Origin of the sequence: Taishania pollutisoli (genome assembly GCF_014518315.1) — a bacterium.
Lineage (GTDB): Bacteria > Bacteroidota > Bacteroidia > Flavobacteriales_D > Crocinitomicaceae > Taishania > Taishania pollutisoli.
Genome location: NZ_JACVEL010000001.1, coordinates 115,344 through 173,014, shown reverse-complemented (window position 1 = coordinate 173,014; position 57,671 = coordinate 115,344). Strand labels below are relative to the sequence as shown.

Sequence of the window (57,671 nt, the reverse complement as noted above, 5' to 3'; positions counted from 1 at the left end):
TTTTTCAATAAAAATGTTTTTTTATTGAAAAATCTATTATTTTACACTGCCCTAAGCAACTATTTTCGTTGAAAATTAGTTTAACTATCAACTAAAAATTTATCATGAAAAATAAATTTACTACTATCAAACAACTTGTGTTTTGTTTGTCTTTACTTATAGTTCCTTTTTCTTATGGACAAGATAATGCTTTAAATTTTGATGGTGTCAATGACTATGTTAATCTGGACCCGGTTTCAGCTAGCTTGGCTGGTTTGACTGCATTTACCGTTGAATTATGGATTAAACCCGATGTAATTCAACAAGAGCAATACTCTTCTATTTTTGCTATTAATCGAGCTACGGGAGATTTGAATCGTCTTGTGATTAGATTTGGGGGCCCGATAGAAGGACCGAATACAAGTGACAAAATCGTTGTCAATGTTCCTGTCGGGCAGACGAATAATGTACTCGTCGGAAATATAGGTGTTTTAGACGGAGTATGTCATCACGTAGCGTACGTTTATAATAACGGAGTTTCTAAACTATATATAGATGGAACACTCGAAGGTACGATGAATTATCCTTATACTATTCAAAGCAATGATCGATTTAGCTTAGGGCAAGAATATGATGAGCCTATATATACCATATCACAGCTATACACAGGAGAAATGGATAAGCTGAGAATATGGAACAGTGAAAAGTCTATTGCTGAAATTCAGCAACTCATGAACCAGACTATTGTAGGAAATGAACCCGGATTGATTCACCTATACAACTTTGATCAAGGAGTGCCGGCAGGCAATAATACTTCAATATCAAATGTAATTAATAGTGTAAATCCGAATTTCAATGGAACCCTTGTTAATTTTGCACGTAACGGGCTTACATCTAATTTTGTCAATAGCGAATGTATTCAACAAACTCCGCAATCCATGCAAGCTTCATTCGATACAACTGTCAATATACTTTGCAATGGTTCCGGATGCAATTACCAGGGTCCCAGCATTCTGATTAATGAGTTGATGATTTCACCATCTGCTTATGACGGATCCATTTCGGGCTTTGGTGGAGTAGGAGATGGAAGAGGAGAATGGATTGAGCTTTACAATCCGAACCTGTGTGAGCCGATTGATATTTCCTGTTATTACCTGGGAAACAACACCAGTGAAGGAAACGGAGGATTTCGGATTCCTTCGGGAACAATTGTTCCTCCGGGAGGATTTTGTATGGTGAGGGGACAAAACATGTCACCGGTACCTGCAAATCTATTATATGCTAATGGTGGAAATGTTGTAGAAGTAGTTGTCCCGTACAATATTAACGATCCCGGAGTATGTTCCAACGGTACACGGGTATGGTTCCCGAATGCAGGTGGATGGTTTGCGTTTTACGATGCAAATGGTGTTCCCCAGGATGCTGTATCCTGGATTAATTCCGCAGGTGTTTCAGGTCAGCCATGTGTTCCGTCTTTGACCGGATGTAATTCTGCACCTTCATTGAACTCATACGATAATATTCCGGCGAATAGAAAAAATTACATCGGAAGTGGTGCTGTTGTACTGGACTATTCATACCGAAGAATTCCGGATGGTGGTGCGTGGTCTGGAAATGGAACACCTACTTACGCAGATTGTAATAGTACATGTATTCCCCCGATGACATCTACCTGTGCAGGAACAGCAACAATCAACGTGACAGGGGGAACAGCTCCGTACACATACGCATGGGATGATTCAGAAGCACAAGTTACACAGACAGCTACTGGATTGTGTGCCGGAACATATACATGTACAGTTACAGACGCAGGGGGAATTACCCAGACATTTCAAGTGGAAATAGATGATCTTGTACCGGATGTAAGTGTATCCATTCAGGATGAGGTATGTGTTGACGGAGCAGCGGTAACTGCTGTCGGGTCACCACAACCTACAGGATCTGCGACAGGCGTTTATTCGGGAACAGGATTTACCGGAGCAACAATCAACCCGGCTACTGCAGGGCAGGGACAATATACAGTAACATATACGTATACGGATGAAAATGGATGTCACAATAGTGCTACCGATCAAATTACCGTTAACCCGCTTCCGGTAGTTGCCATAACAAATGTTGCGTCACCTTATTGTGTGGAAGTGCAGAATGCAAACCTTCAGTTATCTCCTGCCGGAGGTCAATTGAGTGGAACAGGTGTTGCCGGAAACCAGTTCTCTCCGGCTACTGCCGGAGTCGGAAGCTACAACCTGACGTATGAATATACGGACGGAAATGGTTGCGAGAATTCAACGGGAGTTGCCGTACAGGTAGTGGAAGCGGCTGAACCGACAATCACGGCGCCGGATGATCTCTGTATCGACGCCGCAGCAGTGACCATTCAGGTAGCACCGACAGGTGGACAATTACAAGTAAACGGGACGAACGCATCCTTTTCTTTTCTTCCTGAAACGTACGGAGACGGATCACACACGCTTGACTATTCATATGTAGATGCAAATGGTTGTATTGGTTCAACAACAGAAACAATCAATGTACACGATTTGCCGATCATTGTCATGAGTTTAGATCCTGTTTACTGTTATGAAAGTGGTTTTTCACCAGTTGCACCACAGCCATCAGGAGGAACATTTTCGGGTGATAATGTAGTGAACGGAGGAATTAACATAACAAATGTTGCACCAGGAACTTATGCTGTGCATTATGAAGTAACAGACGCTTTTGGATGTTACAACGAACGGGATGACAGTTATACAGTGTCAACCCCGATTACTCCAGGTTTTGATTACGCAGTAGACTGTTTTCAAAAGTTTGACGGTAACGCAACACCTTTGAATAATGCTTATCAATACAACTGGAACATTGACGGAACCTCTATTAATGCAGGTCCGATATACACACAACTTTTCCAGGAAGCAGGAACATATCCGCTGATGTTAACAATTACAGATCAGCACGGCTGTCAGTACGATACGCTAGGTGCTATTGTCATCCCTCCGGGAGTTTCGCCGTCTGATTTTGTGGTTCCGAACGTAATTACACCCAATGGAGACGGTGTGAACGATTACCTGGCAATGCCTGTTCTGTTGGATGAATGTTTCACCTACAAAATTTTGATTATGAACCGTTGGGGGAATATTGTCTATGAAATGCACAATGTAACATCCGTTTTCGACGGGCGGAACAAAAATGGACATGAACTGACAGAAGGGGTTTATTTCTACCAGGTTGTTTCTGATGATTTTGATTGCGAAGATCCTGCAATGAAAGGATTCTGTTCCGGGTTTATTACAATTGTAAGGTAGTTCTCTGCCCGGAGCAAATCAGTAAGGATTGGAAAGCAGATAGCTGTTTTTCAGTCCTTTTTTTATGCTCGAAACAGGCCTTGGGAAACACAGGTGAAATTTTAATTCAGGGAGTATGAACGATTGTTAATCCCCGGATGAATTTAATCTTTTCTCGGAATCAATTGTTACCTTTGAGCGGTATTCAGGTTATAGTTAAAACAAAGAATAATGAAACAAATTTATGTACTGCTTATCATAGGAATTGCTTTTATTCAAACTGTTTTTGGTCAACAACAACCGTTGTCACCGGTAGAACGGGCATATTTGTTTCATATTGTTAAGAAAAGTCCCATTCTCAATGATCACATCGGACGTTACTTTGAGTACCGTGGAGATGAAGTGAAATTTGCCAACGGCAACCTGAATTATGATTCCATTGAATCGGTAATTATCAATAACCCGGATATGTTAATTATCCGTGAACAGGAAATAGCTAAGTCCGCAAAAGGGATCTTAGCGGAAGCGGCAAACAAAACGGCCATCTGGGAACTCAATAAAATGTTGTTGGCAAAACGCACCAAAGACCCTGTTTTTAATACGTATGAAAACAGGTACGCCCGTTTTGAAGCGATTTTGATGAAGCACATGCCCCCCTCTGTGTTAAATGAAGATAGAACTGCTCCGCATCCGCGTCTGGACAATGTGTTGAACCCTGGTTTGTCGTTGGATGATAAAGTAGCTCAACTCGGTTCGTTCAGAGGTATGACAGATCAGGATGAGTTACTGGTAATCCAGGGAATTTCCACCACAATCAATGAATACATTGAACAGCGAACAAAAGAAATTTTTACCTACCTCGGAGGAGAATACACAACCTTTGTAAATGTACTCACAGCAGCCGGAGACGGGAGTCTTACATCCGGGTTGTTGGATGAACGTGAAAAAGACGAAAAGGGTAGATGGAACAGAGGGCTTCCCAAGGCAATCGGCTTATTTCCCTACCAGGTGTATCTGACGCAGCCAACAACAAAAAAAGAGGAGCCGAAAGTGGAGCCGATGCGCTATACGATTACGGATTTAACAACTGTTGGGGAGAACCGGGCAACTAACCTCCATTTTGACGTGTGGGGATACAATGCATCCAAACAAACAACAGTAGTGATTGAAAAAAACGGAAAATCGTACCATTTATTTGGATCCGGAGAAACACGTTTCCTGTCTCCCGATAGTACGTTTTCTTCAGGAACGACGTTCCAGAGCCTGATCAATGAACTGGAATTTGTAAAAATTGCCGGTCTGACCGAAAAAATATCCGGGAAGCGCGGATACGAATACTGGATTGAATACTATACACAAAAGAAAAAAGAAACGGAACTGAAAATTGTAAAAGCAGAGAAAAGCTATTCAGATTTGGGGTACAAGCCGATTACGACCTCGGATAAACCATCCGGAAAAGTTAAGAAAGCGAAGAAACGTGCAATAAAGGCCGGTGTGGGAGCTGATAACTGGGATGCGGAGCCGACAACCTATTCGGGGAAAAAACAAAAAGGAAGCGGACAGCATACGATTGTTTCACTGTACCAGCAATTTGATTGGTATAAGGCAAAAATCAAGGAGTTGGAGAAAGAAAAACTGGAGGCAATTGACTTACGTGCCAGGTATCAGCTGAAATTGGACGGATACAAGCAATTGATGGGATACAATTGGGTATCACATACCGAAAAAGACGGATTATACCTGTTTGCCGATTCAGCTACATTTGATATGTACACGCAGGAATTCCAGTTCCCGGCGTCAGACAAATCGGAAGATTTTGAAGTGCGTTTGATTGCCATTCCTGAATCAGTACTTTCAAATCAGGCGGATGAGGTGATGCTGCATCTTTCCCTTATTGATTCAAAACCGAACTACAATGCACGGTTACAGTTGCAATTAGTCGACCAGTTTGAATCGGATAAGTACGAACTGAAAGGGAATCTATTGGATGAGAAAGACAGTATTTCTCTGCGTCAGTTCTTTGAAGCAATGCTGGATAAAGAAAAAGAGTTTTCTATTATTGCCAGAGGACAGGGGATCGGAAAGTGGAATGGTGTTCAGGTTACCAAAGATATTGCAGTTGCGGAACAAATAACCTACGGAAGTGCAGGAAAAGAAGATGAAGCATTTAAGCGGCTGCGCTTCAGCGAGGTGATGATCAATATTGAACGGGGGATAATGATGGAAGTAAATTCATATACGGATCCTGTAAAATCGAACTTCAGTTCCCCTAATCCTGCGATTTCAGCTTTGAAAAATCAGTATAAACTGAGTAATAACGATTTATTGAGTGCTTACCGCTCAGCTGCGATTTTAAAGAAATTTAAGGAGGAAATGAGCGTATTAGCGGGAACCTATATGACACGTGAAGAAGCAAAGATTATCATTGATCGTTTTAATCGTCAATTTGAAAAAACAAAAATTACTGTTGGGCATGGTTCCATTAAAATTGCTGAATTTTAATAATTTTCTTCTTTTTAGCTGATTTTGGATGGATTAACTGTTATTTTTTTACCTGTTTGAGCACCTTCCGATTAATTTTTGCGTCTACTAATTAAATTTAGTATTTTAGCAAAAACTTCACTACTCTATGAAGCATTGGATTTTTCTTTCATTCGCTTTTATGCTGTTCAATGGGCGCGCGCAGGAAATTGCGCATAAGCACTCCATTCACCATGCTTTTGTTGAAAATAAAGGTCAGTGGGATGAACAGGTTCTTTTCAAATCCAGATTTCAGGGAGGAAATATGTGGGTTCAACAACACAAGTTCGTATTTCATCTACAAGATTTCAGGGAAACAAACGAAGCGCATGTAGGAAAATCAGCTTCCCCTAAAAATGAAAACAAACAGCATGTCGTTCATTTTAATTTTCAGCATTCCAATGAAATAACCGGCATTGAAAAATCCGGTAAAACGGACATGTACTACAATTATTTTATAGGGAATGACCAGCGGAAATGGGCAAGTGACGTGCGAGGGTACTCAGAAGCGGTATTGCAAAATCTGTACGATGGAATTGATTTAAAACTAATTGAAGATGAACTGAACCTGAAGTACGAATTTCACGTACATCCTTCCACAGATCCCGCGCAGATTAAAATTGAAATAGCCGGTCACGATAAGGTATCGATTGATGCCAAAGGAAATTTGAATATCGTCACACCTGCAGGGCAGATTATGGAAGAAAAACCCTATGCCTATCAGATTAAAAATGGTAAAATTATTGATGTACCATGTAAATTTATCCTGAATGGTGCTATTCTGACATTTGAATTGGGAACATACGATCCGACGGTACAGCTGGTTATTGATCCGACATTAATCTTTGCAACGTATAGTGGGGCGGTAACGGATAACTTCGGAATGACCGCGACATATGCTTATGACGGATCTGCTTATTCCGGAGGAACGATCTATGGAAACAATTATCCCACACCGGATGCAAATGCATACGATATTACTTCCAATTTTACAGTTACCCAAAACCCGACCTACGGGATCACAGATGTCTTCATCTCAAAGTATTCTCCCGATGGTACAACCATGATCTGGACCACGTTCCTGGGAGGGGGGAATGGTGTGAACGGGACAGAAACCGTCCATAGTTTGATCGCAGACCAGAATGATAATCTGTATTTGTACGGGGCGACATCCAGCCTGGATTTCCCGATTGTGAATGGCTACCAGGCTGCACATGCAGGAGGAACATCCGGATCGAATTATTACTACAATGGCGTTTATTACAATGCGGCAGGAACAGATATTTATGTGGCGAAATTATCCGCTAACGGACACAATCTGCTCGCCTCTACTTATTTCGGAGGTTCCGGGAACGACGGGGTGAATTATAAACTGACGTCCGGAAATTACAGTACGTACGCGTCTTATGATTCATTAACCAATAATTACGGTGATCAGTTCCGGGGAGAGGTGATGTTGGATCAATTGGGAAATTGTATTATTGCATCCTGTACCCGGTCAATGGATTTCCCTGTTCAGAATGCTTTTCAACCGACACTTGCCGGAGGACAAGACGGAGTCGTGTTTAAACTGAGTTCAGATTTATCAACTCTGATTTGGTCTTCTTACTATGGAGGTTCCAATAACGATGCCTGTTATTCCGTTAAAGTAGATTCATCGTACAATGTTGTCGTTGGGGGAGGGACGAGTTCGAATAACCTGCCCGGAACAGCAGGTGGATGGCAAAGTACTTATAACGGCGGGAAAACAGACGGATTCGTCTTCAAGTTGACTCCCGACGGGCAGACAATTACACAGGCAACGTATGTCGGCACACCAAATTTGGATCAGGTGTTTTTTATTGAAATTGACAGGAATGATAAAGTTTTCTTACTCGGACAGAGTGCAGGAGGTACATTCCCTGTACTGAATGCTCCCTATTCAAATGCGGGAAGTTCTCAATTCATTGCCAAATTGAATGAGCAACTTACAGCACTTGAAAACGCAACTGTTTTTGGAAACGGTTCGTCGACGATAAACATTTCACCTTCAGCATTCATGGTGGATATTTGCGGAAACATATATGTGTGTGGCTGGGGAGCGAATATTTTGCAGCAATCATTGTTATCGGGCATGCCTGTTACTCCGGATGCCTTTCAAACAAATTCTCCGAATGGATTTGATTTCTACCTGTTTGTATTAAAACGAGATTTTTCCGATATTTTATACGGAAGCTACCTTGGAGGGAATCAGGCTCAGGAGCACGTGGACGGAGGAACATCCCGTTTTGATAAACATGGAATTGTTTACCAATCTGCTTGCGGAGGTTGCGGTGGATTCAGCGACTTTCCGACAACTACCGGAGCACATTCGATGAATAACATGAGCACCCGTTGCAACAACCTGGTGTTTAAATTCGATTTTAATCTCATACCGAATGCTGAATTCACCGTGGATGAAACTATTGGGTGTGCCCCGTTTACTGTAACGTTTGATAATTTTTCTTCTGGTTCTGACTCTTACCTGTGGGACTTTGGAAACAATGATACGACCTCTGTTATTTTTAACCCGACGATCACCTATACCATTCCCGGAACGTACCTGGTGAAGCTGTATGTTACAGACAGTATTTGTTTGCTGACAGATAGTGCGGAGATTACAATTACGGTTACAGACCCGATCCAATTGACGACGACTCCCGATCAGGTATTGTGTGTTCCGAGTCAATTAGACCTGACGGCATTCACAAACGGGACAGCAGATACATTTTTGTGGAGTGACAATCCTTCTCTATCACCGGTATTAAACAGTAATACGGCCGATTCAACCCTGGTGATTACACCATCCGGTCCGACAACCTATTATGTACAGGTATCCAACCCGGGTTGTTCCAGGGTAGATAGTGTAATCGTTGATTTTATCGGTTCATCCATCCATCTGACCGGAGATGATACTCTATGCCTCGGAGAAATCAGCACATTGACGGCAGTTAATTCCAATCCTGCGGTGAATTTTACCTATCAGTGGAGTCCGGCAGGTGCTATTGTCAGTGGAAACGGAACTAACCAAGTGCAGGTAAACCCGGAGCAATCGCAATACATATACGTAACAGCAACGGCATTGAATGGATGTGTTGCGGAAGATTCGATCTGGATTGCTGTGGGAAGTATTCCTGACTCGTTGATTGACGCCACAGCAAATCCTGCAGTTGTCCCGGAAGGAGGAGAAACTCAGTTAACAGCGATGCCGGACGGATACCAATACATCTGGTTTCCGACGAATGTGGTAAACAGTCCATATACGCAATCAACAAGTGCGACAATTGATGAAACAACTAAGTTTACTGTGTTTATTTCAGACGGTGTCTGCCAGAAAATGGATACGGTTTGGGTACAGGTATTTCCGTTTGTTTGTGATGATCCGTTTGTGTTTGTCCCCAATGCATTTACCCCAAACGCAGACGGAGAAAATGATGTGTTGTACGTTTATGGTGCAATGATCCAAGGGATTTTATTCAGAATTTATGACCGTTGGGGGGAACTGGTCTTTGAAACGACAGACAGAAATAAAGGGTGGGATGGAACGTTTAGAGGAAAGCTTCTCGACCCGGATGTATATGATTATTACCTGCAGGTAGATTGTGTGGGTGGACTTCAGAATATCATTAAGGGAAACATCACCCTGATGAGATAAAAAAAAGAAGTACCGGGTTTTCCAATACTTCTTTCTCTCATTGTTTGATCTTAATTTTTTTCAAAGGTCAGGTAATCGTGATTACCGTCATCATCCCGATCGATTAATTCAATTGTTGTTTTTGAATTAGAGAGGATGTCCCAATCATCATTCAGCTCGTCAAAATTGTTGCTGATATTGTTGAAAAAGATATTGAAGTCTAAATCATCGTTACTGTCATCTGTTTGAATGCTCCATGTACCACTGTTTGAAAAAGATCCGTTGGTCGCGGTAATTGTTCCTGAACCGTCAAATGTAAATGTATACCCATTGAAGTGATAGGTTTCATCTTCACCGGAATCGACGTATTTTGTTACTTTCCAATTTCCTTCCTGAATGCTTTTTTCAATCTCTTTTTGTTGTTTTTTACTCTTTTTACACGCTGTAAGTACCATAAATCCGGTCAAAGCTGTTAAGAGAAATAATTTATTTACTAAACTCATATCTTTCTTTTTGTTGATTATTTAACAAAAGTATGAAATAAAACAGGTGTAAAGCAAGTGTTTGAAAACAAAATGATTGAAATAAATGAAGAATGTCGATGGATCTTATGTTGAGTCTAAATCAGGTGTCCTTTATCTATTGAAATTACCCCTTTAGGTATGTTAATACGGCAGATAACATCATTCTTTTGCTTAAATTTACACCCGAAATTTAAACTAACATCATCGAAATGATCGAAACAGATATATTAATAATTGGAGCAGGTCCGGTAGGACTGTTCACAGTTTTTGAAGCGGGATTACTGAAGTTAAGATGTCATCTGATTGATTCGCTTCCTCAACCCGGAGGCCAATGTTCGGAGATTTACCCGAAAAAACCGATTTATGATATTCCGGGTTTCCCTTCTGTACTGGCAGGTGACCTGATTGATAACCTGATGGAGCAGGCAGCACCTTTCAAACCTGGTTTTACTTTAGGTGAGGCGGCAGTATCAATTGATAAAACAGAGGGCGATAAGTTTATTGTTACAACTGTTAAAGGAACAAAACATATTGCTCCTGTTGTTATGATTGCAGGGGGGCTGGGAGTATTTGAGCCTAGAAAGCCGCCAATTGGAAATATTGAGGATTTTGAAGATAAAGGCGTTGAATACATTATCAAAGATCCTGAATTTTATAGAGGAAAACGTTGTGTAATTGCCGGGGGAGGAGATTCTGCATTGGATTGGTCGATCTTCCTGACAGAAAAGAATATCGCAAGTGAGGTAACATTGGTTCACCGCTCTGCTTCTTTCAGAGGACACCTGGATTCTGTTCAAAAAGTGATTGACCTGGCTGAAGCGGGGAAGATTAAATTAGTTACGGAAGCAGAGGTTGTTGGTTTGAATGGATCCGAAAAGTTGGATAGTGTTACCATTAAGCATAACTCGGAAGGAGAATATACGAAGGAAACGGATCATTTTATCCCGCTGTTTGGACTAAAACCTGCCTTGGGTCCGATTGCTGATTGGGGACTGGAAATTGAAAAGGGAGCGATTAAAGTAAATACGTTGGACTATTCAACCAATATCCCCGGCATCTATGCAATCGGGGACATCAATACATATGAAAATAAATTAAAACTGATCTTGTGTGGATTTCATGAAGGTACTTTGGCTGTTCAGTCTGCTTTTGCCCGTATTCATCCGGATAAGAAAAATATTCTGAAGTATACAACTGTAAATGGGGTTCAGGGATTTTAAGAGACTTGTTTTGTTGTAGTTATTAAAAAAGAGCCGGATGTGTTATGTATCCGGCTCTTTTTTGTTGGGGAATGCCTTGGGGAATTAAAGGAGTGGTAAAAAATATCGCGGTAAGCGGGTGTTTACCGCGATATAATTGAATTTTTAATCGTTGACAATATTGTGGTATGTACATATCGCAATATTGCGATATCACAATTTTCCTTTAATTAGTTCTATCGCAGAATTTAATCCTGCTGTATTTTTTCCCCCGGCTGTAGCAAAGAACGGTTGTCCTCCTCCTCCTCCCTGGATCAATGAGGCTGTTTCTTTGATTAAATTTCCGGCGTTTAATCCCTTGTTTTGAATCAAGTCATCTGTCAAAATGATGCTCAGTGAGCATTTGTCTCCCTGATCTCCTCCGACAACCCCCAGAAAACTCGCATATTCTCCTTTTAACTGGAACAAGATGTCTTTGACAGAACCAGCATCCATTGTCACCGTTTCACCAAGGAAGTGTGTTCCATTCAATTCTACCACTTTTGATTTCAATTCCTGTTTAACGATGATTGCGCGTTCTTTTTGGAAGCGTTCAATCTCTTTTTGCAATTCATAATTTCTTGTTTGCAGATCAGAAACAGCTTTAACAAGATCTTTCGGATTTTTCAGAACAAGTGCAACTTGTCCTAATGTTTCTGACCGTTCTTTGTAAAAGTTTTCCGCCACAACAGAGGTAATTGCTTCAATTCTCCTTATACCAGCAGCCACTGCTGTTTCGGTAGTTATCTTAAACAATCCGATCTGTCCGGTAGATGTAACATGCGTTCCTCCGCACAATTCGACAGAATCTCCAAATTTAATTACGCGAACAGTATCACCATATTTCTCTCCGAATAATGCCATTGCCCCCATATCTTTTGCGACTTCCATAGGGGTGTTTCTGAATTCTTCCAATTCGACATTTTTTCGGATTTCCAATACAACTAATTCTTCGATCTCTTTTAATTGCTCATCGGTTACTTTTGAGAAATGAGAAAAGTCAAAACGGAGATAATCAGGACTTACTAATGAACCTTTCTGTTCAACGTGCGTTCCTAAAACAGTTCTGAGAGCATGGTGTAATAAGTGTGTTGCAGAATGATGACACATAGACAAAAAACGTCGTTTTACATCAACAACAGCCTGAAAAGCAACTCCGACATTCTCCGGTAACCTTTCTGCCAGGTGAACAATCAGGTTGTTTTCTTTCTTGGTATCAAAAATAAACGTTTTTTCTCCGTTAACCTCTATATATCCTTTGTCTCCAACCTGTCCTCCTCCTTCCGGATAGAAAGGTGTCAGGTTGAATACCAATTGGTAAAATTCTTTTTGTTTTTGTATGACTTTCCGGTATTTTACAAGATGTACCGTTGTCACCAGGTGATCGTAACCAATAAATTCTTCAACAGTATCTTCTCGTAGAATTACCCAGTCATCTGTTTCCAATGCTGTAGCTGCTCTTGAGCGATCTTTTTGTTTGTTGAGTTCTGTTTCAAAGGCTTTTTCATCTATTGAAAGCCCGTTTTCCCGTGCAATCAGGGAGGTTAAATCCAGGGGAAAGCCATATGTGTCATACAGTTCGAATGCATCTGATCCGGAAATAATAAGTTCTCCTTTGGACTTGACATTCTGCATTAACATTTCTATTCTTTTTATCCCCTGTTCCAAGGTTCGGAAAAAGCTTAATTCTTCTTCTTTGATAACCTTGTAGACCAATTCTTGCTGGGCTCTGAGCTCCGGGAATGCATCACCCATTACATCTGCCAATTTGGTTGACAGCTCGCACAGGAACGGTTCTTTTAAGTTCAATGTTTGGTAACCGTATCGAACAGCTCGTCTCAAAATTCTACGAATAACATACCCTGCACCTGTATTAGACGGTAGTTGTCCGTCAGTAATTGAAAACGCAATAGCACGGACGTGATCGGCTATAACTCTCAGTGCAATATCGGTTGGTTCATTCACCCCGTATTTTACGTCAGAAATTGTTTCCATCTTTTGAATCAAAGATTGGAACAAATCTATATCGTAATTTGATGTTTTACCTTGTAATGCGACAGCCAAACGTTCTAATCCCATTCCTGTATCCACGTGTTTTTCAGGAAGCAAAACCAAGGAGCCATTTGCCATTCGGTTAAATTCCATGAATACATTATTCCATATTTCGATCACTTGAGGATGATCTGCATTGACCAATGTTTTTCCGTCAATTTTGTTGCGATCGGAATCGGATCGTAAATCCACATGAATTTCTGTACAAGGTCCGCATGGTCCCGTATCACCCATTTCCCAAAAATTATCTTTTTTAGAGGCCGGAATAATGCGGTCAGCGGCAATATACTTTTTCCAGATTTCTATGCTTTCTGCATCTACAGGGACGCCATCAGCTTCGTCACCTTGGAATACAGTGACATACAAACGATCAACAGGGATTTTATATACTCCTGTCAGTAGTTCCCATGCCCAACTAATTGCCTCTTCTTTGAAATAATCTCCAAAGGACCAATTTCCTAGCATTTCAAACATTGTATGGTGATAGGTATCTACTCCTACTTCCTCCAGGTCGTTATGTTTTCCCGAAACACGTAAACATTTTTGAGAATTGGCCACCCGTCTGTTATCCGGGACTGCATTTCCGAGAATGAAATCCTTGAACTGATTCATACCAGCATTGGTAAACATCAATGTCGGATCATTTTTCACAACCATTGGTGCTGAAGGAACAATTTTATGGCCTTTTGACTCAAAAAAACTTAAAAACTGCGAACGTATTTCCGAAACTGTCATAAAGTAATCTTTAACATAGAATTTGAGTCCGCAAATTTAGTCGATTATTTGAAGATTTTTGTAAATAGAGGTGCGAATATTTAATATAATACAGCGGAAAATAGATTGATGTCAGGTTTTAAAATACGACTGCCAATTTGTACATGCTTGAAATCTGGAATGAAACTTTTGAAGAACAGCATAGTTATTATCCGATTTGATGTCTGTATTTTTCAGTATTTTTCCTATAATCTGTGTGATCATGACCAATGCTTCCTGTTCGATTCTGTAACTGAGATGGCATTTATTGTTTTTTTGGACAACTTTTGTCTTGAATACTCCTGAATGAGTTAACACTTTCAAATGCTGTGACAATGTTGCTTGTGAAAGTTTAATCGCAGCCTTTAGTTCTTTGGTTGTGATGTCTTCATCCGTACTTTCTGCAACAATTAAAACGGCTTGCATTCTGGCTGGATGTGCGATGGCTTTTAGTATTTCAGTGAACTCAACGACCTCAGACGGGTATATTTCATATTTTGTAGCTCCCATAGTAAAAGGAATTTAAAAGATAGGTTTTGATTTTCTATATGAATGTAGTGAATAATTTTGAATTGAACAAATTAAATATTTGATAAATTGCGTTTTATCTTCATGTCGTAATATTGCGATATCTCCATATTGATAAAAATTGATATTCCTTTCATATTTATTATTTTTACCCTCGTCAATACATCTTTAACCAGTTTAAGATAACATTTATTCATCATATGAAACAATTAAGAATTCTTTTTATAGCTGCCTTTCTTCTTTTGATAGCAACACATGCATTCGGACAAAAAAAGGTCATTGACTATCATGCATTCGATGAATGGAAGACATTGAAAAACGAACAAGTATCACCAAGTGGAAAATACATTACATATGAAATCCAACCTCATAAAGGAGATACGTACTTGTATTGGTATAACACGGAGACAGAAAAGTCAGATTCTGTTCTCAGGGCAAAAAATGCAAGTTTTTCGATGGATGAAACATTTCTGGTATATACCATTGAAGCAGGATACGACACCTTGCGAAAAGTTGAACTGGAAAAAATTGATAAAAAGAAATGGCCCAAGGATTCCCTTGCTGTATATTCATTTCAAACCGGGAAAACAGTAAAAATTTCGAATGTAAAATCCCACCAATTAGGAGAAAAACACAACTGGTTGCTATACCTTGAAAATGAAAATACACTAAAAACATCTGAAACGGGAAAGTCGATTGATCCTAAAAAGAAATCAAGAGACGATGTATTTTTCGGGTTTTCAGATAAAAAGAAAAAAGAAGAACCTCAAAAAAAGCAAGAACCTAAATCAGACGGAAAGGTGCTGCGTCTTTGGAGTTTAAGCGATGGGAACAAGATCGCATTTAAAGACGTAACTGAGTATGCTCTTTCTGAGACGGGGAAAACACTTGTTTATGTTCAACATATCAATGATACCTGCAGAGTTAATCTGCTTGATTTGAATTCATTTCAACACCGGGAATTGGGGAAGACGTTTTCAGCAGCTGAAGGATTTGTTTTTGATAAAAAATCAGAACGATTGGCATTCCTCGGGGCTCAGGATACTACAAAAACTAAAGTCTTTGAACTATTCTACTACGACTTGAAAAAAGGAGAACTCTCGTGTTTAGTTGATACGACTTCAGCAAATATTCCGAAGGAATGGACAGTTGTTAAAAATATAAAACCTCGTTTTTCTGATGTAAATGACCAGCTGTACTTTGGTGTTTTTGAAATTCCTGTTCAGGAGCCAAAGGATACACTGATTGAGAGTGAAAAGCCAAAATTAGATGTGTGGACGTATAATGAACCTGTTTTGCAGACGCAACAGTTATCGGGTGTAAAGAGAGATGCGAACAAGGCATACTGGTATGCGTACGATTTCGAACAAGCTAAAATTATAGGTTTAGAAGACGATACACTATCTATCCAACCTAATTTCTATGAGTTAAAGGAGTTTGCTTTAGCGAGTAATTCCAGACCTTATGAATTGGAATACATGTGGGACATTTCAGGCAAGAAAGACTATTATCTGGTACATTTGAAAACCGGTGATAGAAAATTGGTCAAAAAAGGAACAACGACTGCAGTTGAATTATCTGGAAAAGGAGATCAGTTTGTCTATTTTAATCATGAAAATGGCCAGTATTATGCAGTGAATTTACTAACAAATTCCGACGAATGTCTGACGTGTACGGAGAAAGGAAAGACGTGGTCCGGGGATAAAAACGGGATGCCGATGGAAGAATTCGTCATTGGTGTTTACGGTTGGAATAAAAATGGGACAGAAGTTTATTTTAGCGAGAAAAATGATTTTTATAAATATGATTTTACAGTTGGAAAACTGGTTTCACTGACGCAGGATATCGGTAAAAAGAACAATATTGAATTCACTGTTCAGCAATGGAACCGGGATTCTTCTTTTGTTGAATTAAATAATTTTTACCTCATTGGGTTGGACAAACAAACGAAAGGTTCTCACTTATATACTTTTGAAGAAAATACCTTGGTAAGGCAAGACTACTGGGATGCAAAAATTACATCGTTGAAAAAAGCAAAAAACGCACCGGTTTATTCAATTCGTAAGCAAACAGTAACAGAATATCCTGAATTGAGTTACTGGAAAAATGATAGTAAACAATTGAAGCAAATTTCGGTAACAAATCCCCAACAGCAAGAATATAACTGGGCAACGGTAGAATTGATTTCATGGAAAACATATAAAGGATTGAACCTGGAAGGGCTACTATATAAACCTGAGGACTTTGATGCGAGTAAATCGTATCCGCTGCTAGTTTATTATTATGAATTGTATTCAGATGATTTGCATAACCACTACGCACCTCGCCCGACGGCTTCCATTATCTTTCCTACGGAGTACGCTTCTGCCGGTTATGTCGTATTTATTCCGGATATTCGTTATGAACCTGGATACCCTGCAAAAAGTGCTTATGATTGTGTTATGAGCGGTACAGATGCCGTTCTGAAAAAATATACCAATATTGATTCAACAAGAATGGGGTTACAAGGACAAAGTTGGGGAGGCTACCAGACTGCTCAGCTGGTCACAATGACGAATCGCTACAAAGCTGCAATGGCAGGTGCTCCTGTTGGAAATATGTTCTCCGCATTTGGAGGGATCCGATGGTCTACAGGGATGAGTCGCCAGTTTCAATATGAAAAGACACAAAGTCGCATCGGGAAAACTATTTGGGAAGCACCTGAGTTATACGTGGAAAATTCACCTGTTTTTCACTTGCCGAATGTTCAGACACCTTTATTAATTATGCACAACGATGATGACGGAGCAGTGCCATGGTACCAGGGAATTGAAATTTTTACAGGTATGCGTCGCCTGGGGAAACCTTGTTGGTTACTCAACTACAATGGTGACGGACATAACTTGATGAAGATGGCGAATCGCAGGGACTTGAGTATTCGGATGCGTCAGTTCTTCGATCATTATTTACAAGGACAACCAGCACCACGTTGGTTAACAGAAGGTATTCCGGCGGTTAAAAAAGGAAAAGAACTTCGCTATGAAGTGGATTAAGATAAGTTTGATTCTTGTTGTTTCCGGTATCGTTTATTTAAGTCTAAAACCCCCTTCCGGCGGTGTCGAGATTAAAATCAATGACAAAGTAGGACATTTGATTGCGTATAGTGTACTGACAATAAATGCAGGGTTACTCTTTCCGAGAAATAAATGGGTTTTTGCAGCATTGTGTTCTTTTTTCCTGAGTTGTATGTTGGAGTATTTGCAGGGATTTGTTCCGGGGCGAACGGTTGACTGGAAGGATTTGATAGCTAATTTCACGGGAGTAGTGATTGGGTTAGTCATTTTATATACATTCGGAAGCCAGACTTTGAAAACCCTTAAAAAGATAAAATTGGTTGAATAGCAAAATGGTCATGTCGCAATATTGCGATATGACCATTTTGCATAATGACAAGATAGCTTTTTCCCGGTTATTCCATTTTCTTGACAATCGTTCCGTCCGTATACATATATATCTTAAGCCCTCTGTATGTCTCATCAACAAGTTGCCCCATTGTATTTACAATTTTATCCAGAACTTTTGTTTTTAATGAGTTATCAAGACTAATAATATCAGAACTCTTTTCCCGCCCGTCAAAATCAATTTGTTTTAAACGGTAATAATTTACTGTATGTTCAAAATCAGTGTCAGAATAGCGATATTCCTGTGGATAGTGTATTGTTCCGGCTCCTGGGAGCGTCACAAGGTGAATCCAATTGCTTCCATCGATACTGCGCTCCAGATTAAAATGAGAATTATTTTTCTCTGTAGCAGTTTGCCATTTTAATATGTTCATGCGATCGGTTGTATCCCCTGTAAATGAGACTAATTCGATGGGAAGAGGTGCGCAATTTGCTATAAGGTTAGAGACAACAATGTATTGTTTGGGAGTATTATAGCTGGAAGGACTTACGGCTGATTGATACCTGATTGTAATTGTTTTTACCTGGTCGCAACCACTCGCGTCATTTCCTACCCGGACCCGGTTATTCCCGTTGCACAAACATCCCTGACTATCGGCAGAGGTATATGTTAAGGTCGTTGTTCCGTTTCCCGCTGTCGTACCATTCCCTCCGGTGACACAGGAAGCTTCATTGTATATCTGCAGTGGATTTCCGGAGTTGTCGGTTGCCGTGACAATCACTCTGTCATTCCAGCTTCCGTAACCATCGTCATTTACATCGTACAATCGGAAGCGAACAGCTCCTACAGCATGACTAAATGTAATTGTTGTTGTGATTGTCTTTGTTGTATTAGTTGACCAATCGGTGCTTAACAGTAGTCCCTGGTTATCTGTTCCGATCCCTGAACACCCCATGCCTGAGACAGATGAACCGGTTGCAAGAAACAGAGGAGCTCCGTCCTGCCATACGTTTTCAGAATTTACAATCGTAGCACTCATTGTTATCCCACCGATTGCAACTCCTGTAAAAGTACGATTTACGCCTGTTCCACCATATGTTCCGCTCCATGGAAAAGTGGTTTGAGCATGTAAGTATGTGAAATGAAAGAAACAGAAAAGGGTATATGCCAAATACCTTACAAGAGAGATTGTATTCGTTTTCATAGATGAGTTATTAAAATTAGTGTTTAACAGTTCTTACGATGTCAAATGTAAATGATTATTTAAAAGGATTAAATAGTTGTTATTGTTTTGTTGTCAGTTTGTTAACTTTTGGTCTGAATCCCCTTTTTATAAATTATAATTTCACATAAAAAAGTTAATTTCCGTTTAAATTTCCCGGGGCTCCAAAATTTCCTTAATTTTGTAAAAAAAGTAAGTTGTGTATTTATTTTTAAATGATGTAGCCGGATCGGAGATACTTTTGATCCTTCTTTTTATCCTGATCTTTTTTGGTTCCAAGAGTATCCCGGGTATTGCAAAAACAATGGGACGTACCATTCGCCAGATTCAGGATGCAACATCGGATATCCAAAATGAAATTAAAAAATCGACCAACGAGTATAAGAAAGATTTGAATTTAGATGGAATTTTTAAGGAAACGACAGAAGAAATTCGAAGGCCAATTGACCAAATGGTAGATGAACTGGATCATTCAGTTAAATATACTCCCCCTCCAAGGGCAAATTTTCCTCCGAACCAGACAGCAACGGAAAGCCCTGTACAACCACCGTCGATTCCTGAACAAACCGAACAGAAAACAGGAGAGACGGATGAACTACCAAAACAAGTCCTTGATACTGCTACAACAGAAACTCCCAAAGAAGAAAAAGCTTAATGAACATATACAAAAAGCCCGGAAATAATTATCTTCCGGGCTTTTTAATTTAAATGGATCAATCCTTTATCAGTTCAGGAAACTGTATTTTTTTCCATAGTCCAGCATTTGCTCTACAAAGTTCTTATCATAAGAAACTTTTACATCGATGATCTCTCCGTTTTTGTTCAGGACAGGAACCAGTGTCGGGTTTACAAATCCATAGTAAGGAGCAATGTTCAGTGGTTTTACCCGTTCCAACACTTCTTTATGCAATGCATAATCCACTTTTACGCCGTAGTTATCAACCAGTGCCTGGCCGGCTTTAAAATCGCCTTCTGATTTAATGCGTTGAATTTCTTTTAACAGCTGGCCAAATAAATCCCGCAATTTAGCATAGTCACGTACAACAAAATAGGTCTTTCCGTCTTTCATGACTTTTTCCACTACCTTGTCCCTTTGCCCTTTTTCAAGAACCCATTTTGCCACCAACTGACGATTTTGCATGTGCTCTTCCTGCAAACTTTGTCCGAGTTCCAGGCGCTGTAACTGCGTCATTAACCCATTTCGAATGTACCCGTCGTATTCAGCTTTGGCGACATCCAAAGACTCAATCAGACCCAGATCAATCATTTTCTTATCCATGATGTAATACAAACCAACCAGGTCCGCTCTTGCTTCTTCCAGCGTACTCGCATACTGCTTCAATGTTTCAGAAGGTTGCCCGATTCCCGGATTCAATTGCCCGGACGCATGACCAATTACTTCATGCAATGCCGTGTGTAATTTACCTGCCAGGTAACTGTGTTGTTGAGCCAGTCGTTTTTCTTCATCTGAGTATGCAAACTCGTCCACTAATCCTTTACCTCCCGCTTTGTCATAGGCGGAAATGATATTCCCCAAACTTACCGACTTGGAACCGTGTTCTTCGCGAATCCAATTATTGTTAGGTAAATTCACTCCGATCGGCGTAGACGGAGATGCATCTCCTGATTCACTTGCAGTTTGTACAACTTTATAACTGATTCCTTTGACTTCCTTTTTCTTGTGTTCAGGAATCAACGGGGAATTATCTTCGAACCATTGTGCATTTTCTGCCAGAACTTTCATCTGCTTTGATGCTTCAAAATCAGTAATCTGAACAATGCTTTCAAAGCTGGCTTTAATGCCGAGTGCGTCTCCGTATACTTCAATGAACCCATTGATCCAGTCAATATCCCCTTTCGTAGATTTTGTCCATAAGACGTTGTAATCATCCCAGGTTTTCAGGTCTCCGGTTTTGTAATAGTCAATCAATTTCTCCAATGCTGCTTTCTGATCTGCATTTTCCGCTACAGTTGTTGCTTTCTCCAGCCAATAAATGACCTGATCGATTGCTTTTCCGTATTTACCTCCTGATTTCCATACATCTTCATATAATTTTCCGTCTTTCAAAATTAAGGTGGAATTCAGCCCATGCTCTACAGGTGGCTTGGGATCAGTGTTTGTTTTTCCTGCATAGAACTTTTCCACCATTTTTTGTGTCACTCCAGGTCCGTAAAAGCCATTAGCGGAAGCAACTATAATATCCAGTTTCGGATCTTTGATCTTGCGTAGTTTGGCACGCTCAGGATTGAAAATCACATCTACTGTGTCATCATCCAATTGGTGGTTTACGGCTTTTAGCAGAGAGAGAAAATAATCTTTAGAAAATTTCGGATTGAACTTCTCCATACCGTAATGGTGATGAATGCCATTTGCAAACCATACCTGTTTGGCATAGGTTTCAAATTTACTCCATTCATCACCCGAACGTTCTCCCTTGTAATGCTCGAAAATGTGTTCAATTGCTTTTCGTATTTTCAGGTTGTAAGGGTTATTTTGATCCCAATTGATATCGCGACCTGCCAATCCTGCCTGGGATAGATAATAAACCAGTTTTTTTTGATCCAGGGAAAGTTTATCAAAATCGTTAATTTCATACCGTAGAACCTGGATGTCTGCAAAACGGTCTACTTTTACATCGCCTATTTCACTCACAATTTCTGTTTTTTCTTCATTGGAAGGTGCCTCCTTGGAAGAGCAGCTCGCCGCCATTATTCCCAAAACAAGCAACCCGACAGTCATATCATTTCGTTTCATGTTCGCTTACAATTAATTCACGGATAAATGTATAAAAATATCCCTATGAACGCAAACAGGATAAAATGGAATTTCGTTTCGGAGCGAAGAATACACAATACAGAAATTGAATGTTTAAAATTTAACAAAATAAGTCAATATCTTTAAAAAGCACATCTTCTATTCCCATTCTGAAGTAAAATCTATTACCTTTGCACAACTTAAAAACTAATAACGAGATGTCACAAGTAATAAATAATTTTGAAGTACGTCAGATCCTGGAAGAATTGGGAATTGAAGACGTGAATAACGGAGCTTCTACAGGTGGAAGATGGTTCAATACACGCGGAGAAAAGATTACCTCATATTCGCCGGTAGACGGTGCGGTAATCGCAACGGTAGATTCTGCAACGGAAGCTGATTATGAAGCGCTTGTGCTGAAGGCACAGGAGGCATTCAATGAGTGGAGAACATGGCCTGCACCCAAAAGAGGAGAGGTTGTGCGCCAATTGGCTGAAAAAATCCGCGAATATAAAACTGCTCTTGGAACATTGGTTTCTTATGAAATGGGAAAATCCCTGCAGGAAGGATTGGGTGAAGTACAGGAAATGATTGATATTTGTGACTTCGCAGTTGGTTTATCCCGTCAGCTTTATGGTTTGACAATGCACTCCGAGCGTCCGGGACACCGTATGTATGAGCAATACCACCCGCTGGGAGTTGTCGGAATTATTTCGGCATTCAACTTTCCTGTTGCTGTGTGGAACTGGAATACGGCACTTGCGTGGGTGTGCGGGGACGTAACGATTTGGAAGCCTTCTGAAAAGACACCAATCACTGCAATTGCATGCCAGCAAATCACCAAGCAGGTGTTCGATGCAAACAATGTTCCCGAAGGAGTTTCCAGCTTAATTATCGGTGATGCTTCAATCGGAAAATTAATCGCTGAAGACGGACGTATCCCGTTGGTTTCCGCGACAGGTTCAACACGTATGGGAAAATCCGTAGGAGCTGCTGTAGGAGCACGTTTAGGGAAATCATTGTTGGAGTTAGGAGGTAACAATGCGATCATTATTACACCAAGCGCTGATTTAAAAATGGTAATTCCGGGTGCAGTATTCGGTGCAGTGGGTACGTGCGGACAACGATGTACATCGACTCGTCGTCTGATCATTCATGAAGAAATCTATGACAAAGTAAAAGATGCGTTGGTAAAAGCATACGGACAGTTAAAAATCGGGAACCCGTTGGATCAAAACAACCATGTTGGGCCACTGATTGATACGGATGCGGTAAATGCATATCTGAAAGCATTGGAGCAGGCAAAAGCAGAAGGCGGAAATATTCTTGTAGAGGGAGGTGTTCTTTCGGGAGAAGGCTATGAAACAGGATTGTATGTAAAACCGGCGATCGTAGAGGCACAAAATCATTTTAAAATTGTTCAGCACGAAACGTTCGCTCCGATCTTATACCTGATTAAATACAAAGGAGGAGTCGAAAATGCAATTGCTCTGCAAAATGGCGTTCCTCAAGGATTGTCCTCTGCAATTATGACTACGAATCTGAAAGAAGCGGAAATGTTCTTGTCAAATGGTGGTTCAGATTGTGGTATTGCAAATGTAAATATCGGTACTTCAGGAGCTGAAATCGGTGGTGCATTTGGTGGTGAAAAAGAGACAGGTGGCGGACGTGAATCAGGTTCTGATGCATGGAAAATTTATATGCGCCGTCAAACAAATACAATCAATTACTCTGATAGCTTACCGTTGGCACAAGGGATTAAGTTTGAATTGTAATACAAGTAAATAATACAAGGGAGGCGGGGTGTGATTGAAATTGCATCCTGTTTTTTTGTTATATCATCATATCGCAATATTGCGATATGACAATTTAGCTATCAGGCAGAGGAATGTCAAAGGGATGGCTGCAAATACCTTCAAATGCAATGTCAATAGCCAGCGTTTTAGCAACAAGACGTTAACTGTGAGATACGTAATACACACACGATGGGAAGGAAAGTAATTTGGCCGGTGAATTTGTAGATGGATTAAAGAAGTGAGAATAGGATCTGAGGAGACTAAAAAGTTCCCTGTAAATAAATGAATGGGAATTGAGTGAAATCGTACAGTATTATAATTTGGGACACTTCTTGCAGTGAACTCCTTTCTTCTTGTACTTTTTACAACAATTTTTTTTCTTTGCACACCCGCAATTATCCCCGCAACTAAACATAAAAAGTGGATGCTCCTGTTGCATTTTTTCTTTGAGTACCATTCTTATTTAGACTAATTTTAAACAAAAGTAATATCTATTTTTTAATTGGAAGGCGGATTTTTATAACAAAATTCGTTTTGGATATTAACAATCGGAATTTAAAGCTGGCGTTTTGCCATCAACTCAAGGATTCCGATCAGAGCATCCTTTTCATTTTTAAATGTAACGGCTCCTGTAAACTGGTAAGTTGTTGCATTCATCGGGGTCATTGTGATCAGGCACATCTGTGTTTCACGAATAAAGTCCATTCCCAGCGAAAATGAAGGATTCATGCGAAGCGCAAATAAAATCAGCCGGCTTCCGTGAATTGTCACAAGCGGCTGTAATGAACCGGAGAGAATTAAACCGATTGATTGCCGGTTTTCATTGATTTCGGCATGTTTATTAGTGCCTAAGAAAATTGTCTTTTCATTCAGCTGATTCACAAAATAAACCTGTTTGCCAACTTGAATCGATGTAGCTGTTTCCTTCCACACAGCATTGGGAATGTGTTCAACCAGTTGTTGTATTGTTGTTGCTTGTTCAAAACCAAGAACGAGATCTGCGTCGGGAAGCGGGGTAATCGTTCCGTTCGCTTCCGAAAGTGTAGTTCCCCGGTAATTCATACTAATTCCTGAAAAATGCAGGTTTGATCCGATCAACTTGTTTAGCGTATCATTTAATTCTGCTGTAATCAAATCACTGGTAAAATGCAGGTCGGCCGGAGTTAATACAAAATTCAATGTTCCGGGCTTCAATGTACCGTCGTGGTGAATAATTCCATCTGTCTGCAAGACATTGTTCTCTGCAGAAAAACGAATGTCAGAAGTTTTTCCCGCCGATGTGTGGTGAACAGTAATCAATGGATTGGTATCAGCAGGCTTTACGAATTTACCGGACCCTTGTTTGCAGGTTTCAATAAACTGGTACAATTCTTCTTTCGATAAGGTTTTTGATTGAACAACCATTCCATAGTTTTTATCACTTTTGGCAACGCTTGTACTCCCCAGGAACATATTAATGTTTTTATTCCAGGCTGAAGCATTTGAAATGTGAACCACAAATCCCCTGACCGGTTGGTCGCGATAAGTTGATTCAAAATATGAAACAGGTCGAGCCCAATTGATCCCGTATTCTTTTTCAAAGCGGTTTCCACGAGCGAGTTCCTTTATTTTCCGGATAAATTTATCTCCTTTACCTTCGAGCAACAGGTGTTGTAACAGCTCATCAAATGCTTCCTGTCCATTAATGTTGACAACCAGTTTTGCATGTTCTGGAACTAAATACGGAACGTGGTTATTATCCGGTTGTACGACAAAAATCGTAACAAGTGAATAACTTACCCACAAAAAAAACAAGAGAAAAATTCCTGTAATAAATGAAAAAAGAAGTGTCAGTAATTTTTGCACGGAATCAGAAGAAAAGGATTAGATTATTTCAACAGTAAAACAATCAATGCTGCAATGGCAGGACATGCTTGTGTGAGGAAAATTTTCTTTGAAGCAGATAGTGCTCCGTATACACCCGCAATAATGACACAGGATAAAAAGAAAGCCGCAATATTGTCCGCCCAGCGTTCGTCACGGATAAAAAAAGACCAGATCAGTCCTGCTGCCAGGAAGCCGTTGTATAGTCCCTGGTTGGCCGCCAGCCCTTTGGTCGGAGCAAACAAATGTTCAGGAAGTGTTTTGAATGTTCTCTTCCCAATCGTTTCCCAGGCAAACATTTCAAAATATAGAATATATAAATGCTCAAATGCTACGAGACCGATTAATACTTTTGATACAATTTCCATATGTTACTGTATTATGTTTAACAAAGGTAGATAACTGCTAACAAATATAAATTAAAGATGACTCAATCCCGCTTCTTTGTTTAAATTTGTTATTCAAACAAGACGCTATGATTTCGCCATATAACGATGAGTACTATATGAAACAAGCGCTGTTGGAGGCGCATAAAGCACTTGAAAAAGACGAAATACCTGTCGGAGCGGTGATTGTTGCTAATCAACAGATCATTGCGCGTACCCATAATCTTACAGAATGCCTGAACGATACAACAGCTCACGCAGAAATGCAGGCCATTACATCGGCATCGGGACACATCGGAGGAAAATACCTGGGCGGCTGCACCTTGTACGTAACCCTTGAACCGTGTGTCATGTGCGGAGGCGCCTTGTATTGGTCGCAAATCGACCGCATTGTGTTTGGGGCAAAAGACGAAAAGAGAGGTGCGGGAAGGTATGCGGGAATCTATCACCCCAAAACAAAAATCGAAGGAGGATTACTGGAGGAGGAATGTGGAGAATTAATCCGAACGTTCTTCAAATCAAAACGCTGATCCGCTTTTTTCAACCAAGGCTTTCAGCTGCCGGTTCATTGCCTCGAATCCTTTTCGTGTGTTCTCCAGGTTCATCATTCCCACTAAGATTCCGGAAAACAGTTCCCGTTGTATAAATAACGTCGTACCAGCTGTATTTTCTGATAATTCAAAGATGTGTTCACCGTCAAATAATCCACCCACCAGTAGTTTTCCTTTCCATCTCAATTCTTTATGTGCCAGGCATGAAAGAACGACAGGCTTAAAAGTCATTGGTTTTGATTGAGGTGGATGGATGCGCACCGTGATACGGGCTCCTTCTTCAGCCTTTCCGTTGATAGAAGTAATGAACGGGTTCCAGTTCGGAAAACTTGCAAAATCAGTCAGCGCCGACCATACGTGTTCAATACCGGCATGAATAATAATGGATGTGGTAATTTCTTTTTTCATTGTTGTTTAATTTTAATACGGCAAAGTTCACAACAACAAGCCGATTACCACTTGATAAAAATCAAGAATTCAATGTTGTCATTTTATTTCTGATCCGGCTGAACGTCTCAGGTGTCATTCCCAACAGAGAAGCAATGTATTGCAATGGAACCTGGTTAAATAACTCTTTATTTGCTTCAAAGAAAGATGCGTAACGTTCCTCTGCAGTCATGGACAAATGCGAAAAAATCCGATCTTCCATAATGGTGAAACACCGGGCAATGAATAATTTTTCAAGCACCTGCCATTTCGGAACCAATGTTTCCAATGCCTGGTAATTCTTTTTCTGCAAAGTAAAAAGAGTGGTGTCGGTTAATGCCTGGATCGTCCAGCGTGCCGGGGTGTCAAAGAGAAAGTCGGAGAGGTCTGTGACAAACGAATTGCTTGTGGAAATCCATTGTGTTACTTCTTTCTTTTCCGTTTCTACATAAATCCGCAGTAATCCCTGCTGTACAAAGCTCAATTTTTCACATCGTTTACCTGTCTTTAAAAAGTAATCACCTTTGGAAATCGTTTCTTTTTCAAACAAAGAAGTAATTGTAGTGAGTTCAGCCTGTTCAAGTTCACCGAAGTACAACTCAATTGTTTTTTCAAGCTCCGTCATATTTATTCTTTTCGCTGTTTTCTGAATGTAAAATTACTAACTTCGCAACAATCAATTAAAATATATGATTCCTTTTTCACCCCCACGTATCGATCAGAAAGTAATCGATGAAGTAACAGCAGCATTGCAAAGCGGATGGATCACCACCGGCCCGCGAACAAAGAACTTTGAAAAGCGAATTTCAGAATACTGTGGTTGCCAGACAACCGTAGCGGTAAATTCCTGGACAATGGGAATGCAGGTACTGTTGCATTGGTGGGGAATCAAAGCAGGAGATGAAGTCATTTTGCCGGCATACACGTACTGTGCCAGTGCCAATGTAATCATCCATGCAGGAGCAAATCCGGTAATGGTTGACTTAAATGCGGAAGATTTTAATATCAATGCCGAAAAGGTAAAAGCTGCAATAACTGCCAAAACAAAGGCAATTATCGCAGTTGATATTGCAGGTTACCCCTGTGATTATGATAAATTGTACAGGGTTATCGATGAAAAACGAAACCTGTTTGTGGCTTCTTCAGAACAGCAGGAACAATTGGGGAGAATCTTATTGATCTCCGATGCTGCACACAGTTTCGGTGCAACGATGAACGAAAAAAGAAGCGGGGCCCTGGCAGATATCAGCACGTTTTCATTTCATGCGGTCAAAAACCTCACTACTGCGGAAGGAGGAGCAATCTGTTTTAATCTCCCGCAACCATTTGATCACGATGCAATCTACAAACATTTTTGTACACTGATTCTTCACGGTCAGTCGAAAGATGCATTGGCCAAAACGCAAAAAGGAAATTGGCGTTACGACGTAGAAGATCCCGGTTTTAAGTGTAACATGACAGATTTGCAGGCGGCGATTGGTCTGGTAGAACTGGACCGGTACCAGGAGAACCTGGACAGAAGAAAGCATATTTTTGACTTATACGATACTGCTTTTAGTGTGGAAGAATGGGCGATTACTCCTAAGTATAAAGACAAACACAAGGAGACGTGTTACCATTTATACCTGTTGCGAATCAAAGGAGCGACGGAAGCGCAGCGGGATGCGATTATGCAGGAAATTTTCGATAGAGATGTGTCTGTTAATGTCCATTTTCAACCGCTTCCAATCTTAACGGCATACAAAAAACGTGGTTATAAAATAGGAGATTACCCTGAGACATGGAATAAATATGCCAATGAGATTTCACTGCCGGTTTATTTTGATCTGACAGACGAACAGGTTGCAACCGTAATCCAGGCAGTAAAAGAAGGATACCGGGCAGTGATGGGATAACATTTGGCTGGTTCTGTAAATAATTCTACCTTTACCAGTACCTTGATGCAATGAATAATGAGAAATAAAGTTCACCCAGGAATACTTGCAGGAATGTTGATGGCAACATTAATTGCGTGTAAAAAAGATCCTTCCGCTTCGTTGGAAATTGCAATTACAGCAGATAAAACCCAGCACCTGAATACGTCTGTGAATGTTCAGGAGATCTGGTTGAACTATGCAACGAAAAAATCAAAATCCGAGTGGATTAAACTGGATATTGCCGCAGGTGTGTACGACCTTTCCGACTTGTATAATGATCAGAGGGATACGGTAATTATGGTGCAGACAGGCATCGAAGATATTCAAACCTTGTTGCAGGTGCGCTTTACATTTGGAGCAACTGGCAATTCAGTGATTACACAGGCAAATGATACCCTCAGTATGAACATGTCCACAGCTGCGCTGGCAGGAATCAAAGTCAGCCTGAACAAAAGCGTGGAATCGGGTAAGTTGTATGACCTGAGACTGGCAATCAAAGCGGATTCTGCGGCGATCCATTTACCTGAGCTGGTTTTTGACCCGTCGATCCGGGTCGATTCGTTGACACAACAACCTTAAATTGTTTTCAATTTGAAAACGACGGATTCATTTTGAATGAAAAGAATCCATACGCGCTAATTCCTTTTATTTTTAATTAACTTGTTATCAGTGTGTTGTATTTTTTTTGGTGGTTTTTATTGTTTGGCAAAAAAGTTGTGTTTATATGAACCAACAAGACACCTTGATAACAATCAAAAGTCAAAGACATTAAATCCGTCTACATTTTACAACTAAAAACCACATCATGATAGAAAGACTGCGTTGAAGGACGCAGTCTTTCTATTTTATACCTGTTCATTTCGTATGTAAACCTGTTCATTTGGTGCCGAATCCCGGGACTAAAACCGTTCAACAATAATTACAACCATTAATCCCAATCATGTCCCTATTTCGGAAAGTTTGATTTAATTTGTAAAAAAAACAGTCAGAATGAAAAAACTAATAGTAGGAGCTTTTGTTGGCTTCTTTTCTTTCAGTTCAATGGCTCAGCAAAAGATTGAGTTTGTTGAATATGATTTACCAAATGGCATTCATGTGATTTTACACCAGGAAAAATCAACACCGATTGTTGCTGTTTCGGTATTGTATCATGTTGGTTCAAAAAATGAAAAGCCGGACAGAACGGGATTTGCACACTTTTTTGAGCATTTGTTGTTTGAAGGTTCCGAGAATATCAAACGTGGAGATTACGACAATTATGTAGAGAAAAACGGAGGAGCGCTGAATGCGAATACATCCATGGACCGGACGTTTTACTTTGAATTGTTACCGTCTAACCAATTAGAACTCGCTTTGTGGTTGGAATCAGAGCGAATGTTGCATGCAAAAGTAGACAGCATCGGGATCGAAACACAAAGAAGTGTTGTAAAAGAAGAAAAACGTCAGCGAATTGACAACCAGCCGTATGCTACCTTCTTTACGGAATTGTTCAAGCGCCTGTTCCCGAATCACCCGTACAACTGGCAGCCAATCGGAAGCATGGAGCACCTGGATGCGGCACAGGAAGAAGACTATGTTGATTTCTACCATACATTCTATGTTCCGTCCAATGCAACGTTGTCTATTGCAGGAGATATTGATATTGAACAAACAAAAAAATGGATCGATAAATACTTCAACAGCATTCCGAAAGGACAGGCGATCAACTTATACCGCGATTACCTGATTCTGTCGGATAAAGATTTTTCAGCGAAGTACAATGTAGAAAAAGCGATTTTCGACAAAGATTTCTTTAACTCAAAAAATGGAAAGGCGAAAGCTGTCATTGCAGAATATACGAAAAAGCCGACCACAATTAACCGTCCCGGTAAACCGACAGAAAAACCGACAACTGTCATCAAAGAAGTTGTTTACGATAACATTCAGTTGCCGGCATTGTTCGTAGGATATGTGTTCCCTGAGCAGACAAACGAAGATATTTACGCGTTGGAATTGATGAACGCGGTACTTTCCGGAGGATCCAGTTCACGTATCAACAAAGAAGTGGTAGAACGTAAACAATTAGCTACAATGGCCTTCTCATTCGGATACGGATTGGAAGATGCCGGAGTTGGAATTTTTGCCGCAATTGCTTCTAAAGATGTAAAACTGGACGACATTCAGACAGAATTTGATGCGCAAATCGAAAAAATACAAAATGAACTGATTTCCCAGGAAGAATTTGAAAAAGTGCGTAATCAGTTCGAAAATCAATCCGTTTCTTCTTACTCCACGATTGCAGGGATCAGCGAAGGATTGGCAGATGCGCACGTCTACCACGGAAGTGCAAACTACATCAACCAGGAGCTGGATAAATACATGAAAGTAACACGTGAGGATATTCAGCGTGTAGCTAAAAAGTACCTGACAAAAGATGCACGTGTTATTTTGCACTATTTACCAAAAGAAGAATCTAAATAATTGACGAAAAATGAAAAAATTAATAATAGCATTAGGATTAATCACACCGGCTGTTCTTTTTGGTCAGTTGGATCGATCTAAAGTTCCGGCAGCAGCTCCGGCAAAAGCAATCAGTATCGCTGACCCGGTCGTTTTCAAAGCGGCAAACGGGATGACGGTGATTTTATCTGAAAACCACAAATTACCACGTGTTAGTTTTAACCTGACTGTCGGAAACGGACAGCGCATGGAAGGACAAAAAGCAGGGTTGGCAGATTTGGCAGGTGATTTGATTTTAAGTGGTACAACGAACCGCTCGAAAGACGAAATTGATGCGAAATCAGACTATATCGGGGCTTCGCTCAATGCGGGAAGCAGAAACCTGAACTTAACGTGTTTGACAAAGCACATGGATGAAGGATTGAAAATCTTCTCTGATGTTGTGATGAATGCAAATTTTCCTCAAAGTGAATTCGACCGGATTGTCAAGCAATGGGAGAGCAATTTAATGTCATTGAAATCCAGCCCGGAAGGAATGGGAGAGAATGCATTGATGAGTGCTTTGTTTGCTAACCACCCGTATGGCGAGGTAACAACAGAGGCGACATTGGCTAAAATCACCCGCGATGATGTACAACAATACTTCAAAGAAACATTTGTTCCGGAAGGAAGTTACCTGGTAATTGTCGGAGATATTACAAAAGCAAAGGCAGAAGAAGTTGTAAACAAATACTTTTCTTCCTGGTCGGGAAAATCCCTTCCGAAAGTGGAGTACCCTTCAGCAAAAAACCTGAACGGAAACAGAGTGATTTTTGTAAAGAAAACAGGTGCTGTTCAATCCTATATCCAGGTGGCGTTTCCGCTTGATGTAAAGATCGGTGATGCAAATAACATTCCGTTGAATGTTACGAATTCTATTTTCGGAGGTTCAGGTTTCGGAACGCGCTTGATGCAAAACCTGCGTGAGAGCAAAGCGTATACATACGGAAGCTACTCTTCCGTAAATATCGAACCACAAGGTGCTTACCTGGCTGCAAGCGGAAATTTCCGAACAGACGTTACTGACAGTGCCATTACACAGTTATTGTTCGAATTGGACCGAATGACTGACAGCTATGTAACAGACCACGAATTGGAGTTGACAAAATCTTCAATGGGAGGAGGCTTTGCACGTTCATTGGAGCACGCTGCAACAATCGCACGTTTTGCATTGAACATTGAACGTTATGGGTTGCCGAAGGATTATTATAAAAACTACCTGACAAATCTGGAAGCGGTTGATAAAGAAAAAGTACTGGAAATTGCTCAAAAATTCTTCACGGCTAAAAATTGCTACATCGTTGTTGTCGGAAATGAATCAGTGATTGAAAAATTGAAACCGTTTGATGCAGATGGTAAAATCGAAATCGTTGACGCGTTCGGAGCACCTGTTCAGGATATGAAAAAAGCAGATATTACGGCAGAAGAATTGTTCAAAAAGCATTCGTTCTATGTAACATCTACATCTTCTGAAAAACAACGTGATAAATTGTTGAAGAAAATCAAATCGGTGACACAAGACATCGAAATGAATATGTCTCAGGTTCCTTTCCCGTTAAAGTCAGTTCAATTCTGGGCGGCTCCTAACAGCGAAGTAATGACAATCGAAGCACAGGGAATGGTGGTTCAGAAAACATATTTCGATGGGAAAACAGGATATGAATCAAACATGCAGACAGGAAAAGTAGATTTGACAGCTGAAGCAATTGCAGCAAAAAACAAATCAATCGGTCTGATTCCTGAAATCAATTATGCAACAAGTGGAATGAAGTACGAATTGGTGGGAATTGAAAACCAAAACGGAACAGATATGTATGTTGTAAAATTACATGATGGTGAAAATGAAATGTATGATTATTACAATACAAACAACTTCAGCAAAATTAAACGTTTGACTATTTCTACTGATCCTGAAGCAGGAGGGGATGCAGTTGTAACGTATTCTGACTACAAAGCTGTAAGTGGTGTATTATTTCCGCATAAAATTGTGCTTTCTTTTGGAGAATTAGCATTCAACGGAACAGTGAAAGCAATTGCAGTAAATAAAGGCGCAATCGGAGATTATAAATAATCAGATCATCCAGTAAATAATACCAAAGCGATCCGGAAACGGGTCGCTTTTTTGTTTCATCTGTTATGCAGAAAAACCGGTAAACACTGACCGGTACGACTTTGTAGAGGTTTTAATTGAATACTGTGGGAACGAATACTAAATTGGTGAATAAACCGAACTGACACAATCAAAATAAATAATCCCGGTAAATAGATTTTACCGGGATTGCTGATTGGTTATAGAAGATTAATGTTTATTCGTCTGAAGTTTTATTGTTTAAAGATTTTTACATGGAAGTTGGTCACTGGCGTATGGACAAATATCATGTAAATCCCTTCTGGTTGATTTGAAATATCTACGATGAGTTGCTGCCCCTGGGATGAAATAGAGAAAGCATTTACCAGCTGCCCGGAAGCAGTGTAAATCGTTACCTGCGAAGGCTCAAAACTATATTGTGTAGAAAGGGTGTATATTCCTGTTCCCGGATTCGGATAAACATGGAATGTATTTACTTCCGCCGCTTCGATCCCTACGGAACTGACAACAATGCACGATGACACATCACTGCATCCGTTGTGTGTGATCTGAACCGCATATGTTCCATTGGAAGCTGGAGTGAACGATTGGTTTGTTGCGCCGGAAACAGGAGTGTTTCCAGCTGTGCAATTAATCCATTGATACGTTGCACCTGCCTGATTTGCTGTTAATGTAGCGCCACTTAAGGATACGGTATTATCGATAGTTGTAGTAGTGATCGTCAGTACTTGTTGAACTGAAGCACCACATGCATTGTTCGCTGTTACAGTGATTGTTCCACCGTTCGCTCCGCTTGTTGCGTTGATGCTGTTGGTGCTGCTGTTTCCGCTCCATCCGGATGGAAGTGTCCATGTATAACTTGTTGCAGTCGGGTCATTGGTCACGGAGTACGTTCCGTTTGCAGTGGCACAAATTATTCCGTTCCCTGTGATAGCCGAGGGTTGCGTCGGTACTGTAGTTGTTGTTACATTGAATGTTTGTTGAGCGGATGTTCCGCACGCATTGTTCGCTGTTACAGTGATTGTTCCACCGTTCGCTCCGCTTGTCGCGTTGATGCTGTTGATGGTGCTGCTTCCGCTCCATCCGGATGGAAGTGTCCATGTATACCCTGTTGCAGTTGGATCATTGGTCACGGAGTACGTTCCGTTTGCAGTGGCACAAATTGTTCCGTTCCCTGTGATAGCGGAGGGTTGCGTCGGTACTGTAGTTGTTGTTATATTGAATGTTTGTTGAGCGGATGTTCCGCACGCATTGTTCACTGTTACAGTGATTGTTCCACCGTTCGCTCCGCTTGTTGCGTTGATGCTGTTGGTGGTACTGCTTCCGCTCCACCCGGATGGAAGTGTCCATGTATAACTTGTTGCAGTCGGGTCATTGGTCACGGAGTACGTTCCGTTTGCAGTGGCACAAATTGTTCCGCTTCCTGTGATTGCCGACGGTTGAGCGGGTGTCGAACAGCCAAGAGATGTGGTGCCGGAAATAGCGACATTTTTATTTCGGAAATACGTTGTATTTGAAACTAAATCCATTCCGAAAATTCGGAGTGTAAGAGTACTTCCTGAAGGAACTGTAATGTTTAATCCGGTTAGTGATGTTGAGTTTCGGACTCCTAATTGCGTATATGTTGCAAATCCGTCCAGGGAGTAATAGACAAACCAGGAAGGAGTAGAAGTGGAGGCTGATGCTTCTAATGTAACAGATGTAATGTTAAAATCATTCCCGGGCGTTGGAGTTACGGTATATTCGTAGTAATCCCTGTTGTAATATTGGCTTGTGATACTAAAACTTAAATAACTTGATCGGTTCCAGTTTTGAGAACGAACACCATCGGTGGTATGCGACATGGCCCCGATTCCTCCATAGTCAGGTCTCCCGGGACCTTTACTGACTGCAGTTGCGGTAATATTTCCGGTAACGGCAGGATTTCCGTTTGAAGTTAAAGACCAGGATGCGGTTGCAGCTTGCGACAGTGAGTAATTACTGTTGTGAAACAACGGGAATAACGCGATCACATAGAGACACAGGGTCAGTGACCGTTTGATTTTTTCAGCAAAATTTTTCATAATAAGTAGTTTAATGACGGTGCTAATTTATTAATTAATAAATCGATACGCGGAACATGAGGAGTTCAATCCGTTAGTATTTTAACACAAAAGAAAAAGAAGAAAAAATGACAATTGCGCATGTAACCCTGAATCGAGTATAGTTTTATTTTTCTATTTTCACGCAAAATTTTTAAAAAAACTGCGAAAATTATGAAACTAACCAGCTACTTTATCCTGGCTGTGTGGCTATGTTCGTCTGTTGTTTATTCCCAAAATAAGATAGCTATTATCGGGGGAGGAATTGCAGGAGTTTCTGCTGCGCACTACCTTCGTCAATACGATGCAGGAGCACAGATCACTTTGTTTGAGAAAGAAGCGATTCTCGGTGGGAACGCCCAAACAGTAGCTGTAACTACCATCTCCGGGGAAAAATGCATGATTGATATCGGACCACAATATTTCACAAAAGGTCCGTGGGATGATTACCTGGGATTTCTGAAAGAAACCATCGGGATGAATGCCATCCGGACAGAAACAATGGCGGGAACATTATTGGTACAACGTCAGGAAGAAAATACACCATTAATTGTAACACCGCTTAACGGAAAATTCAGAGGAGAAAAACTGGGCAAATTATTGAAATTAAAAAAATTCAACACAGAAGCATTTAATGTATACAAGAATCCGGAACAGTGGAAAACAATAAATGTTCAACAATGGGTGGAACAGCTTGATTTCACAGACCAATACAAACAGGAAATTATTTACCCGTTCTTAGCGGCGTCACTTGGAACAACTACTGAAGATATCCGGAAAACATCCGTCGTGGAAATTGTCAGCTTATTTGCGTTCCGAAAACCGAAAGCATCCAATAGTTTTTGCATCATGCAGGATGGAATGGGAACCCTGATTCAACAGGTGGGAAATAAATTGAGAACGAACGGTGTGAAAATTGAAACCAATGCTCCTGTCCAATCCGTGAAGAAAAATGAAAAAGGTTACACCGTGTATTATGTCAGGGACGGTAAGATCGTTTCAATGGAGGTAGATTTCGTTATGATGGCTGTTCATGCGGATGTAGCTGCAAAATTAGTGAAGGACGATCCGTATTTTGGAATGGCGACGATGATTCTGGAGCAATTGCCCTATTTTGAAGCGCATATTGTCATACACCAGGATACAAACTATATCAATACAGAAAAACCGGCATTTCTCAATATTTATACAAACAAAGAGAACCAATTGAGGTTTTCTACCATGAATTTATCACTTATTTCACCCCGGTTGAATGGAATTTACAAAAGTTGGATGCCGGAAGAAGATACACAGCGTGTGAAGGAAAAAGGATTGTTGCTACATGAAACAACATTTTATCACCCATTGATAACACCCGAATTCGTTGCACATCTGCACGAATTGAAAGTTCTTTCCGGAAAACTGGAAGGTATCTGCATCATCGGAGGGTGGACAGAAGGATTGGAAACACAAAACAGTGCAGTTGTTTCTGCGAAAAGGGCAGTGGAAGTCTATAAAAACTGGAAATAAAAGAACCTCTATCTTAATACATTGACATGCCCGTTCTGGATCAGGATGTGATCTTCCATGGAACAAGGCCGGTACTTCAGCGTGTAATTATACATTCCGGAAGGGACTAACTCACCGTTGTATGTTCCATCCCATGCAGCTCTGTAATCGAACGATTCAAATACCATTTCACCCCATCGGTTGTAAATACGGAACTCCCAATCAAAAGGAGTCAGCCACATTTTAGCTTCCAGCGCGTTGTTGAATTCATCTCCGTCCGGGGTAAATGTATTAGGAATGAAGAAAGTAAACGGTTCAATATAGATTTTTTGGAAGGCTGTATCCGTGCACCCCTTATCAGATGTTGCAATCATATACATATAGTGGTCCCCGCTCGTATAAAACTTTTGAGAAGGACTTTCTTCCGTCGAATAGTTGTAACCGTCATCGAAATGATAATAATACGCAACCGCTCCCTGACTCTGATTGGTAAAGTTGATTACGGAGTTACAAATGTCAGCTTCTGTGCGGTCGGCAATAAATGCAGCGACAGGTGTCGGATTGATATCTACCAGATCTACTTGCGTAAGAGAAAGTGTATCAATACATCCTTCGGCTGTTGTAACGGTTAGGGTAACCGGGAATTGTCCGGGAACTGTATATAAATGAGTTGGATGTGTTTCCGTCGAAACAGTTCCATCGCCAAAATCCCATTCGAAAAACATCGGGGAATCAGCAGTACTGTAATTAGTAAATTGAGCTAAGAAAGGAGCGCATTGCAATCCGTCCAGCATTCCGAAGTCAATTGTAGGCTCAGAATAGACAAACACCTCGGAAGTAAATGTCTCCACACAATTGTCAAACTGACCTGTCAGAACAACGGTATGTGAACCGGGATTGCTGTATGTAATTCCTGATGCATTTGTTCCCTGTACCGTCGGGACATTCGCTTCTGAATCAAACGTGTAGTGAAATGTTGCATGGGAAGGTCCGGCAACTGTTCCGATAAAATCAAACAGATTGTCCGTAATGCATTGATCGGGGCTCTGTGTGAAGCTGACCTCCAGTTTTTCATTGACCTGTATAGTGGCTTGCATGGAATCAATGCACTGAGGGCTTGATGAAGCATAATAATTCACCGTGTAAGTCCCGCCGGCCGGAAATACAAATGTTGGTGATTGCTCCGTACTTGTTGTGCCCCCCACACCGAAATTCCACAGGTGAGTCGTCGCATTTTGAGTGGTGTTAATGAATGTTACTTCCAACCCGTCGCACTCATAATTGGAGGGCATACTGAAACTGGCATCCGGTTGCGGAATCACATAAACAATTGCCGTGTCTTTTGCCTCACAGACCGAATAGGTGGTGGTGAGGATAACCTGATGACTTCCTTCCGTTGTGAAATGAGTAGATGCAGTACTTCCCGTTGCGTTTTGCGGGGTGGAGTTAGTGCCGAAATTCCAGGAATATTGCGTTCCCGGAAGACCATCGGAAGTGGCAACAAAATTGTACTGATTGTTGAGCAGACATAACGAATCCGTATGCGTAATCTGAGCCGTCAGCTCATTGTATAGGTTAATTTCCATATACGCAGTGTCTGTGCACGGCCAACCCGGGTTGACAACCAGCATGGCGGTATATCTTCCCGTATCAGGATAATTATAGCTGGGTGCAAAAGCGGTGCTTACATCGGATGTTGTGGTCGGATCACCGAAATCCCATAAATAATTTGTTCCTCCGTACGAGTTGTTGACGAACTGTACATTCAGGTTGCCCACACAATAACCGGTGTAGCTTGGAAGCTCAGTTTCCAACGGTAAAATCGCTTCCATTGTGATGTTGCAGTTGAAAACACGGAAAATAAAATCACGAATCATGCTGGAAATCAAAACACCATTGCGGTACTCATCCACCCGGATTCCTACCACGTAGCGTCCCGTCAGATTCGGAGAAGCAGTCAGAACACCGGTTGTGGAATTAATCGCAATAGAAGAACCCGGACCCAGTGGTTGTGCCTGAGAAAATCCGCCTAACCAGCTAACCGGTACATAAGGAGGTGCCGGTGTTGGAACAGGCATCGGGTTATTGGGTGTCCCTCCCCGGTATGGAGTGGCCAGGGAATACACAAGCTGATCACCATCCGGATCAGATGCAGAGTGATTGAAAACAAGTTGATCATTGTTGCACAGAAGCATTGGCGGGTAGCTGTTAAACCGCGGACTGCTGTTTTGATAGCCATTATTCTCCACGCCCGGAATGTTGACAGTCAGTGTCAGACCTGTATCATCCGGGTTGACAAGGTTATTGATATTGGGACCACGGCAACAGCGAACGTATGCGACACGGTAGCCCCCGGGTGCGGGAGGTAGCGTTACAACAATGGAGTAAATAGAATTTTCTGTACAAATATTTGAAGGGGGAATAACACATGGATTGTTAAAGGTCACAGGTACATTGTTTTTCCCGGAATAGGGAACGTCGTGACTCTGAACCATGGCATTCGTTGAATTCAGGAAAATACCCAGCGGTAAAGGACTGTCAAAATCAGCTCCGTTGGAAAGACAATCGCGGAAAACACTGATGAAAATCCGGTATTGATTATTTCCGAGGTAATTGTAATAGATATCCCCTCCGACAATGTGTGAAGCATTGACATTGAAGGAGAACACGAAAAAGATCAATGCGCTGAGTAGACGATAGCTCATATATAATCTTCAAATTTATTGCAAATTAACGAATTAAACCAGAATCTTTCACGTTTTAACATAAAGTGTATGAACTATTGATTATACGTAGATGAAATTAAAATAAAAAAGATGTGTTGTTGTAGTTCAGTATACAACAGTGTTTAATGCATTATCCGGCAAATAACGTATTTTTCACGAAAATTAAGGGTCACAGGAATAAAGTCATTATTTTTTCACTAATAGTTTTAACTTTGTGTCCATTTTGTACTTTGATTTATAACTTAATAAACAGTCTTGTTGAGACTTATTGAAAATTCATGAAAGCTATAAACGCATTACACGAGGCTCAGAAGATTGCATTCAGCCCTTTTGTTTTTCAAACAGCATATTCCATGTTATCATTGGGATTGATTGACAAAATATTTGAGTCGAGAGAAGGAATGACCATCGAAGAGATGGCAAAAGAGACGAAGATTAGCGAATATGGTGCAAGAGTCTTGGTAGAGATGGCCGCAGCATCAGGTATTTTAACTGAAAAAGAACACAACCGCTACGCATTGTCAAAAATCGGGTATTTTATTGCACGGGATGAAATGACACGTGTCAATTTGATGTTTACCCAGGATATTTGTTACAAAGGATTGTTTCACCTGGAAGAAGCAATTAAAGAAGGGAAACCGGCCGGTTTAAAAGAAATTGGTGACTGGGATACAATTTACCAGGGTTTATCTGTTTTGCCGGGAAGATTAAAAAAATCCTGGTTCGAATTTGATCACTTCTACTCCGACAATTCATTTGACGAAGCACTGAAAATTATTTTCCAGGATAATCCGAAAATGATTTTTGACATCGGGGGAAATACAGGAAAGTGGGCATTGGCGAGTACACGCCATAACCAGGATGTGAACGTAACCATTCTGGATTTACCCGTTCAGTTAAAAGCCGCCAAGGAAAATATCAGTCAGTACCCGGAGTCAAGAGACCGTGTTCATTATGAAGCGGTAGACATGCTGGATGCGACGACGACAATTCCTGAAGGTGCTGATGTGTATTGGATGAGCCAGTTCCTTGATTGCTTCAGTGAAACAGAAATCGAAGCGATTTTACTGAAAATCAAAGCAACGGCAAAACCGGATGCAAAAGTGTATATTATGGAAACGTTTATTGATAATCAGCGTTTTCCGGCAGCTGAATTTTCATTGATTGCTACCTCCCTGTATTTTACGGTGATGGCAAACGGAAACAGCAAAATGTATTCTTCCAGTGTAATGAAGTACATTGTCGACAAAGCCGGGTTCGAATGTATTGGTGAACACCATTTGCATACGGATAGCTTTCATACAATCCTGGAATTAAAATTGAAATAAAACAACAACGCATTCACCCCAAATGAGCAGAATAACGCTGTCAGACATAGAAAAAATTGCGCTTAATAAAGCATTATTCATCCTGGATGAAACAACAAAAGATGAGGTTAAGAAGTCTTTTTCATTTTTACAAAATTTTGCAAGTGATAAGATCATTTACGGAATCAATACGGGTTTCGGACCAATGGCCCAGTTTAAAATCGATGAAGATAAACTGAATCAATTGCAGTACAACCTGATTCGAAGCCATTCTTCAGGAACAGGAAACCCGATCGGTGACGAAGAAGCAAGAGCGGTACTGGTCGCACGTGCCAATAATTTCCTGCAAGGAAATTCAGGTGTAAGTTATGGAGTAGTTGAGAAAATTACAGAATTTTTAAATAACGAAATTTATCCTGAAATTTTTGAACATGGTGGAGTAGGAGCAAGCGGAGATTTGGTTCAGTTGGCTCACCTGGCATTGAACCTGATTGGTGAAGGTTATGTTCGTTACAAAGGAGAGCGAAGAAAAACAGCGGATGTATTCAAAGAACTGAACATCGAGCCGTTGCAAATTCAACTGCGAGACGGTTTAGGACTGATGAACGGAACTTCCTGTATGACGGGAATCGCAGCTGTGAATGTTATTTATGCGAAACGTTTATTGGACTGGTCGATCGCTACTTCTGCCATTATCAATGAAGTTGTTGAGTCATTTGATGATTCGTTCTCGGAAGGATTGAACCAGGTAAAATTACATGAAGGTCAAACTGCTGTTGCTCAGAAAATGAGAACTATCCTCGGAGATTCTCAGCTGATCCGCAAGCGGGAAGAACTGTTTGCAGATGACGAAGCATTGCAGCAACGTGAATTTAAGAAAAAAATCCAGGAATATTACTCCATTCGGTGCGTGCCGCAAATTTTAGGACCGGTAGCGGAAACATTGGAGTATGCTCAGAAAGTCATTGAGCGGGAAGTCAATTCAACTAACGATAATCCGATTGTCCGGGCTGATCTGGACAACGTATTCCACGGAGGAAATTTCCACGGAGATTATATTTCCCTGGAAATGGACAAAGTAAAGATTGTTGTAACGAAACTGACAATGCTGGCTGAACGGCAGTTAAATTTCCTGCTGAACAGTAAAATAAATGATTTGTTCCCACCGTTTTTGAATGCGAAAACATTGGGATTCAATTTTGGAATCCAGGGAATGCAGTTCACAGCAACTTCCACAACGGCAGAAAATCAGATGTTATCCAATCCGATGTACGTACACAGTATTTCCAACAACAATGACAACCAGGATATTGTAAGTATGGGTACAAACAGTGCTGTTATTGCCAGAAAAGTCATCGAAAACGGGTTCCAGGTGATGGCTATTCACATGATGGCAGTAACACAGGCGATTGATTTGCTACCGGAAGAAAAGCGTGCGAAGTTGAGCTCAAAAACGAAGGAAATTTATTCCGGAATACGAAAGATTGTACCAATGATCAACGAAGATGTTGCCCAGTTTGAAAACATCCTGGAAGTAACAAAAACATTACGAAATACAACGTTAAAATTATGAAATGTGCATTAGTTACAGGTGCTTCCAGGGGAATTGGCAGAGCGATTGCAATTCAATTGTCGAAAGACTTGGGATTGCACATCCTCATAAATTTTGCAGGAAATGAAGCCGCAGCAAAAGAAACACTGGACACAATTGTTGCGAATGGTGGTTCTGCTGAATTGCTACAGTTTGATGTGAAAAACAACGAAGAAGTCATTTCAAAAGTCAATGCCTGGATTGAAGCAAATCCGGAAAATAACATCGAAGTATTGGTCAACAATGCAGGAATTACACGAGATAATCTGTTTCCATGGGTCAATGAAAAAGACTGGGATGATGTCATCAATACAAGTGTGAAAGGAATGTACAACTGTACACAGGCAGTAATCGGTAAGATGCTGCGCAACCGTTCCGGACGCATTATCAATGTTGCATCATTGAGCGGTTTGAAGGGAAATCCCGGGCAAACAAATTATTCCGCTGCAAAAGGAGCGATGATTGCTTCTACAAAAGCATTGTCCCAGGAAGTGGCGAAACGTAAAATTACGGTCAATGCGGTAGCTCCCGGATTTATTGTTTCAGATATGACAAGTGAATTGGATGAAACACAACTGAAACAGCTGGTTCCGGCAAATCGCTTTGGTCAACCGGAAGAAGTAGCGAATTTGGTCAGCTTTTTAGCTTCTGACAAAGCAGCTTACATTACCGGAGAAGTTATCAATATCAACGGAGGATTATACGCTTAATATGGAACGTCGAGTTGTTATTACCGGTATTGGAACGTATTCGTGTTTAGGAGAAAACACACATGAAGTGCTGGAATCGCTGCGCCTGGGAAGAAGTGGGATCATCTACGACGAATCCCGGAAAGAGTTCGGGTACCGTTCTTGTCTGACAGGATTCGTCAAAGAGCCGGATTTAAAACCGTATTTGTCCCGCAGAGATCGGTTGGGAATGCACGAACCTGCGATGTTTGCTTACATGTCTACACGTGAAGCAATGGAACAGGCAAAACTGGACATCGATTTTTTAGCAAATAATGAAACAGGAATCATTTTCGGAAATGATTCAACGGCCGGAGCAGTAATCAATACCATTGATAAAGTACGGGAGCGAAAAGATACGACATTGATCGGAAGCGGCGACATCTTTCAGAATATGAACTGCACGGTCAACATGAATTTATCGACCATTTATAAATTAAAAGGAATCAATATTTCACTTTCTGCAGCCTGCGCTTCGGGATCACATGCCATCGGATTGGGATACCTGATGATCAAACAAGGATTGCAGGAGCGTGTAGTGTGCGGTGGTGCACAGGAAATTAACCTGTACGCAATGGCAAGTTTTGACGGATTGGGAGCATTTTCCATCCGACAGGATACTCCGGCAAAAGCAAGCCGCCCGTTTGACAGAGACCGTGATGGTTTAGTTCCGTCCGGAGGAGCTGCAACAATCATTATTGAAAGTTTGGAGTCTGCTCTGCAACGCAACGCACCTATCCTGGGAGAAATTGTAGGATATGGATTCTCTTCCAACGGAGATCACATTTCCAACCCGAACTTTGACGGACAATTCCGTTCCCTGAACATGGCAATCAAACATGCGGGAATGGATGTCTCGGAAATCGATTATGTCAATGCACACGCTACATCTACGCCAATCGGAGATGCAACGGAAGCACAGGCAATTTATGAAGTGCTTGGAGGAAAAGTACCTGTAAGTTCCACAAAAGGAATGACCGGACACGAATGCTGGATGGCAGGAGCAAGTGAAATTGCGTATTCCTTGTTGATGATGCACAATGACTTCGTAGCACCGAATATCAACTTCGAAAATCCGGATGAAGATTCGAAGAAAATTAATGTAATACCTGAGTATAAGGAACATAAGATTGATTGTTTCTTGTCTAACTCATTTGGATTCGGAGGGACAAATTCTTCGATAATTGTGAAAAAATTCAAAAAGTAACCAAAAATTGACTTAATTTGCAGTCATGAATAGAGCTGAAATAATTACTACAACAAAGCGTTTTCTGTCCGAAGAGTTCGAGGTGGATGAAAGCCTTATTTTACCTGAAAATAATCTCCACTCCACACTGGATCTGGATAGTTTAGATTATGTTGACCTGGTCGTTGTAATTGAAGAAAACTTAGGATTTAAACCAACTTCAGACGATTTCAAAGCAATCGTAACATTCAATGATTTTTACGATTTAGCTGAACAGAAAATCGCTGTAGCATAAGATTTCATGGAAAAAAAATGGGACGGTAAAACGAAGGGTTTTCTTTGGGGTTACCGTTTTTTTATTTTCTGTATCCGCTTTTTCGGGGTACGGATTTCGTATTTCTTTTGCATCTGGGTTTCCGGCTATTTTATTTTGTTTGCACGCAAACAGAAAAAGGGATTGGTACAGTTTTACCAGACTGGTTTTGGTTTTTCAAAGATAAAAAGTCTGCGGTATGCGGCAGCTAATTTTTATGAATTCGGAAAGATCATCATTGATCGCATTGCGTTGAGAACTCCCCGTAAACGCATCTACACCCATTCGTTTGACAATGAAATTGTGTTGCGGAACATGCATGCAGCAGGAAAAGGAGGTTTTTTGTTTTCCGGGCACGTCGGAAATTGGGAGAACGCAGGAAACCTGATCGGTGAACGGATTACATCTACGATCAACATTTTGATGCTGGATGCAGAGGTTGAGAAGATCAAGCAATTTGTGGAAAGTAACGTGGAAGTCGCAAAATACAACCTGATTCCGTTGAAGGAGGACATGTCCCACCTGATTTTAATTCACCAGGCGTTAAAACGCAATGAATTGATCGCGTTGCATGCCGACAGAACCATTCCGGGACAAAAAACATTTACGTTCCCGTTTTTGAACGGAACAGCACAATTTCCGGCCGGACCGTTCATGATGGCGTACAAATTTAAAGTGCCGATCACATTTGTATACGCCATCAAAGAAGGGTTTCATTTTTCATTGAGTTCCACCGATCCCATTGTCGGAGGAAAAGACGTACAATCACCGGAAGAAATAGCGGAACGATACGTACAACGGTTAGAAGAGCTGGTAAAAAAAGCACCAAAACAGTGGTTCAATTTTTACGAATATTTTGAGGAAAATAGACCTGCTTAGTACCCGGAATTTCTTCTGAAAATGCTAAGAAAGTCTTCGAAAGATGATGTCAAAGACTGTTCGAAGTTACTGGGCTAAGAATCAGAGAAATTCTAAAGATAACAAATCGATAAATATAGAAATCCGTGCACCTGTGGTAAAAAATAGCGTAGAAAAACGAATAGTTGTTATCTTTGTAGAAGTACCCCCATCCTCACCGAAAAGGCAAGTAATACCCCGGGTTTCTGTAATTGTTTCATTAACAAATTGTTTCGTTGAATATGAAAAGTGTAATTACAGGTGTCGGGAGGTACATCCCGTTTATGGTTAAAACCAATGGTGATTTCATGATCCACAAATTTTATGATGAACACCAGAACAGAATCAACTTACAACCGGAAACCATTGCACGCAAATTTGAATCCATTACCGGAATAGAAGAACGCCGTTATGCTTCCTCTGACCTGAATTGTTCGGATATGGCAACCGCCGCTGCCGAAGATGCAATCCTGGATGCGGGGTGTGATCGCGAAACCATTGACCAGATCATCGTTGCGCACAATTTCGGTGATGTCATCAAGCACACCATCCAGAGTGATATGATTCCTTCCATTGCTTCCCGGGTAAAACACAATCTCGGAATTCAAAACCCAAATTGCGTTGCGTACGACTTGATTTTCGGTTGCCCCGGATGGCTGCAGGGGCTCATTCAGGCACATGCGTTTATCCAGAGCGGAATGGCAAAGAAATGCCTGGTGATTGGTGCGGAAGCCTTGAGTCGGGTGCTGGATCCGTATGACCGGGACAGCATGATCTTTGCAGATGGAGCCGGTGCCACACTTGTCGAATCCGATACATCAGACTCGGGAATTTTATCGTTTAGCGTTCAAAGTCATTGTGAAGATGAAGTTACTTATCTTAATCTGGGTAAATCGAATTTTCCGGAATCCGATCCACGCATTCGCTATGTGAAAATGAAAGGTCGGAAAGTATATGAATATGCATTGAAACACGTTCCTGAAGCAATGAAAGATTGCCTGGATAAAGCGCAGGTGTCGATTGAGGATGTCAAAAAGATTTTTATTCACCAGGCAAATGAAAAACTGGACGAAGCAATTGTTCGCGAGCTATTCAAATTGTACGACCGTACCGAAATGCCGGAACATTTGATGCCGATGAACATTCATAAATTGGGGAACAGTTCGGTTGCTACCATCCCAACGTTGCTGAGCATGGTAAAACGAGAAGAGATGAACGGATACAAAATCGCAGAAGGAGACATCATTCTATTCGCTTCAGTCGGCGCAGGAATGAACATCAATGCCGTTTGTTACCGGGTTTGACGTAGCATGGATTTTCCAACAAACAAGGAGGTGATGTGATGAGCATCACCTCAATACATTCACATGCCCGACAATACGTTCCCGCGTGCTGATCCCGATGTGTTTGATTTCAATGGTGTACGTATATGTTCCCGATTGAACCATCTTTCCTTTGTAGGTTCCGTCCCAACCGATTGCAACATCATGTGATTCAAAAATGTTTTCTCCCCATCGGTTATAAATGATCATTGTGTAATCTTGCAGCTCGATTCCTTGCGTGATGACCGGGAAGAAGGTATTGTTGTGAACATCGCCGTCAGGAGTGAAGGTGTTCGGAACATAAATCAACACTTCTTCTTTCACATTGATCGTTGCGGAAGTACTGTCAATACAGCCGAATTCACTGGTAGCAACCAGGTATATCGTAAACGATTCAATACCTTCTACTTCGTATAAATGATTAGGATGTTCCTGTGAAGATGAACTTCCGTCACCAAATTCCCAGTCGTAACTCGTTGCGCCAGTCGATACATTGGTAAAATAGACAACACTGTTTGAGGTCATTAATTCATCCGGAGAAAAACTAAAGGATGCCGTTGGTTTGGGATATACAATACCTGTAAATACAGCATTCAGATTTGCTGTACATCCATACGTTCCTTCCGTTACTTGTGTCAGTGTATAGGTAAATGTTCCCGGCTGATCGGTTGGTTGAAGAACGCTTACAATGGAATCGGTATTGGAAGTGGTAACGGTATGCGAAGATCCGTTCAATGTATAAACAAATGTGTAGGGACTTCCTCCGTTTGAACCCGTGAATATTATTTCCGGTTCCGGCTCATCTTCACACAGCGGTGAAAAACCTGTAATAGTAGCAGCCGGAAGATCGATCACTTCAATCACAGCTGTATCATAGATTTGCTGGTGACATTGTGTAGGACTGGAATCCGTTACGCCCGTTAGTACATAAGTGTACGTCCCCGGTTGACCGTTGATCGAAGGAACAGTAACAGTTGTCCCGTTACCGCTACTCACAGACAGGGATTCTGAGGTTTCAAGAATTTCATAGTCGAACACATATCCGGGAGTCCCCATTTCACCGATAAATAAAACAGGAGCAGGCGTTGTATTCAGACAGATTGTTGCATTTCCATTGATCATCGCATACGGTAATTCATTGATACGAATCAGAATCTCTTCATCCAGTTCCCGGTAACAGGTGTTGACTGTGTTGTCTGTTACTCCGGTCAGGTGATAGACAAAATCTCCTGCTACGGAGGTCGGCTGTGTTAAAATGATACTATCACCAACACTTATAGCAGTCATTGGAGTACCATTTAGCGTATAGTGAAAGGTGTACGGATTGGTTGTTCCATTCCCGACGATCACGATGTCAACGGGATCGGAATCCTGACAGATTTCGGTACTTCCAGTAATGACAGCGGTCGGTCGGTCCCGGACTTCAACAGTAACGGTTCCGTTTGCTGACTGATAACACGTGGTAGGGCTACTGTCTTTTACTCCTGTAAGTAAAAAGGTGTAGGTCCCCGGGACTGTTGTCGGAAGAAGGTATTCCGCAACGTTTCCTATTGTGAGTAAACTATCCGCTGTACCGTTTAAAGTAAAATAAACCCAATAAGGAGCGGTACCGTTCCCGGCTGTAAACGTAATAACAGGTTCATCATCCAATTCACAGACACTTGTATCACCTGTAATTGCAAGGGTTGGTAGTGGATTTACAATCACTAAGAGCGTGGTGTCATAAACGGTCGAACATGTGCTTATACTGGATTCTGTTACATTGGTCAACTGTACATGAAATGTATCAGCAACTGTTGTGGGAATCGTAATTTGTGTACTATTTCCTGTGGATGATATGGTGGAAACCATACTGTTTACAGCATAAGTAAATGTATATCCCGGAGTTGCGTTGGAACCTGTAAATACAACGGTTGGTTCCGGATCATTTTGACAAACAATTGTCCCGGATGCAATACTTGCCAGCGGATTGGGTCGCACGTCAACGATTGCGGAAGATGATATGTTGCTTATACACATGGTAGGACTGGAATCCATAACGGATAATAATTCAATCGGATAGGTTCCCACTGAGTCAGTTGCAATTGAAACGAGTACTGAATCAACGGGGGCGGTTACTTGTAACGTATCTCCGTTGTATGTATAGGTAAAAATGTATGGGCTCGTTCCGTTTGCCCCGATAAATGTCACTGAAGGGGCAGGAGAGAGGTGGCATACAGATGTGTCCCCGATCACCTGTGCGTTTGGCAATGGATTTACAATAACGCGAATTGTTGTATCAAGAATCGTATTACAAGTGCGGATAGAACCGTCTGTAACCCCCGTCAGGTGATAGGAAAATGTATCTGCAACAGTTGTGGATTGCAAAATTGATAGCACCGGAGTTCCACTACCTGTTTGAGGGACTCCGTTTACGGTATATGTAAATATATACGGAGCAGTCGAATTGGAACCGGTGATGGCAAGTGCGACGCCCGGATCATCTTGACAAACGAGCGTATCTGCTGTAATTTCTGCGTGTGGTAATGGTAAAACAACGACGGTATTTTCCAATCCCGGAACAGCTGTACATTGTGCGGCACTGGATTCGGTAATGTGTATGGTCTCATAGCTGAAAGAACCATCCTGATCTGTAGGTACAGTTACCTGGGCAATTCCATTTGTGGTGGTTACCTGGAATGTATCTCCCCCGAACACATAGTCGAATACGTATTCTGCTGTTGCGTTGGAGCCTTCAAATGTTAATTGAATTCCGGTTGTATTCATACAAACTGTTGTATCTCCGTATACTTGTGCCACAGGTAAAGGGTTGACCGTTATCAATACTGAATCATCAACAAGTGAAGAACAAGCATTCGGGCTTCCGTCTGTAACTGAATTTAGTTGGATGAAATAGTCTCCAGCAGCTGAAACAGGAAGAGTGTGGAAAAACGTATCTGTAAACGTTGTTGTTTGCATCACCCCGTCAACAGAATAATTGAGTGTGTAATCAGCAAAACTGTTGTAGGCATGAAGTGGAACGGACAGATCATTCCCTGACTCACAGAGAAGTGTATCGTTCAGGAGGATTTCAGCTCCTGGAAGTGGCCGGATGACAATTACACTGGTATCAATATGTTGACAAATTCCCTTATCAACGGTTCTGATAAATGTGTGAGAAACCGGAGGATTACCAGCATTAATTCCTGTAAATAATGGCTGTGGAATTGTTCCGTCGGATAATCCAGCTGTCGGTGACCACGAATAGCTGTAATTGTGAAGATCGGGATAGGAAATCATGACTGTATCCTGCGAACAGATCGTATCAGCAAAATTAGTTGCTGAAGTGGTCAGGTTGAATGTAAAAATATTGTCTGAACAGAAGCAGGCATTGTTGACCAACGATAGCCGGATACTTCCGCCGCAAAATTCGTTGACAGGAATATTCGAAAACGTAAATGTTTCAGAAGCCCCTCCCGGAATAGTTGCAGAAACAGTTTCCGTCCATACAACCGTATCCCCGGCACTGTAGATGCCATCTCCGTTGACATCGTGCAGGATTTCATAGACTAACGAATAGCTGCTGCTCAATGAAGCCCCCTGGTTATAGAGTGAAAAAGAACCGGAAAGTGTTTCCGACCCATCGGGGTTCAGATGTACATTTGCGACGGCATTGTTTTCATCCAGATCTGTTTTATAGATGTAAATAGGTTTCACATTTTCACCGGTAATTAATCCGGCAGAGCATATATTTCCGTCAATGGAACACGTTGCTGAAAGTAAAACGGTGGTAAACGCACGCAATTCGGTAACAACACATGGGAGATCAATCGGAGAAGGATTCAGATTCACTTCAAATACCATGGAATCACCCATTGCGACTCCGGGCATCAACGGCCATTTTAAGGTAATCTGAGCGCCTGAATTCACAACAATCGGTTCTGTTTGAGCAATGGAGGCATTGTGAATAGGAACAAAAGAATTGGGAGTGTATGTCAACCCGGCAGGGAGTACAAAATTGAGTGTATCAGTAGCTCCGAACGGGTCATTCCCAAGGTTGTGAACAGTTAATGTTGTTTCATTGTTCGGACCGCATGGAGTAATGAAATCAATGCCGATAGCTATGTCGGTTGTATATGGTGCCGTCATATTGTTGAGGTAAATGGGCGCTGAATAATTCAATTCTGACTGATGCACAGAGCCACAAAAAGATTCTCCGATCCCCCGGACGAATACACGTTGACCGGAGTTAAATCCACAAAGTGGTCGGGCTTTGAAACGAATCGTATATTTATTGTTTACCGAATCTACAATTCCGATCAAACCATTGTCAGAAAGATTGGTTGTTGATAAATCCCACTGAAAGGTCGTGCCGGATACCAGGCCGGGATCGGGTAGAGGAGTTGTTGTTCCCTGGTAAAACAAATTTCCGGAGCCTGTGACATATTCCAGTCCGTAGGGCAACTGAATATCGGTCAGCATGTTGAATCCATATCCCAGTTGGTAGTTGCGAACGGTAATTTCGAAGTCTAATTCATCACACAATTCATTGACTCCATTGCTTAGTAATGCAATTTGCGCTTCAAAAGAAGGTGTCAGCGGGTTGATTGTTAATGTCAATTCCAACGGCTCACATTCATAATCTGCCACAGTTACCGGAACCCCGGAGCATCCCCAACCGCTCGATACCACAATACTCGCTGATTGGCAGCTTGTCATAGTGGTAAAAAGCCGGTATGTTACAGAACTGTTTGCAGGAAGATCTACCAGAGCGAATATTCCATTGGCATTGGGATAATACCAGGTATTTGTAGCTAAATTCAGAATACTGTCCGCAGTGATTCCACCGTTTGAAGGAACACCGATCCAGAAATTGGAAGCTGCTGACGAGAAGGACGTATTCTGGAAAAATAAGTCCCATGTCTCCTGACCTGATTGAGAATTCACCATCAAAATGTTGGATTGCATACTGAGAATCGGGCCGTTGTAGGTTACCGGATCGGTTGTGAGCCATCCGGTAGTCGCATAATTGGTCGGGTTTAATTGTGAGACGGGGATGTAATTCCAACGGTAACGGGTGTTACTTGTTCCGTTTTCTACATTGCAGGTCGGCCGCATACGAACACGGATATTGCCGTTGAATCCGTCATCCCCGAAAATGATCGGATTACCACTCGATTGGTCACCAAAAAACGGATACAGGTCAAATTCATAGATATTCCCGGCAACAGAAACAGGAGCGATCGGGAAATAATTCACATTGTCGGGACGGGTCACCAATGTCCCCCCGGTAGCGGCAAAATTAAAGCTGGCACTGATAAATTCGTAGTCGTCCGGGAGTTCTACAAACATATTTCCCGGAGCAGACCAATGCCGGTATTCGAACGGGAATAAATTTCCTCCGTTGTAATTGTTACAACACGGACCAATACTCAGGTAATAATTCTGAGTCAGTACAATTTCATTGCAATTGTCGGTAGTCAATGAATTTTCACCGGAATTGGTGTAATACCAACCAATCAATGTAAATTCTTTATTTAATGTATTACATCCGAATAACTCATTGGTCGGTGCGTTTTGAAAAGCAGCTGTTGAAGTAGCAAACATACTGGATTCGGTGTTGACTACATCCAGGTAATTGGTGTTGTTATTCACCGTATTTACATAGTAAGAAAGAACAATTACAGAGTCCCCCGTTTCCAGTAAACTTCCGGTTCCCATTCCCAGGGAAGGAAGCGTCTGAATATTGAACCCATTCCTCCAGCTGCGTGTTGTCCCTGTAGTTGTTATATTGGTATTGATGTTTTGAGCGGTACTTGTGAAATACGTATTAGAAGCTGCTTTGTAAATGCGGACAATACTATGGCTGTATGTCATGCGTTGTCCGTGATTCATCATCCGGTGATTTAAGACAATGGATCTGTAAGCCATGTTGTTCGGGTTGTGAATAAAACTCTTGTTGTAAACTTCTAAGGTATCCCCGTGCATCATACGATCGGTACGTACCTGGTTCATGTTGTGCGGGCCATTGTCCGGCAATCCGTTGTTGTCATTGTCAGGAAGTCCTAAGTTGATACGCCGGACACGTTTTTCGACTAAATTAGCACCTTCACAGACAGGAGGACAAAGTACATCTATATTTGCACTCACACAGCCCATCATTTGCCAGCACGAGCAATTGATATTCGGGGCGTATAAGGTTTGAAACTGGATGGTCTTTAACCCTTCTACCGGACACGATGCACAATCAACGGATAAGTCAAAACTGATGGTCCATTGTGTCCCCATCGGAATACTTGTAAATACAAAATCGACGGTATCCCCGGTGAGTTCTACGGTTGGAACATGTCCCTGTACGACTCCCAGGTGATTGCGAATGACAAGCGAGTTTGTGTTGACATTCAGACATCCGTCAGGGAGAATTAACCGGTATTTGAACCGGTGATTGCTGGATCTCGGGAGGTTGAATTCGGAATTGACAGCCATGAAAGTAACAGTAGAGGTTTCACCATTGATCATGGTTCCCGGAACTACGTCAGCAGAAAGTTGATTCCGGTAGTAATACGAACCGCCGGAGTTCGGAAGTGAGTTGGATTGAGGAATGTCATAATTAATCCCGCACCTGTTGGTATAACTCCCTCTGAATCGCCAGTGTAGTAAATGCTTGCGTGTCGCATTTTCACAGTAATCAATGCAACAGGTAAAATGATTCCAGCGAATGACAACAATATCTCCCGGTTCGATCAGAGGAATATTCAGGACAAATCCGTTTTTAGGACTGGCAGGTAAGCAGGGCCTTGATTGTCCGTTTGCCGTACTTACGGGGACAATTGCTTGTTGTCCTCCTCCGTTGATTTCGATGGTGAGTGAAGCGATATTGATAGAACTGTAGTAATTGGTATATATCCACCCTGTATGAGAAGAAAAGGCTCCTCCTACATCTATGAGGGTATTGATTGCATCTCCCGTTCCGTTGTTCACGATTGTCAGTGAGGATGGAAAATCTCCGTTGCCGTTGTTTCCATAACAATTGGTGCCGAGTCCGTTTGTCGTATTGTTGGTGAAACTGTTCCATGGAGTAAAGACCAGATTGGGTGTTTCGGATTCGAATACGACATTGGCCGCGTCAGATAATTGCTGACAGACAGTGTTGTTACATCCCCACCGGTAATTGTATACGGATTGCGCATTTGAACAGCTGATGATTTCAATTGTTTCACAAATGGTAATGGATTCTCCGGGATCAAAGGTTCCGTTCCCGTTTCCGATTGTTGCAAAATCACTGGCACTTAACAGGTGAATTGTTCCATTCAGAAAAGGAGTACTTGTACCGGGAGATGAGGTTTGGATGACCAATCCGCTTCCGTGGTTGTGCTCCAGTTCAAATTGAGCCAGTGAACCATTTCCTCCGTTGGTAATCGTAATGCAACGTGTGAAGATATCTCCTACATTTCCGGAATAGGATTGATTGGTCATTGATACCAATGAAAGATCGGGCACACTGATTGTATATAAATTACTTTCATGCGTGTCTGTTGCATTGATAATTCCTCCGATGCCGTTATCCCCGGTATAACTCATTTTGAAGGTGTTTTTTTTAGCTGTATAACTCTGCATGCATCCGGCATTGATAACAACAGAAAAAGTTACCTGTGACAAAGAAGGGATATTGGCCATTGTAAACCGGAGCGTATCGACACCTGTGACTATATTTTCGGCTCCGCCTGTAACGCTTGACGAAACATAGTTGATTCCTTCAGGTAAATGTAAGCCTACCTGGATATTTGAAAGATTGTACGGAGATAAATTATTGATTGTAACAGTATATGTCGCATCGTTGAGACAAGCGGTTAAGTTGTTGGAAAGCGAACTTGAGATCAGGGTAATCTGCCCGAATGAACAGAAATTCATGAGCAACAGGTATAGCAATACGTTAGTAGTAAATATGTACTTCATATTTAGTCGGAAAAAGGTTGTCCGGCTAAACTACTAAAAAAATATTGTTTTTACAAATGTATTACTTTACGATTTTATTAAAAACGGATGGTGCTTATCCGATCCAGGTAATGGCGTCTTCTTTCAGTTCAATCAACTTCTCTTTGTAGAGTTTTCCGACAGCTTGTTTGAAGACTTTTTTACTCATACCAACGGTTTCCATTACTTTTTCCGGGGTGCTTTTATCGGTAATGTTGATTTTTCCTAATCGCTTCAGAATTGTCATCAATTTATCGGCATTGTCATCTATTCGCTGGTAGCCCGGTTTTCCGATGCGTACATCGACTTTTCCATCCTCGCGGATGTTGTAGATGTAACCTTCCGTATAATCGCCTCTGCGAAGATGTGAGGGCATATCCGAATGGTAAACCATGCCCAGGTATTGTTGATCAACGATTACCTTGACACCTAAATCTGTTTGATCACCAACCAGGATCGGAAGTACATTTCCAATTAACGATTCATCGCTGCATGGAGTAAATAGTTTATTGACTTTGGTTGTTCCATAGAGGCGGTCTGTTGCCTCGTCGTACTTCAGTGCCGTCAGGTAATAGGCATTTTCATTTAGTGTGATGTGCTGTTCTTTGAAAGGAATCATCAGGTCCTTTTCCAGTCCCCAATCGGCAAAGGCACCATAAAAATTGACTTCTTTTATTCGCAGGAACGCAAATTCCCCCGGTTTTACTAAAGGATGTTCAGTGGTTGCGACCAACCGGTCTTCGGAATCCCGGTAGAGAAATACTTTTACTTCATCTCCCACCTGCATATCATCTGTCAGGTATTTGTTGGGCAATAATACATCATTGTCCTGGTCATCTCCTAAATACGCTCCTACACTTGTAAAACGAAGTATCTGAAGGTTGTTGTAATCTCCGGTTTTCATATTAAAAATACAGTGCCGATGCTTGTTTTGAATTGAGTACCAGACACGGCAATAATTCACTGTTTGTAATTAAATTTTGTGCAAATTTATCAAATTGCGGCAATAAGCTTTCAGAATGGTAAGCAATTGCAATCAAATCTACGTCATTCTTTTTACTGTACTCGATGACCTTTTTCGAATACGACCCTCCGTCTTTTAAAAATTCCACTTTAGAAGGAACATTTCGTTCTTCGTATTGCTTTTTTACGATCTGAATCCTGTTTTTCATCTGCTGATTCAGCAATTCATCATTTTGCTTGTTTCCGATCACGTGTACTTCTGCTCCGTATATATTGGCCACATCACCTGCAAGATTGACAATTTGCAGACTTTCTTTTGTCAGGTCGATCGGCACAACGATATTTCGTAGATCTTTTGTCGGAGTCGTTTTCTGAACAATCAGGAAAGGAATGTCACAGCTGGTAATGACCTGGATGGCGTGACTTCTGAACAGTTTCTGAAATCCGTGCTGACCGTGTGTCCCCATAATGATCAACTGAGCGGCTGCTTTGGTTGCAATTCTTCCGATATCTTCGAAAATGGATCCAGGTTGTACTTGTGTGGTGATTGTTGCTTTTTCAGGAATTTCTAATGATTCAATCATCTTATCGATTTTCAGCGAAGCGGAATTGATTTCATTTTTATTGGCAACCAGGTGAAGGATCCTGATTTCTGCTTCTACTTTGTTACAGAGATGTAAAGCGTGCCTCAGTGCGCTGTTTCCAACCTCTGTTAAGTCATGTGGAACAATGTATAAATTCATCTACTTTGTTTTTTTCAAATATATGTTATTTCCGATTAAAAAAAAAATAATCTCATAACCGGTTCATAGACAAAAAAAGAGCCCTGTAAAACAAGGCTCTTTCGTACATTTTATCTTCAGATTAATAATCCCAAACGTCGTGCTCAAATGTCCTGATTTCCTCTTTGATTCGCTCTGATTCTCTGAGTGCATCAACACCACTTCGATAAGTCTCGATCTTTCTGTCAAATCCGTTGCTTTCTTTGTAAATGAAAGACGTAAATCTTCTTTTCCAGAACAGGTCATCGAAGCTCATCCATTGTGCATCGTTCTTGTCGTTGTATGAAAAATAATTATTAAATACAAATCGACAGTGTGGGAAGTACAACCAGAATAATTCCATTGTTCCGCTGATACTTTCGTTTCCTTGCGCATCGATACCTTTTTGGTAAACTACCGGTGCCAGTGCAAGAATTCGTTGATCCAGAACGGATCGCTCCTTGTCAAAGAACCATTCTTCCTTGATGCGGTATTGAATGATGTCTTTAGACGTGTACCAAAGTGTATCAGCCGGTGGATATTTGAATGATTCCGTTCCATCAGGCAATGTAATAATAATCGGATCCCCATACTCATCTACTTCCGGAACATCACTTTGAGGCCCCATTTTCCCCAGGCAGTATACCAGCTTTTCACGGTATACGGAATCGGTGAAGTAGGTTAACCCCTGTTGCGGATAGAGTGGGTATTTCAACTGGTCACCATCCCACTCACTAAACATATTGTTTGGGTTGTAAGGAAGGAAAACAGTCAATTTCCCGTTAATAATGTTATGCCTGATAATGGTCCACAAACTCCATCGTTCACCATGCTTCACCCATTCTCCTGCAGGAGTAATTTCGTCATGGGGATAATAGAGCGTGTGATTCATTCGTTCGCGAAGGTCTATTGTCTGCCACACGCGCTTCATCCACATCACATCTGCTTCACGCACAAACTCATAC

General features: G+C 41.3%; 36 protein-coding genes (1 of these 36 only partly in view). 21 read left to right on the top strand and 15 right to left on the bottom strand.

All coding sequences use genetic code 11. From position 1 onward, the window contains the following. Positions 1-104 precede the first annotated feature (104 nt). From H9Y05_RS00685 to H9Y05_RS00675, 3 genes are all read left to right on the top strand, one after another. Positions 105-3,281 (top strand): LamG-like jellyroll fold domain-containing protein, encoded by a 3,177-nt coding sequence (locus H9Y05_RS00685; RefSeq protein WP_216713230.1) that lies wholly within the window; start codon positions 105-107, stop codon positions 3,279-3,281. A 210-nt stretch (positions 3,282-3,491) separates the two neighbouring features. Beyond that, the gene (locus tag H9Y05_RS00680) at positions 3,492-5,762 is read left to right on the top strand and encodes a hypothetical protein (RefSeq protein WP_216713229.1); all 2,271 of its coding nucleotides are present in this window, start codon (positions 3,492-3,494) and stop codon (positions 5,760-5,762) included. Positions 5,763-5,889: 127 nt separating this feature from the next. Continuing rightward, positions 5,890-9,453 carry a DUF7948 domain-containing protein gene (locus tag H9Y05_RS00675; RefSeq protein WP_216713228.1) on the top strand — a complete coding sequence of 1,188 codons (3,564 nt, stop codon included), beginning with the start codon at positions 5,890-5,892 and terminating at the stop codon, positions 9,451-9,453. Positions 9,454-9,503: 50 nt separating this feature from the next. On the opposite strand, the gene H9Y05_RS00670 is transcribed toward H9Y05_RS00675, so the two are convergent. Next, positions 9,504-9,935, bottom strand: coding sequence for a hypothetical protein (locus H9Y05_RS00670; protein ID WP_235992059.1), 432 nt, complete (start codon positions 9,933-9,935; stop codon positions 9,504-9,506). A gap of 230 nt (positions 9,936-10,165) precedes the next feature. On the opposite strand from H9Y05_RS00670, the gene H9Y05_RS00665 reads away from it, so the two are divergent. Continuing rightward, on the top strand, positions 10,166-11,176 hold the full coding sequence (locus H9Y05_RS00665; RefSeq protein WP_216713227.1) for an NAD(P)/FAD-dependent oxidoreductase: 1,011 nt from the start codon (positions 10,166-10,168) through the stop codon (positions 11,174-11,176). A gap of 192 nt (positions 11,177-11,368) precedes the next feature. Here H9Y05_RS00665 and alaS read toward each other — a convergent pair whose 3' ends face one another. Together alaS and H9Y05_RS00655 are read right to left on the bottom strand one after the other, a co-directional pair. Continuing rightward, positions 11,369-13,981, bottom strand: coding sequence for an alanine--tRNA ligase (gene alaS / locus H9Y05_RS00660; protein WP_216713226.1), 2,613 nt, complete (start codon positions 13,979-13,981; stop codon positions 11,369-11,371). A gap of 111 nt (positions 13,982-14,092) precedes the next feature. After that, positions 14,093-14,509, bottom strand: coding sequence for an ArsR/SmtB family transcription factor (locus tag H9Y05_RS00655; protein WP_216713225.1), 417 nt, complete (start codon positions 14,507-14,509; stop codon positions 14,093-14,095). 218 nt (positions 14,510-14,727) lie between these two features. Here H9Y05_RS00655 and H9Y05_RS00650 point away from each other — a divergent pair, with 218 nt between their 5' ends. Both H9Y05_RS00650 and H9Y05_RS00645 read left to right on the top strand, forming a co-directional pair. Continuing rightward, on the top strand, positions 14,728-17,559 hold the full coding sequence (locus H9Y05_RS00650; protein WP_216713224.1) for an alpha/beta hydrolase family protein: 2,832 nt from the start codon (positions 14,728-14,730) through the stop codon (positions 17,557-17,559). Next, positions 17,546-17,908 (top strand): VanZ family protein, encoded by a 363-nt coding sequence (locus H9Y05_RS00645; protein WP_216713223.1) that lies wholly within the window; start codon positions 17,546-17,548, stop codon positions 17,906-17,908. Before H9Y05_RS00650 ends, H9Y05_RS00645 begins: the two co-directional genes overlap by 14 nt. 67 nt (positions 17,909-17,975) lie before the next feature. Here the strand turns inward: H9Y05_RS00645 and H9Y05_RS00640 are convergent, their stop codons facing one another. Then, on the bottom strand, positions 17,976-19,112 hold the full coding sequence (locus H9Y05_RS00640) for a hypothetical protein (protein WP_163492228.1): 1,137 nt from the start codon (positions 19,110-19,112) through the stop codon (positions 17,976-17,978). A gap of 217 nt (positions 19,113-19,329) precedes the next feature. Here H9Y05_RS00640 and H9Y05_RS00635 point away from each other — a divergent pair, with 217 nt between their 5' ends. Then, entirely contained in the window at positions 19,330-19,785 is a 456-nt protein-coding gene (locus H9Y05_RS00635; RefSeq protein WP_163492227.1) for a twin-arginine translocase TatA/TatE family subunit, read from the top strand. 69 nt (positions 19,786-19,854) lie between these two features. Here H9Y05_RS00635 and H9Y05_RS00630 read toward each other — a convergent pair whose 3' ends face one another. Continuing rightward, positions 19,855-21,885, bottom strand: a complete 2,031-nt coding sequence (locus H9Y05_RS00630; protein WP_163492226.1) for a dipeptidyl-peptidase 3 family protein — start codon at positions 21,883-21,885, stop codon at positions 19,855-19,857. Positions 21,886-22,103: 218 nt separating this feature from the next. On the opposite strand from H9Y05_RS00630, the gene amaB reads away from it, so the two are divergent. Then, positions 22,104-23,660, top strand: coding sequence for an L-piperidine-6-carboxylate dehydrogenase (amaB, locus tag H9Y05_RS00625; RefSeq protein WP_163492225.1), 1,557 nt, complete (start codon positions 22,104-22,106; stop codon positions 23,658-23,660). A gap of 576 nt (positions 23,661-24,236) precedes the next feature. Here the strand turns inward: amaB and H9Y05_RS00620 are convergent. Continuing rightward, positions 24,237-25,526, bottom strand: coding sequence for a hypothetical protein (locus H9Y05_RS00620; protein ID WP_163492224.1), 1,290 nt, complete (start codon positions 25,524-25,526; stop codon positions 24,237-24,239). Positions 25,527-25,549: 23 nt separating this feature from the next. Beyond that, the gene (locus tag H9Y05_RS00615; protein ID WP_163492223.1) at positions 25,550-25,912 is read right to left on the bottom strand and encodes a DUF1304 domain-containing protein; all 363 of its coding nucleotides are present in this window, start codon (positions 25,910-25,912) and stop codon (positions 25,550-25,552) included. 107 nt (positions 25,913-26,019) lie between these two features. Here H9Y05_RS00615 and H9Y05_RS00610 point away from each other — a divergent pair, with 107 nt between their 5' ends. Continuing rightward, positions 26,020-26,460 carry a nucleoside deaminase gene (locus H9Y05_RS00610; protein ID WP_163492222.1) on the top strand — a complete coding sequence of 147 codons (441 nt, stop codon included), beginning with the start codon at positions 26,020-26,022 and terminating at the stop codon, positions 26,458-26,460. Here the strand turns inward: H9Y05_RS00610 and H9Y05_RS00605 are convergent. Together H9Y05_RS00605 and H9Y05_RS00600 are read right to left on the bottom strand one after the other, a co-directional pair. Then, positions 26,449-26,889, bottom strand: coding sequence for an SRPBCC domain-containing protein (locus tag H9Y05_RS00605; RefSeq protein WP_163492221.1), 441 nt, complete (start codon positions 26,887-26,889; stop codon positions 26,449-26,451). The genes H9Y05_RS00610 and H9Y05_RS00605 overlap by 12 nt on opposite strands. 61 nt (positions 26,890-26,950) lie before the next feature. Continuing rightward, positions 26,951-27,532, bottom strand: a complete 582-nt coding sequence (locus H9Y05_RS00600) for a Crp/Fnr family transcriptional regulator (protein WP_216713222.1) — start codon at positions 27,530-27,532, stop codon at positions 26,951-26,953. A gap of 64 nt (positions 27,533-27,596) precedes the next feature. Between H9Y05_RS00600 and H9Y05_RS00595 the strand changes: the two genes are divergently transcribed. The 4 genes from H9Y05_RS00595 (at position 27,597) to H9Y05_RS00580 (ending at position 33,372) form a co-directional block, all read left to right on the top strand. Beyond that, complete coding sequence (locus H9Y05_RS00595; protein WP_216713221.1) at positions 27,597-28,802, top strand: DegT/DnrJ/EryC1/StrS family aminotransferase; 1,206 nt, start codon at positions 27,597-27,599, stop codon at positions 28,800-28,802. 57 nt (positions 28,803-28,859) lie between these two features. Beyond that, on the top strand, positions 28,860-29,402 hold the full coding sequence (locus H9Y05_RS00590; RefSeq protein ID WP_216713220.1) for a hypothetical protein: 543 nt from the start codon (positions 28,860-28,862) through the stop codon (positions 29,400-29,402). 411 nt (positions 29,403-29,813) lie between these two features. Beyond that, positions 29,814-31,283: a M16 family metallopeptidase gene (locus H9Y05_RS00585; protein WP_163492217.1), complete on the top strand. Its 1,470-nt coding sequence runs from the start codon at positions 29,814-29,816 to the stop codon at positions 31,281-31,283. 10 nt (positions 31,284-31,293) lie between these two features. Next, entirely contained in the window at positions 31,294-33,372 is a 2,079-nt protein-coding gene (locus H9Y05_RS00580) for an insulinase family protein (RefSeq protein WP_216713219.1), read from the top strand. Positions 33,373-33,623: 251 nt separating this feature from the next. Here the strand turns inward: H9Y05_RS00580 and H9Y05_RS00575 are convergent, their stop codons facing one another. Next, positions 33,624-35,453 (bottom strand): T9SS type A sorting domain-containing protein, encoded by a 1,830-nt coding sequence (locus H9Y05_RS00575; RefSeq protein ID WP_216713218.1) that lies wholly within the window; start codon positions 35,451-35,453, stop codon positions 33,624-33,626. A 192-nt stretch (positions 35,454-35,645) separates the two neighbouring features. On the opposite strand from H9Y05_RS00575, the gene H9Y05_RS00570 reads away from it, so the two are divergent. Continuing rightward, the gene (locus tag H9Y05_RS00570) at positions 35,646-36,980 is read left to right on the top strand and encodes an FAD-dependent oxidoreductase (protein WP_216713217.1); all 1,335 of its coding nucleotides are present in this window, start codon (positions 35,646-35,648) and stop codon (positions 36,978-36,980) included. An 8-nt stretch (positions 36,981-36,988) separates the two neighbouring features. Here the strand turns inward: H9Y05_RS00570 and H9Y05_RS00565 are convergent, their stop codons facing one another. Further along, a complete protein-coding gene (locus H9Y05_RS00565; protein WP_216713216.1) occupies positions 36,989-39,664 on the bottom strand; it encodes a PKD domain-containing protein in 2,676 nt (891 codons plus the stop codon). 299 nt (positions 39,665-39,963) lie between these two features. Between H9Y05_RS00565 and H9Y05_RS00560 the strand changes: the two genes are divergently transcribed. From H9Y05_RS00560 to H9Y05_RS00530, 7 genes are all read left to right on the top strand, one after another. After that, on the top strand, positions 39,964-41,013 hold the full coding sequence (locus H9Y05_RS00560) for a methyltransferase (protein ID WP_163492836.1): 1,050 nt from the start codon (positions 39,964-39,966) through the stop codon (positions 41,011-41,013). 22 nt (positions 41,014-41,035) lie between these two features. Then, positions 41,036-42,565, top strand: coding sequence for an HAL/PAL/TAL family ammonia-lyase (locus tag H9Y05_RS00555; protein WP_216713215.1), 1,530 nt, complete (start codon positions 41,036-41,038; stop codon positions 42,563-42,565). After that, positions 42,562-43,293: a 3-oxoacyl-ACP reductase FabG gene (gene fabG / locus H9Y05_RS00550; protein ID WP_216713214.1), complete on the top strand. Its 732-nt coding sequence runs from the start codon at positions 42,562-42,564 to the stop codon at positions 43,291-43,293. The genes H9Y05_RS00555 and fabG overlap by 4 nt, the downstream gene beginning before the upstream one ends. Position 43,294: 1 nt before the next feature. Continuing rightward, the gene (locus H9Y05_RS00545; protein ID WP_216713213.1) at positions 43,295-44,518 is read left to right on the top strand and encodes a beta-ketoacyl-[acyl-carrier-protein] synthase family protein; all 1,224 of its coding nucleotides are present in this window, start codon (positions 43,295-43,297) and stop codon (positions 44,516-44,518) included. Between the two features lie 25 nt (positions 44,519-44,543). After that, positions 44,544-44,792 (top strand): phosphopantetheine-binding protein, encoded by a 249-nt coding sequence (locus H9Y05_RS00540; protein ID WP_163492832.1) that lies wholly within the window; start codon positions 44,544-44,546, stop codon positions 44,790-44,792. 6 nt (positions 44,793-44,798) lie between these two features. Continuing rightward, positions 44,799-45,689, top strand: a complete 891-nt coding sequence (locus H9Y05_RS00535; RefSeq protein ID WP_216713212.1) for an LpxL/LpxP family acyltransferase — start codon at positions 44,799-44,801, stop codon at positions 45,687-45,689. A 260-nt stretch (positions 45,690-45,949) separates the two neighbouring features. After that, positions 45,950-47,011, top strand: coding sequence for a 3-oxoacyl-ACP synthase III family protein (locus H9Y05_RS00530; RefSeq protein WP_216713211.1), 1,062 nt, complete (start codon positions 45,950-45,952; stop codon positions 47,009-47,011). Between the two features lie 45 nt (positions 47,012-47,056). Here the strand turns inward: H9Y05_RS00530 and H9Y05_RS00525 are convergent, their stop codons facing one another. The 4 genes from H9Y05_RS00525 to porN form a co-directional block, all read right to left on the bottom strand. Further along, positions 47,057-54,964: a T9SS type B sorting domain-containing protein gene (locus tag H9Y05_RS00525; RefSeq protein ID WP_216713210.1), complete on the bottom strand. Its 7,908-nt coding sequence runs from the start codon at positions 54,962-54,964 to the stop codon at positions 47,057-47,059. Positions 54,965-55,058: 94 nt separating this feature from the next. Then, a complete protein-coding gene (locus H9Y05_RS00520; protein WP_163492828.1) occupies positions 55,059-55,886 on the bottom strand; it encodes a CvfB family protein in 828 nt (275 codons plus the stop codon). 1 nt (position 55,887) lies between these two features. Beyond that, complete coding sequence (locus H9Y05_RS00515) at positions 55,888-56,688, bottom strand: universal stress protein (protein WP_216713209.1); 801 nt, start codon at positions 56,686-56,688, stop codon at positions 55,888-55,890. A 121-nt stretch (positions 56,689-56,809) separates the two neighbouring features. After that, positions 56,810-57,671, bottom strand: partial view of a type IX secretion system ring subunit PorN/GldN gene (gene porN / locus H9Y05_RS00510; protein ID WP_216713208.1) — the 3' portion only. 152 nt of this gene lie beyond the right edge of the window; only the last 862 of its 1,014 coding nucleotides appear in the window; its start codon lies off the right edge, out of view; its stop codon occupies positions 56,810-56,812.

What these genes read in the sequence shown, in the direction of transcription:
- H9Y05_RS00685 (WP_216713230.1), top strand. Translation starts at nt 105, where the DNA reads ATGAAAAATAAATTTACTACTATCAAACAACTTGTGTTTTGTTTGTCT.
- H9Y05_RS00680 (WP_216713229.1), top strand. Translation starts at nt 3,492, where the DNA reads ATGAAACAAATTTATGTACTGCTTATCATAGGAATTGCTTTTATTCAA.
- H9Y05_RS00675 (WP_216713228.1), top strand. Translation starts at nt 5,890, where the DNA reads ATGAAGCATTGGATTTTTCTTTCATTCGCTTTTATGCTGTTCAATGGG.
- H9Y05_RS00670 (WP_235992059.1), bottom strand. Translation starts at nt 9,935, where the DNA reads ATGAGTTTAGTAAATAAATTATTTCTCTTAACAGCTTTGACCGGATTT.
- H9Y05_RS00665 (WP_216713227.1), top strand. Translation starts at nt 10,166, where the DNA reads ATGATCGAAACAGATATATTAATAATTGGAGCAGGTCCGGTAGGACTG.
- alaS (WP_216713226.1), bottom strand. Translation starts at nt 13,981, where the DNA reads ATGACAGTTTCGGAAATACGTTCGCAGTTTTTAAGTTTTTTTGAGTCA.
- H9Y05_RS00655 (WP_216713225.1), bottom strand. Translation starts at nt 14,509, where the DNA reads ATGGGAGCTACAAAATATGAAATATACCCGTCTGAGGTCGTTGAGTTC.
- H9Y05_RS00650 (WP_216713224.1), top strand. Translation starts at nt 14,728, where the DNA reads ATGAAACAATTAAGAATTCTTTTTATAGCTGCCTTTCTTCTTTTGATA.
- H9Y05_RS00645 (WP_216713223.1), top strand. Translation starts at nt 17,546, where the DNA reads ATGAAGTGGATTAAGATAAGTTTGATTCTTGTTGTTTCCGGTATCGTT.
- H9Y05_RS00640 (WP_163492228.1), bottom strand. Translation starts at nt 19,112, where the DNA reads ATGAAAACGAATACAATCTCTCTTGTAAGGTATTTGGCATATACCCTT.
- H9Y05_RS00630 (WP_163492226.1), bottom strand. Translation starts at nt 21,885, where the DNA reads ATGAAACGAAATGATATGACTGTCGGGTTGCTTGTTTTGGGAATAATG.
- amaB (WP_163492225.1), top strand. Translation starts at nt 22,104, where the DNA reads ATGTCACAAGTAATAAATAATTTTGAAGTACGTCAGATCCTGGAAGAA.
- H9Y05_RS00615 (WP_163492223.1), bottom strand. Translation starts at nt 25,912, where the DNA reads ATGGAAATTGTATCAAAAGTATTAATCGGTCTCGTAGCATTTGAGCAT.
- H9Y05_RS00610 (WP_163492222.1), top strand. Translation starts at nt 26,020, where the DNA reads ATGATTTCGCCATATAACGATGAGTACTATATGAAACAAGCGCTGTTG.
- H9Y05_RS00605 (WP_163492221.1), bottom strand. Translation starts at nt 26,889, where the DNA reads ATGAAAAAAGAAATTACCACATCCATTATTATTCATGCCGGTATTGAA.
- H9Y05_RS00600 (WP_216713222.1), bottom strand. Translation starts at nt 27,532, where the DNA reads ATGACGGAGCTTGAAAAAACAATTGAGTTGTACTTCGGTGAACTTGAA.
- H9Y05_RS00595 (WP_216713221.1), top strand. Translation starts at nt 27,597, where the DNA reads ATGATTCCTTTTTCACCCCCACGTATCGATCAGAAAGTAATCGATGAA.
- H9Y05_RS00590 (WP_216713220.1), top strand. Translation starts at nt 28,860, where the DNA reads ATGAGAAATAAAGTTCACCCAGGAATACTTGCAGGAATGTTGATGGCA.
- H9Y05_RS00585 (WP_163492217.1), top strand. Translation starts at nt 29,814, where the DNA reads ATGAAAAAACTAATAGTAGGAGCTTTTGTTGGCTTCTTTTCTTTCAGT.
- H9Y05_RS00580 (WP_216713219.1), top strand. Translation starts at nt 31,294, where the DNA reads ATGAAAAAATTAATAATAGCATTAGGATTAATCACACCGGCTGTTCTT.
- H9Y05_RS00575 (WP_216713218.1), bottom strand. Translation starts at nt 35,453, where the DNA reads ATGAAAAATTTTGCTGAAAAAATCAAACGGTCACTGACCCTGTGTCTC.
- H9Y05_RS00570 (WP_216713217.1), top strand. Translation starts at nt 35,646, where the DNA reads ATGAAACTAACCAGCTACTTTATCCTGGCTGTGTGGCTATGTTCGTCT.
- H9Y05_RS00565 (WP_216713216.1), bottom strand. Translation starts at nt 39,664, where the DNA reads ATGAGCTATCGTCTACTCAGCGCATTGATCTTTTTCGTGTTCTCCTTC.
- H9Y05_RS00560 (WP_163492836.1), top strand. Translation starts at nt 39,964, where the DNA reads ATGAAAGCTATAAACGCATTACACGAGGCTCAGAAGATTGCATTCAGC.
- H9Y05_RS00555 (WP_216713215.1), top strand. Translation starts at nt 41,036, where the DNA reads ATGAGCAGAATAACGCTGTCAGACATAGAAAAAATTGCGCTTAATAAA.
- fabG (WP_216713214.1), top strand. Translation starts at nt 42,562, where the DNA reads ATGAAATGTGCATTAGTTACAGGTGCTTCCAGGGGAATTGGCAGAGCG.
- H9Y05_RS00545 (WP_216713213.1), top strand. Translation starts at nt 43,295, where the DNA reads ATGGAACGTCGAGTTGTTATTACCGGTATTGGAACGTATTCGTGTTTA.
- H9Y05_RS00540 (WP_163492832.1), top strand. Translation starts at nt 44,544, where the DNA reads ATGAATAGAGCTGAAATAATTACTACAACAAAGCGTTTTCTGTCCGAA.
- H9Y05_RS00535 (WP_216713212.1), top strand. Translation starts at nt 44,799, where the DNA reads ATGGAAAAAAAATGGGACGGTAAAACGAAGGGTTTTCTTTGGGGTTAC.
- H9Y05_RS00530 (WP_216713211.1), top strand. Translation starts at nt 45,950, where the DNA reads ATGAAAAGTGTAATTACAGGTGTCGGGAGGTACATCCCGTTTATGGTT.
- H9Y05_RS00525 (WP_216713210.1), bottom strand. Translation starts at nt 54,964, where the DNA reads ATGAAGTACATATTTACTACTAACGTATTGCTATACCTGTTGCTCATG.
- H9Y05_RS00520 (WP_163492828.1), bottom strand. Translation starts at nt 55,886, where the DNA reads ATGAAAACCGGAGATTACAACAACCTTCAGATACTTCGTTTTACAAGT.
- H9Y05_RS00515 (WP_216713209.1), bottom strand. Translation starts at nt 56,688, where the DNA reads ATGAATTTATACATTGTTCCACATGACTTAACAGAGGTTGGAAACAGC.